The sequence below is a fragment of the Vibrio sp. B183 genome (assembly GCF_000740665.1).
Lineage (GTDB): Bacteria > Pseudomonadota > Gammaproteobacteria > Enterobacterales > Vibrionaceae > Vibrio > Vibrio coralliilyticus.
The window spans coordinates 1-40,892 of the sequence record NZ_JPQB01000040.1; the positions used below are offsets into that span (position 1 = coordinate 1).

Annotated in this window: 41 protein-coding genes, 5 tRNA genes and 1 rRNA gene; 32 read left to right on the forward strand and 15 right to left on the reverse strand. The window is 47.0% G+C overall.

The genetic code is table 11. The features are described 5' to 3' along the window. Positions 1–17: 17 nt before the first annotated feature. Both rrf and IX95_RS25085 read left to right on the forward strand, forming a co-directional pair. A 5S ribosomal RNA gene (rrf, locus tag IX95_RS25080) occupies positions 18–133 on the forward strand. A gap of 31 nt (positions 134–164) precedes the next feature. Next, a tRNA-Asp gene (locus tag IX95_RS25085) sits at positions 165–241 on the forward strand. Positions 242–619: 378 nt separating this feature from the next. On the opposite strand, the gene argE is transcribed toward IX95_RS25085, so the two are convergent. Then, positions 620–1,756, reverse strand: coding sequence for an acetylornithine deacetylase (gene argE, locus IX95_RS25090; protein WP_038164990.1), 1,137 nt, complete (start codon positions 1,754–1,756; stop codon positions 620–622). A 154-nt stretch (positions 1,757–1,910) separates the two neighbouring features. Between argE and argC the strand changes: the two genes are divergently transcribed. The 4 genes from argC (at position 1,911) to argH (ending at position 7,166) form a co-directional block, all read left to right on the forward strand. Continuing rightward, on the forward strand, positions 1,911–2,915 hold the full coding sequence (gene argC, locus IX95_RS25095) for an N-acetyl-gamma-glutamyl-phosphate reductase (protein WP_038165057.1): 1,005 nt from the start codon (positions 1,911–1,913) through the stop codon (positions 2,913–2,915). 23 nt (positions 2,916–2,938) lie between these two features. Then, positions 2,939–3,733, forward strand: a complete 795-nt coding sequence (gene argB / locus IX95_RS25100) for an acetylglutamate kinase (RefSeq protein ID WP_038164994.1) — start codon at positions 2,939–2,941, stop codon at positions 3,731–3,733. 96 nt (positions 3,734–3,829) lie between these two features. Beyond that, positions 3,830–5,044: an argininosuccinate synthase gene (locus IX95_RS25105; RefSeq protein ID WP_038164996.1), complete on the forward strand. Its 1,215-nt coding sequence runs from the start codon at positions 3,830–3,832 to the stop codon at positions 5,042–5,044. A 247-nt stretch (positions 5,045–5,291) separates the two neighbouring features. Further along, positions 5,292–7,166, forward strand: coding sequence for an argininosuccinate lyase (gene argH / locus IX95_RS25110; RefSeq protein WP_038164999.1), 1,875 nt, complete (start codon positions 5,292–5,294; stop codon positions 7,164–7,166). A 195-nt stretch (positions 7,167–7,361) separates the two neighbouring features. Here the strand turns inward: argH and IX95_RS26175 are convergent, their stop codons facing one another. Next, positions 7,362–7,616, reverse strand: coding sequence for a DUF3624 domain-containing protein (locus IX95_RS26175; RefSeq protein ID WP_038509266.1), 255 nt, complete (start codon positions 7,614–7,616; stop codon positions 7,362–7,364). A 64-nt stretch (positions 7,617–7,680) separates the two neighbouring features. On the opposite strand from IX95_RS26175, the gene IX95_RS25120 reads away from it, so the two are divergent. Further along, on the forward strand, positions 7,681–8,028 hold the full coding sequence (locus IX95_RS25120) for a RidA family protein (RefSeq protein ID WP_006957166.1): 348 nt from the start codon (positions 7,681–7,683) through the stop codon (positions 8,026–8,028). Positions 8,029–8,084: 56 nt separating this feature from the next. On the opposite strand, the gene IX95_RS25125 is transcribed toward IX95_RS25120, so the two are convergent. Continuing rightward, on the reverse strand, positions 8,085–9,542 hold the full coding sequence (locus tag IX95_RS25125; RefSeq protein ID WP_038165004.1) for a dihydrolipoyl dehydrogenase: 1,458 nt from the start codon (positions 9,540–9,542) through the stop codon (positions 8,085–8,087). A gap of 151 nt (positions 9,543–9,693) precedes the next feature. Further along, positions 9,694–10,422 (reverse strand): redoxin family protein, encoded by a 729-nt coding sequence (locus IX95_RS25130; RefSeq protein ID WP_019278114.1) that lies wholly within the window; start codon positions 10,420–10,422, stop codon positions 9,694–9,696. Positions 10,423–10,596: 174 nt separating this feature from the next. Here IX95_RS25130 and oxyR point away from each other — a divergent pair, with 174 nt between their 5' ends. Then, entirely contained in the window at positions 10,597–11,487 is an 891-nt protein-coding gene (oxyR, locus tag IX95_RS25135; protein WP_038165007.1) for a DNA-binding transcriptional regulator OxyR, read from the forward strand. A gap of 59 nt (positions 11,488–11,546) precedes the next feature. Here the strand turns inward: oxyR and IX95_RS25140 are convergent, their stop codons facing one another. Beyond that, on the reverse strand, positions 11,547–14,069 hold the full coding sequence (locus IX95_RS25140) for a penicillin-binding protein 1A (protein ID WP_038165010.1): 2,523 nt from the start codon (positions 14,067–14,069) through the stop codon (positions 11,547–11,549). Between the two features lie 139 nt (positions 14,070–14,208). Between IX95_RS25140 and pilM the strand changes: the two genes are divergently transcribed. The 12 genes from pilM (at position 14,209) to trpS (ending at position 25,003) form a co-directional block, all read left to right on the forward strand. Continuing rightward, positions 14,209–15,126, forward strand: a complete 918-nt coding sequence (gene pilM / locus IX95_RS25145) for a pilus assembly protein PilM (RefSeq protein ID WP_038165013.1) — start codon at positions 14,209–14,211, stop codon at positions 15,124–15,126. Then, a complete protein-coding gene (locus tag IX95_RS25150; RefSeq protein ID WP_038165016.1) occupies positions 15,116–15,673 on the forward strand; it encodes a PilN domain-containing protein in 558 nt (185 codons plus the stop codon). Before pilM ends, IX95_RS25150 begins: the two co-directional genes overlap by 11 nt. Further along, a complete protein-coding gene (pilO, locus tag IX95_RS25155; protein WP_038165019.1) occupies positions 15,666–16,256 on the forward strand; it encodes a type 4a pilus biogenesis protein PilO in 591 nt (196 codons plus the stop codon). The genes IX95_RS25150 and pilO overlap by 8 nt, the downstream gene beginning before the upstream one ends. Further along, complete coding sequence (locus IX95_RS25160) at positions 16,246–16,758, forward strand: pilus assembly protein PilP (protein ID WP_038165022.1); 513 nt, start codon at positions 16,246–16,248, stop codon at positions 16,756–16,758. Before pilO ends, IX95_RS25160 begins: the two co-directional genes overlap by 11 nt. A 12-nt stretch (positions 16,759–16,770) precedes the next feature. After that, on the forward strand, positions 16,771–18,135 hold the full coding sequence (locus tag IX95_RS25165) for a type IV pilus secretin PilQ family protein (protein WP_081885484.1): 1,365 nt from the start codon (positions 16,771–16,773) through the stop codon (positions 18,133–18,135). Between the two features lie 176 nt (positions 18,136–18,311). After that, complete coding sequence (gene aroK / locus IX95_RS25170) at positions 18,312–18,830, forward strand: shikimate kinase AroK (protein WP_006957155.1); 519 nt, start codon at positions 18,312–18,314, stop codon at positions 18,828–18,830. A gap of 31 nt (positions 18,831–18,861) precedes the next feature. Continuing rightward, on the forward strand, positions 18,862–19,950 hold the full coding sequence (aroB, locus tag IX95_RS25175) for a 3-dehydroquinate synthase (RefSeq protein WP_021458026.1): 1,089 nt from the start codon (positions 18,862–18,864) through the stop codon (positions 19,948–19,950). Positions 19,951–19,991: 41 nt separating this feature from the next. Next, positions 19,992–21,494 carry an SPOR domain-containing protein gene (locus tag IX95_RS25180; protein ID WP_038165026.1) on the forward strand — a complete coding sequence of 501 codons (1,503 nt, stop codon included), beginning with the start codon at positions 19,992–19,994 and terminating at the stop codon, positions 21,492–21,494. Positions 21,495–21,563: 69 nt separating this feature from the next. After that, positions 21,564–22,391: a Dam family site-specific DNA-(adenine-N6)-methyltransferase gene (locus IX95_RS25185; RefSeq protein ID WP_006957149.1), complete on the forward strand. Its 828-nt coding sequence runs from the start codon at positions 21,564–21,566 to the stop codon at positions 22,389–22,391. A gap of 102 nt (positions 22,392–22,493) precedes the next feature. Continuing rightward, positions 22,494–23,165 (forward strand): ribulose-phosphate 3-epimerase, encoded by a 672-nt coding sequence (gene rpe, locus IX95_RS25190; protein WP_006957145.1) that lies wholly within the window; start codon positions 22,494–22,496, stop codon positions 23,163–23,165. Between the two features lie 4 nt (positions 23,166–23,169). Next, entirely contained in the window at positions 23,170–23,850 is a 681-nt protein-coding gene (locus IX95_RS25195; protein ID WP_019278104.1) for a phosphoglycolate phosphatase, read from the forward strand. 115 nt (positions 23,851–23,965) lie between these two features. Further along, a complete protein-coding gene (gene trpS / locus IX95_RS25200) occupies positions 23,966–25,003 on the forward strand; it encodes a tryptophan--tRNA ligase (RefSeq protein ID WP_038165030.1) in 1,038 nt (345 codons plus the stop codon). A gap of 69 nt (positions 25,004–25,072) precedes the next feature. Here trpS and trmL read toward each other — a convergent pair whose 3' ends face one another. The 4 genes from trmL to IX95_RS25220 all read right to left on the reverse strand — a co-directional run bounded on the left by trmL (position 25,073) and on the right by IX95_RS25220 (position 28,398). Continuing rightward, the gene (trmL, locus tag IX95_RS25205) at positions 25,073–25,549 is read right to left on the reverse strand and encodes a tRNA (uridine(34)/cytosine(34)/5-carboxymethylaminomethyluridine(34)-2'-O)-methyltransferase TrmL (RefSeq protein ID WP_038165033.1); all 477 of its coding nucleotides are present in this window, start codon (positions 25,547–25,549) and stop codon (positions 25,073–25,075) included. Positions 25,550–25,635: 86 nt separating this feature from the next. Next, the gene (locus tag IX95_RS25210) at positions 25,636–26,253 is read right to left on the reverse strand and encodes a superoxide dismutase (protein ID WP_038165035.1); all 618 of its coding nucleotides are present in this window, start codon (positions 26,251–26,253) and stop codon (positions 25,636–25,638) included. A gap of 73 nt (positions 26,254–26,326) precedes the next feature. Next, the gene (gene cpxA, locus IX95_RS25215; RefSeq protein WP_038165038.1) at positions 26,327–27,712 is read right to left on the reverse strand and encodes an envelope stress sensor histidine kinase CpxA; all 1,386 of its coding nucleotides are present in this window, start codon (positions 27,710–27,712) and stop codon (positions 26,327–26,329) included. Then, positions 27,712–28,398 (reverse strand): response regulator, encoded by a 687-nt coding sequence (locus IX95_RS25220; protein WP_038165041.1) that lies wholly within the window; start codon positions 28,396–28,398, stop codon positions 27,712–27,714. The genes cpxA and IX95_RS25220 overlap by 1 nt, the downstream gene beginning before the upstream one ends. Positions 28,399–28,587: 189 nt before the next feature. On the opposite strand from IX95_RS25220, the gene IX95_RS25225 reads away from it, so the two are divergent. The 3 genes from IX95_RS25225 (at position 28,588) to pfkA (ending at position 31,351) form a co-directional block, all read left to right on the forward strand. Then, positions 28,588–29,085: a CpxP family protein gene (locus IX95_RS25225; RefSeq protein ID WP_006957137.1), complete on the forward strand. Its 498-nt coding sequence runs from the start codon at positions 28,588–28,590 to the stop codon at positions 29,083–29,085. A 107-nt stretch (positions 29,086–29,192) separates the two neighbouring features. Then, positions 29,193–30,101 carry a CDF family cation-efflux transporter FieF gene (gene fieF / locus IX95_RS25230; protein ID WP_006957136.1) on the forward strand — a complete coding sequence of 303 codons (909 nt, stop codon included), beginning with the start codon at positions 29,193–29,195 and terminating at the stop codon, positions 30,099–30,101. A 287-nt stretch (positions 30,102–30,388) separates the two neighbouring features. Continuing rightward, positions 30,389–31,351 carry a 6-phosphofructokinase gene (pfkA, locus tag IX95_RS25235; RefSeq protein WP_038165043.1) on the forward strand — a complete coding sequence of 321 codons (963 nt, stop codon included), beginning with the start codon at positions 30,389–30,391 and terminating at the stop codon, positions 31,349–31,351. 43 nt (positions 31,352–31,394) lie between these two features. Here pfkA and IX95_RS25240 read toward each other — a convergent pair whose 3' ends face one another. The 3 genes from IX95_RS25240 to epmB all read right to left on the reverse strand — a co-directional run bounded on the left by IX95_RS25240 (position 31,395) and on the right by epmB (position 33,509). Then, positions 31,395–31,910: an MgtC/SapB family protein gene (locus IX95_RS25240; RefSeq protein WP_019278097.1), complete on the reverse strand. Its 516-nt coding sequence runs from the start codon at positions 31,908–31,910 to the stop codon at positions 31,395–31,397. Between the two features lie 82 nt (positions 31,911–31,992). Further along, on the reverse strand, positions 31,993–32,484 hold the full coding sequence (locus IX95_RS25245) for a type II secretion system protein (protein WP_019278096.1): 492 nt from the start codon (positions 32,482–32,484) through the stop codon (positions 31,993–31,995). A gap of 2 nt (positions 32,485–32,486) precedes the next feature. Continuing rightward, the gene (gene epmB / locus IX95_RS25250; protein WP_019278095.1) at positions 32,487–33,509 is read right to left on the reverse strand and encodes an EF-P beta-lysylation protein EpmB; all 1,023 of its coding nucleotides are present in this window, start codon (positions 33,507–33,509) and stop codon (positions 32,487–32,489) included. A 33-nt stretch (positions 33,510–33,542) separates the two neighbouring features. On the opposite strand from epmB, the gene efp reads away from it, so the two are divergent. The 3 genes from efp (at position 33,543) to rraA (ending at position 35,738) form a co-directional block, all read left to right on the forward strand. Then, positions 33,543–34,109, forward strand: coding sequence for an elongation factor P (gene efp / locus IX95_RS25255; RefSeq protein ID WP_021458016.1), 567 nt, complete (start codon positions 33,543–33,545; stop codon positions 34,107–34,109). Between the two features lie 113 nt (positions 34,110–34,222). Next, a complete protein-coding gene (locus tag IX95_RS25260) occupies positions 34,223–35,140 on the forward strand; it encodes a 1,4-dihydroxy-2-naphthoate polyprenyltransferase (RefSeq protein ID WP_038165046.1) in 918 nt (305 codons plus the stop codon). Between the two features lie 76 nt (positions 35,141–35,216). After that, entirely contained in the window at positions 35,217–35,738 is a 522-nt protein-coding gene (gene rraA / locus IX95_RS25265) for a ribonuclease E activity regulator RraA (RefSeq protein WP_038165049.1), read from the forward strand. A gap of 45 nt (positions 35,739–35,783) precedes the next feature. On the opposite strand, the gene IX95_RS25270 is transcribed toward rraA, so the two are convergent. Further along, the gene (locus IX95_RS25270; protein ID WP_171354838.1) at positions 35,784–37,127 is read right to left on the reverse strand and encodes an MATE family efflux transporter; all 1,344 of its coding nucleotides are present in this window, start codon (positions 37,125–37,127) and stop codon (positions 35,784–35,786) included. A gap of 111 nt (positions 37,128–37,238) precedes the next feature. Beyond that, positions 37,239–38,009 (reverse strand): triose-phosphate isomerase, encoded by a 771-nt coding sequence (gene tpiA, locus IX95_RS25275; RefSeq protein WP_021458013.1) that lies wholly within the window; start codon positions 38,007–38,009, stop codon positions 37,239–37,241. Positions 38,010–38,295: 286 nt separating this feature from the next. On the opposite strand from tpiA, the gene IX95_RS25280 reads away from it, so the two are divergent. Next, positions 38,296–38,643 carry a 5-carboxymethyl-2-hydroxymuconate Delta-isomerase gene (locus IX95_RS25280; protein ID WP_038165052.1) on the forward strand — a complete coding sequence of 116 codons (348 nt, stop codon included), beginning with the start codon at positions 38,296–38,298 and terminating at the stop codon, positions 38,641–38,643. A 26-nt stretch (positions 38,644–38,669) separates the two neighbouring features. Beyond that, the gene (locus IX95_RS25285; RefSeq protein WP_038165054.1) at positions 38,670–39,095 is read left to right on the forward strand and encodes a DUF805 domain-containing protein; all 426 of its coding nucleotides are present in this window, start codon (positions 38,670–38,672) and stop codon (positions 39,093–39,095) included. Positions 39,096–39,170: 75 nt separating this feature from the next. Here IX95_RS25285 and coaA read toward each other — a convergent pair whose 3' ends face one another. Further along, the gene (gene coaA / locus IX95_RS25290; protein ID WP_006957118.1) at positions 39,171–40,094 is read right to left on the reverse strand and encodes a type I pantothenate kinase; all 924 of its coding nucleotides are present in this window, start codon (positions 40,092–40,094) and stop codon (positions 39,171–39,173) included. A 208-nt stretch (positions 40,095–40,302) separates the two neighbouring features. Between coaA and IX95_RS25295 the strand changes: the two genes are divergently transcribed. From IX95_RS25295 to IX95_RS25310, 4 genes are all read left to right on the forward strand, one after another. Continuing rightward, a tRNA-Thr gene (locus IX95_RS25295) sits at positions 40,303–40,378 on the forward strand. A 34-nt stretch (positions 40,379–40,412) separates the two neighbouring features. Continuing rightward, a tRNA-Tyr gene (locus tag IX95_RS25300) sits at positions 40,413–40,497 on the forward strand. Positions 40,498–40,532: 35 nt separating this feature from the next. Beyond that, positions 40,533–40,607 (forward strand) — tRNA-Gly (locus IX95_RS25305). A gap of 13 nt (positions 40,608–40,620) precedes the next feature. Beyond that, positions 40,621–40,696, forward strand: a tRNA-Thr gene (locus IX95_RS25310). The last annotated feature ends 196 nt before the right edge of the window (positions 40,697–40,892 follow it).

The window sequence follows — 40,892 nt, forward strand, 5'->3', positions numbered from 1 at the left end:
CCGAATTAAAGAATTTGCTTGGCGACCATAGCGTTGTGGACCCACCTGATTCCATGCCGAACTCAGAAGTGAAACGCAATAGCGCCGATGGTAGTGTGGGGCTTCCCCATGTGAGAGTAGGACATCGCCAGGCTTTAAATTTAGACTTAGTGTCTAACCAGTGCGGAGCGGTAGTTCAGTTGGTTAGAATACCGGCCTGTCACGCCGGGGGTCGCGGGTTCGAGTCCCGTCCGCTCCGCCACTTATTCAGAGAAAGCCCTAACAGCAATGTTAGGGCTTTTTCGTATATGAAATATTATTTGGGGTCTGTGACCAACGAGTTCCGGTTGCCCATAACCCTTAACTAACTCTCTCCACTACTGTTAGTCATTTATTGAGAAACCCAGTCTAAGGACTGGGTTTTGTTGTTTAGGGGCAAAGCTATCCACCTCAAGGGAACAAATCCAACTTGCGTTTGGCTGTAGGAATCTACAAACTCAATCGAACCGACTTTTATATAGAAGCCCAATCTCCAGATCGGGCTTCGTAGTTTTTAGAATATGAAATTTAAAGCCCGCTGCTGGCGCAACGGGCTTGTTTATATCTGGAGATGAGTGCTGAAGTACTCGTCTTAGGTTGGCTAGAAGCAATATTTATACATAGCTTTGGAAAGTATCTCGACAGTAGGGTCGATAAACTCAAACGCCAGAAATTCATCCGGTTGGTGAGCTTGGTCAATAGACCCCGGGCCAAGTACTAGCGTTGGACATAGCTGTTGAAGGAAGGGAGCTTCAGTACAGTAATTGACAGTTTCTGAGTCAGTGCCACATATCTCTTCCACGCCTCCTATAAAAGGATGATCATGCTGACATTCGTAACCAGGAATCGGTTCGTGTAGAGGTGTTATATCAATCCGGCCAGGCCATTTGGTCTCGATTTCTTTTAAGGCGCCACGAAGCATGTTATCCAAGCCATCAAGGCTTATCCCAGGCAGAGGGCGTACGTCATAATGAAGCTCACAACAACCACAGATGCGGTTAGCGCTGTCTCCACCATGAATATGACCAAGGTTAAGTGTTGGGCTTGGAATCGCGAACCCAGGATGGTGATACTCTTTGATGAGCTTGTCACGCAACTGCATCATGGCAAAAAGGATTTCATGCATGATTTCAATGGCGTTGACTCCTAAAGCCGGATCTGACGAATGGCCAGATTTGCCTGTGACTCGAATAGCATTGGCAACATGGCCTTTATGGCCTCGTATCGGAACCAAACTAGTAGGCTCCCCGATAATGCAATAGTCCGGCTTGAATGGTGCATTATCGGTAAAATGACGTGCACCAAGCATGGTTGTCTCTTCATCACAAGTCGCTAAGACATATAACGGCTTACTTTGTTTACTCCAGTCAACCTCCTTTACTGCTTCAAGAATGAAAGCAAAGAAACCTTTCATATCAGCCGTTCCTAGACCATAGAAGCGGTTATTCGCTTCGGTGAGGGCATGAGGTTCGTAATTCCAGCGGCCTTCATCGAAAGGTACTGTATCGCTGTGACCAGCCAGCAACAGACCTCCTTCACCGCTTCCTATTTTACCTAACAGATTAAACTTCCCGGGTTCGACTTCGATAATGTCGACTTCAAAACCTATGTCTTGCATCCAACTGGCAAGCTTTTCAATGACTTTTGCATTCCCTTCATCCCAACTTGGATCGGTTGAACTGATGGAAGAGGTAGAAATCAGGCCTTTGTAGACCTCAAGAAAACTGGGTATTTGCATATTAAGTTCGCTTTGCCTGTTGACATAAATCAATAATGAAGGTAAAACACATAATAAATCAGTTTTAATGAATAAAAAACCATTAAAAGCTAAGTTTATTAAATTTATAGTCACTGGTTGTGTGACGATTTTAAGGTCTTAATGGATGTCTGAGATGCTCAAAACTACAATTATTGGCGCCAGCGGTTATACCGGAGCTGAGTTAGCACTGATGGTGCATAAACACCCACAACTTACGCTATCAGGTTTATATGTATCCGCCAATAGTGTTGATGCCGGTAAATGTATCTCTGAGCTACATGGAAAACTGGCAGGTATTATCAGTCAGCCTGTAGAGCCTTTGAAAGATATCAATGATGTAGCGGCGGAAAGCGATGTGGTTTTTCTTGCTACTGCCCATGAGGTCAGCCACGACATCGCGCCTACGTTTTTGACACAAGGTTGCCAGGTATTCGACTTGTCGGGCGCTTTCCGAGTTAAGAAACACGGCTTCTATAACGAATTTTATGGCTTTGAGCATCAACATGAAGATTGGCTAGATAGCGCAGCTTACGGTCTTGCTGAGTGGAACCACAACGCTATTAAACACAGCCAGCTCATTGCTGTGCCGGGCTGTTACCCAACAGCCTCACAGCTTGCGATTAAACCTTTGGTCGAGGCGGGTTTGCTGGATTCTGTTCAGTGGCCAGTAATCAATGCAACCAGTGGTGTCTCGGGAGCTGGTCGAAAAGCATCGAAGACCAACAGTTTCTGTGAAGTGAGTTTGCAGCCTTATGGTGTGTTCAGCCACAGGCACCAACCTGAGATCGCAACTCATCTAGGGACTGAGGTAATTTTCACCCCTCACTTAGGTAACTTTAAACGTGGCATCCTTGCGACCATCACTATGAAGTTAGCTAGCGGAGTGAGTGAGCAGCAGATCTCAAAAGCATTTAATACGGCATATGAGAATAAACCTGCGGTGCGCCTGCACCAAGCGACGTTACCAAGTATTCAACATGTTGAAAATACACCTTTCTGCGATATTGGTTGGAAGGTACAAGGCGAGCATATCATTGTCGTTTCTGCGATTGATAACTTGCTTAAAGGCGCATCGAGTCAAGCGATGCAGTGTTTAAATATCCACTACGGATTTCCAGAGTTAACTGCCCTTGTATAAGCAAGTCGGTAAAGGGAAAAGTAATGACAGATAACAAACCAACTCCATTAGTGATCAAATTGGGCGGTGCAGCCCTTTCGTGTACTGAGACGTTAAGTCAGGTTTTTAGTGCAATTGCTGACTATCAGAAGCAGGCTCAGCGACGAATCGTGATCGTCCATGGAGGAGGTTATCTAGTGGACGATCTTATGGCTCAGCTTCAGATTGAAACGCTGAAAAAAGACGGGCTTCGTGTCACTCCCTATGAGCAAATTCCCTTGATAGCAGGTGCTTTAGCCGGTACGGCGAACAAGATGCTTCAGGGGCAGGCGATCAAAGACGGTTTGAATGCTGTTGGGTTATCTCTTGCTGATGGTGGGTTGTGTCAGGTTAAAGAATTGGATCCAGAACTTGGTGCTGTTGGTAAAGCGACACCAGGTAACTCTACGGTATTACAGGCGATTCTAGCTGCTGATACATTACCAATCATTAGCTCAATTGGCCTGACTGCAGAAGGTCAGATGATGAACGTCAATGCTGACCAAGCGGCGGTTGCCGTTGCAGGTGCCTTGGATGCCGAGCTTGTTCTATTGTCGGACGTCAGTGGCGTTTTGGATGGCAAAGGGCATCTGATCAAAAGTTTAGATGAGCAAGAAGCACAAAGTTTGATCAATGGGCAGGTAATCACTGACGGCATGATTGTCAAAGTCAATGCAGCACTGGAAGCGGCTAACGATTTAGGCCGACCAATAGAAGTGGCTACCTGGCGTTATCCAGAAAAGCTCGCAGAGCTGTTTGCTGGGCAAAGCATCGGGACACAATTTTTATCTAAGAATTAGTCGCTTGTGTTAAGGCACGAGCACAACAAAAAGAACGAAAAAGTCACCCGTAGCACTGACCGCCACGCGCAGAGCCGGGATTTTGGAGAAAAGAAAATGAGCAAGTTAAAAGTAAATAAAGTAGTAGTCGCATATTCTGGCGGTCTGGATACTTCAGTGATTATCCCTTGGTTGAAAGAAAACTATGATTGTGAAGTGGTCGCGTTTGTGGCCGATGTTGGTCAAGGTGCAGAAGAATTAGAAGGCATCGAAGCAAAAGCGAAGGCTTCAGGTGCATCTGAGTGTTATGTCGCTGACCTGAAAGAAGAAATGGTCGCAGACTACATCTACCCGACGCTGAAAACAGGTGCTTACTACGAAGGCAAATACTTGTTGGGTACATCGATGGCTCGCCCAATCATTGCGAAAGCTCAGGTTGAGGTTGCGCGTAAAGTAGGCGCCGATGCCCTTTGCCACGGCTGTACAGGTAAAGGTAACGACCAAGTACGTTTTGAAGGCGCTTTTGCCGCTTTGGCCCCTGATCTTCATGTGATTGCCCCTTGGCGCGAATGGGATCTGGTTAGCCGTGAAGAGTGTCTGGACTACCTTGCTGAACGCAACATTCCTTGTACGGCTTCACTAACGAAGATTTATTCACGTGATGCTAATGCATGGCACATCTCAACAGAGGGTGGTGTTCTGGAAAATACGTGGAATGCGCCTAATGAAGACTGCTGGGTTTGGACAGCCGATCCTGAGCAAGCTCCGAATGAAGCTGAATACGTGACGCTGAAAGTCGAAAAAGGCGAAGTGGTTGGCGTGGATGGTGAAAACATGACGCCATACAACGCACTTGTTTACCTGAATGAAAAAGGTGCTAAGCATGGTGTTGGCCGTATCGATATTGTAGAAAACCGTCTGGTTGGTATGAAGTCTCGTGGTTGTTATGAAACTCCGGGTGGCACGATTATGATGGAAGCGCTGCGTGCTGTTGAGCAGCTGGTACTGGATAAGACCGCATTTGAATTCCGTGAAGAACTAGGCGTTAAGGCTTCTCATCTTGTATACGACGGCCGTTGGTTCACACCATTGTGTAAATCCATTCTCGCAGCGTCAGAAGAACTGGCTCAAGATGTAAACGGTGAAGTCGTGATTAAGTTGTATAAAGGTCAAGCTACGGTGACCCAGAAGCGCTCAGTGAACAGCCTTTATTGTGAAGAGTTTGCTACTTTTGGTGAAGATGAAGTTTACGATCAAAGCCATGCAGAAGGCTTCATTCGCCTTTACTCACTGTCTAGCCGTATTCGTGCGCTGAATAGTCAGAAAAAGTAACCCTTAACTTATCTAGCTGACGAACCCATTTGCTTAGCAAATGGGTTCGTTGTTTTTTGGTAACCAAAACAACAGCGCTTAAAATGCTCATGAATAAATATGTAGAAATAATGAATTAATACTTTATTTTTGGTTTGAATTGCCGTAAGTTTGAACCATCAGAAAAATACTGGGTTTCACCCAGAAATAGCAATAGATCAAAAACTGTTCGCACTGACAGTGAGCACCGGTAATCAGGAGATACGCAATGGCATTATGGGGCGGAAGATTTACCCAAGCAGCAGACACGAGATTCAAAGAATTTAACGATTCATTGCGCTTTGATTACCGATTGGCAGAACAAGATATTGTGGGCTCAATCGCTTGGTCGAAAGCGTTGTTATCAGTGGATGTGCTTAATGAAGAAGAGCAACAGAAGCTAGAACTGGCGTTGAATGAACTTAAGCTAGAAGTGATGGAAGATCCTCATCAGATCCTTCGTTCTGACGCGGAAGATATCCATTCATGGGTTGAGCAACAACTGATTGGCAAAGTGGGTGACTTAGGCAAAAAACTGCACACAGGCCGTTCTAGAAACGATCAGGTCGCGACTGACCTTAAACTCTGGTGTCGTCAGCAAGGTCAACAGCTACTGATGGCATTGGACCGTCTGCAATCTCAAATGGTATCGGTCGCGAAAGAGCATCAGGCAACGGTTCTGCCGGGCTACACGCACTTGCAACGTGCCCAGCCAGTGACGTTTGCTCATTGGTGTTTGGCTTATGTGGAAATGTTCGAGCGGGACTACTCGCGTCTTCATGATGCCATCGAACGTTTAGATACCTGCCCGCTTGGCTCTGGTGCTTTGGCGGGAACGGCTTATCCTATCGACCGGGAGCAACTGGCACATTACCTTGGCTTTCGCCGTGCGACACGTAACTCACTGGATTCGGTCTCCGACCGTGATCATGTTATGGAGCTGATGTCGGTAGCTTCTATCTCTATGCTTCACTTGTCGCGTTTGGCAGAAGATATGATTTTCTACAACTCGGGTGAGTCAAACTTTATTGAGCTGGCGGATACTGTGACCTCTGGATCGTCGTTGATGCCACAAAAGAAAAACCCAGATGCGCTGGAGCTGATCCGTGGTAAGACAGGGCGGGTCTACGGCTCACTGGCTGGCATGATGATGACGGTGAAAGCATTGCCGCTCGCTTACAACAAAGATATGCAGGAAGACAAAGAAGGGCTGTTCGACGCACTAGACACCTGGAACGACTGTATGGAAATGGCAGCGCTTTGTTTTGATGGCATCAAAGTAAACGGCGAGCGCACATTGGAAGCCGCGAAACAAGGCTATGCCAATGCCACTGAGTTGGCAGATTATCTGGTGGCTAAAGGCATCCCATTCCGTGAAGCACACCATATTGTGGGTGTTGCAGTAGTGGGGGCCATTGCGAAAGGTTGTGCGTTAGAAGAACTGTCGATTGCGGAACTGAAAGAGTTCTCCTCAGTCATAGAAGAAGATGTTTACAGCATACTGACGATAGAATCATGCCTTGAGAAGCGTAGTGCTCTGGGTGGGGTCTCTCCAAAGCAAGTCGCTCATGCGGTCGAGCAAGCGGAAGGACGCCTTATCAAGCGGGATACCTCTGCGGTAAATGTTCGTCCTGCGCGTTTAACGGATATTGAAGCGCTAGAAGGTATGGTGACCTACTGGGCGAATATGGGGGAGAACTTACCTCGTTCACGCAGTGAGTTGGTGAGAGATATTGGCTCTTTCGCCGTTGCAGAGCACCATGGTGAGGTGACTGGATGTGCGTCGCTCTATGTCTATGACTCTGGGCTGGCCGAGATTCGTTCACTGGGTGTCGAAGCGGGTTGGCAAGGGCAAGGTCAAGGAAGCGCGATTGTACAGTACTTGGTGGAAAAAGCGCGCCAGATGGCGATCAAGAAAGTGTTCGTCCTGACTCGTACGCCTGAGTTCTTTATGAAGCAAAGTTTTCTACCGACATCGAAGTCGCTATTACCGGAGAAAGTGCTTAAAGATTGTGATCAGTGCCCTCGTCAGCACGCTTGTGATGAAGTGGCGCTAGAAGTGAATCTGGTTGAGAAATCCATCGCGCGAGCAAATGTTGCTTAACGTATTGATGGTTAAGGTTTTCGAAGAAAGATCAAAAAAGATCGAATGTTTTTGGGAACCTTATTCAAAAGGCAGGGTCTATTAAAGTACCACTGCTTTTTCTTAGAAGAATCTAAGAGAGCCCCAGAATCGACGTTGATTTTGGGGCTTTTTTCTTTTCTCGTACCGAGAATGTTTCCCCAAAACCCATTACCTCTAACCTTTTTTGTTTCTGCGTCGCCAAGGCAAAATGACAAAGCGCATCCAGAGGTGAAGGAACAACAAGCCGTTAAATGCGAACCCTGCGATGATCAAAGCGATGGACTCTATGCTTTGAGGGCTATCCCTGAAGGCAAACCACCAGATAACCCAGCACAATACCGATAGCACAGTAAGCTGATCCATACATCGTTGACAACGGCCTATTTTTTTCCAGAACCAGTTGCTGTTTTTACAGTAGTCGCATGTCATGAGCATCGTTTATTGGGTAACATGTGCTTTGATAATATCTCAAGCTAACGTGAAAGTGATAAAAATGATCGAACGTCAACAAACTAAACAACGTATGAGCCGTATCGTGAAGCATAACGGCACGATTTACCTATGTGGGCAAGTGTGTGCGGATGCGACTAAAGGCATTACTGAACAGACGCAAACTATGTTGGATAAAGTTGAAGAGCTGCTGCTTGAAGCTGGCAGTGACAAGGAGCATATGCTGTCTGCGACGATTTATTTGAAGGACATGAAAGACTTCCAGGAAATGAATGCGGTATGGGATGCATGGGTTCCTGAAGGTCACGCTCCGGCTCGTGCATGTGTTACTGCTGATATGGCGCGCGAAGCCTTGTTGGTAGAGATCTCTGTGATTGCAGCTGAGAAATAACGAGTCTATATGTAAAAAACGAGCCAATTGGCTCGTTTTTTATTGTCTGTTTAGGGTTAGCAACCCGGTCCACAATCAAGACAGTGTTTAATCATCTCTGGGCCTAAGTGCAGTTTCGCATTCAGGTCGCGCAGAGCAGTGCGAACCCCTTCTTCAATCACCGGGTGATAGAAAGGCATATCGAGCATTTCTGAAACGGTCATCTTATTTTGATGTGCCCAAGCCAGTAAGTGCGCAAGATGTTCAGCATTAGGTCCTATCATTTCGGCTCCTAGGAAACGCCCGGTCCCTTGTTCACCATAGACATGCAAGACGCCTTTGTTGCGCAGCATAACGCGTGAGCGGCCCTGACCTTCAAACGACACTTCTCCTGTCGCGAAGCAGCCACAGTTGCCTAGACGAGTTTCAAGTTGCTTAAAGGATTCACCTACCATTGCAATCTGAGGGTCAGAGAATACCGCCGAGATTGACGAACGACGTAATCCTGCTCGGATATCTGGATAACGACCTGCATTGTCACCAGCAATTCGGCCTTGATCTGCTGCTTCGTGGAGCAACGGAATCTGGTTACTGGCATCGCCGGCGATAAAAATATTGTCTACCGATGTTTGCAGCGTGTAATGATCCGCTGTTGGTACGCCGCGTTCATCAAGGGCAACTTGGGTATTTTCGATTGCCAACTGATCGACGTTTGGACGGCGACCCGTTGCAGCAAGTACATAGTCAACAATGAAGGTTTCCAATTCGCCATCGTGATTGATGAATTGGATCTCGACTTTATCTTCACCTTCTATGCGTTGCATGCTTTCGACTTTCACGTCAGCATCAAGATAGAACTCTTCTTTAAACGCTTTGTCGGCATAGGCCATCACTTCAGGATCTGTTAGCGGCCCTACCTGACCACCGAGGCCGAACAGTTTGACCTTAACGCCGAGCCGATGCAGTGCTTGCCCCAGTTCAAGGCCGATCACCCCCGGTCCAAATACGGCCACCGATTCAGGCAGATCATCCCAATCAAACACATCGTCATTGATGATCAAACGATCCCCTAGCTCATTCCAGACACCCGGATAAGCCGGGCGAGAGCCTGTTGCAATCACAATACGTTTGGCCGTGATCTGGGTATGGTCATCCACCATCAATGTGTTGTTGTCGACAAACTTAGCGTAGCCAGAGATTTTGTCTTCAGCTGGGATTTCATCTACACCTTCAAGTACAAAGCCAACGAAGCGATCACGTTCTCTCTTGACGCGATCCATGACTTCACGACCATTGATGACAATCTCACCTTGCGGATGGATACCAAATCCCGGTGCTTTTTCTATCTGATGCACGCTTTCTGCAGCCGCGATCAGCAGCTTAGAGGGCATACACCCCACTCGAGCACAGGTTGTTCCGTATGGTCCATCTTCAATCATAACGACACTTGAGGTATGCGCTTTGGCTGAGCGGTATGCGCCTAGACCGGCTGTACCACCACCAATAATGGCAACATCGACATTGAGCTGTTTCATTGTTAGTTCTCGCTTTGTCTGTCCAGGCTTCCTAGCCAACCTGGGGAGATGAATTTGAGTCCGCTACCAGAGTGAAACTCAGATAGAGGCTGGGCTCTGCAATAGATTCCCCGACCTTAGGTAAGGCTGGAGAATCGAGGGAGCGATATAATTAGCCTAGGTAAGATTCAAGCTCTTCGCTGCCACCAATGTGCTTACCACCAATGAAGACCTGAGGTACTGTCGTACGGCCTGAGATAGCACGTAAACTTACTGTTGTTGCATCTTTACCCAGAATCACTTCCTCATACTGAAGACCGTGGTCGATAAGGTTTTGTTTCGCCTTGGCACAGAAAGGGCAGCCTGGTTTAGTGAATACAGTGATCGATTCCTGCGTTTTGTAGTTAGGTGCGATGTAATTCAGCATAGTATCAGCATCAGACACTTTGAACGGGTCGCCTGGCTCGTTTGGCTCAATGAACATTTTCTCCACCACGCCATTTTTCACCAGCATGCTGTAGCGCCATGAGCGTTTGCCAAAACCAAGATCGTTCTTGTCAACCAGTAGCCCCATACCATCTGTGAATTCACCGTTACCATCTGGTAGGAAAGTGATGTTGTCTGCTTCCTGGTCATTTTTCCAAGCGTTCATCACAAAAGTGTCATTCACAGAGACACAGATAATTTCGTCAACGCCGTGGTCTTGAAAGACTGGGAACAACTCGTTGTAGCGAGGCAGGTGACTCGATGAACAGGTTGGTGTAAATGCACCTGGCAGGCTGAACAGGATCACTGTTTTGCCTTTAAACAGCTCATCGCTGGTGACATTAACCCAAGCATCACCTTGACGAGTTGGGAATGTAACTTGTGGAACGTTTTGACCTTCTTTTGACGCAAACATAGTAGTGTCCTTTGGTAGATTCTGATTAATTCGTATTAGAGCTTAGCGTGCTTTTGCTAAGTGGCTTTGTTTCGATGAGGTTATTATTCTAAATTTCCTTTGATAGCTCTAATCGTTTAATGCTATGGTTTTGATAGATGTTTTCTATCGTATCGAGATAGGTAAATTAGCAAGATGAATATCCGTGATTTTGAGTATCTGGTAGCGCTCGCTGAGCACAACCACTTCCGTAAGGCCGCTGAAGCCTGCTTTGTCAGCCAGCCGACGTTGAGCGGGCAGATCCGTAAATTGGAAGATGAATTGGGTACAGCTTTACTAGAGCGTAGTAGTCGTCGAGTATTGTTTACTGATGCCGGTCTACAACTGGTGGATCAAGCCAAACGTATTCTGTCAGAAGTAAAAACCTTTCGTGATATGGCGAATGGTCAAGGCGAAGCCATGACAGGGCCAATGCACATAGGTTTTATTCCAACTGTTGGTCCTTATCTATTGCCGAAAATCGTACCGACGTTGAAGGAGCAATTCCCTGATCTAGAACTGTTCTTACATGAAGCACAGACTCACCAGTTGGTGCGTCAGTTGGAAGATGGCAAGCTCGATTGTCTGGTTTTAGCATCGGTGGCCGAAACCGCCCCATTCAAAGAAATTGCAGTATATGAAGAGCCATTGAGCGTGGCCGTGCCTTGCGATCACGAATGGTCTGGTCTTGAAGAGATCGATATGCTGGAACTGAATGGCAAAACCGTGCTTGCACTGGGTGATGGGCATTGCCTGCGCGATCAGGCGCTGGGTTTTTGTTTTGCCGCTGGGGCAAAAGATGATGAGCGTTTCAAAGCGACGAGTCTTGAAACTCTGCGTAACATGGTCGCTGCAGGTGCCGGTATCACTCTGTTACCCGAGCTATCGCTACCGAAAGAAAAGCAAAAAGATGGTGTGTGTTATGTCCGAGCGACTAACCCAGTGCCTTCTCGAAGTATTGTTCTGGCGTACCGCCCTGGTTCGCCGCTACGTGCGCGTTTCGAACAGCTGGCCGAAGCAATAAAGCATCAGCTTGAAGCCAAGTAAATCCAGCGAACAAAAAAGGGCGGATGTCATGACATCCGCCCTTTCTGTTTTGATGCTGGTTAGAACAACTCTTCACTTTCAGCAGAGGTGTAGATGCTGTCAGTAATTTCATCAGTGACGTACTCAGTCGGCTCTGTCCCTTCAAGGAAGTACTCAAACATCGAGCTTGAGTCGAATTTGTTGGTCAGCAGCCCTGAATCACGGTCAATTCTTACGCGAACAATATTCGGCGGTATGATTTTCTGCTGAGCAGGGACACCCGCTAGGGCGGTGTGCATGAAGTCAACCCAAGCTGGCTGAGCGGTTTTCGCGCCGGCTTCGGCACCAGAAATTTGCCCTTTGCCTAAATTGCTGTTTGGCTTGGTGCGGCCTAGCTTACGGTTGTGGTCATCAAAACCGACCCAGGATACTGCAACCATGCCTGGTCCATAGCCGTTGTACCACGCATCTTTCGAGTCATTGGTGGTACCCGTTTTGCCGCCCACATCGCGACGCTTCAGAGCTTGTGCTCGCCAGCCAGTACCATTCCAACCTGTACCATCTCGCCAGTTACCACCACCCCAAATGTTGCTGTACATCATTTCACGCACGAGGAACGCAGTCTGTTCAGAGATCACCTGCGGCGCGTATTGAGGTGTTTGATCATCTTGAGGCTCAACGTCTTGTTCTTGGAACTCGTTAGTGGCGGCATCCGTCGCCGTTTGTTCACAGTCTTGACGACAGATGGATTTCGGTGTCGCTTCAAACTCTACATCACCAAACGGGCCTTCCACTTTACTGATGTAATGTGGTTCAACGTAGTAGCCGCCATTAGCAAACACTGAATAGCCTTGTGCCATCTTCATTGGTGTCAGACTGCCTGCACCAAGAGCAATCGTCTCAGAGCGTGGTACTTGATCAATATCGAAGCCAAATCGAGTCAGATACTGGCGCGTTTCGTCTAAGCCCACTTCACGCAGCACGCGCACTGCCATAACGTTTTTAGATTGTGCTAAGCCGATTCTTAAGCGAGTTGGTCCGATGTAGGTCGGAGGCGAGTTTTTCGGGCGCCATGCTGTCCCTTGGCTCTTATCCCACTGGTTGATTGGCGCATCATTGACCAATGTCGCCAGAGTCAGGCCCTTATCGATTGCCGCTGAGTAAATAAACGGTTTGATGCTGGAGCCAACCTGACGCACGGATTGCGTAGCGCGGTTGAACTTATTGTGAACGAAGTTGAAACCGCCAACCAGAGACAAGACTGCGCCATTTTCTGGGTCCATAGCAACAAAAGCGGTATTGGCATTTGGCACCTGGCTTAAGTGCCAAGCTGTTTGCGCTTCGCCATCTTCAACAGGTGTTTCTACCTGACGGACCCAAATTTGTTCACCTTCTTCCAGTACATCCGTGACCGCTTTTGGTGCTGGGCCTTGGCGGTCATCGGTGAGGAATTTACGCGCCCACTTGATGCCATCCCATTCGAGAGTTTTGACGCCTTGGTTTTTCACCCAGACAGTTGCTTGTTGAGCTGTGACTTGTATGACGACCGCAGGGAGTAGGGAGCCGTAGGTTGGCACTCGGTCTAAAGTGTCGTCAATTTTTTGTTCATCGAATGCTGTCTGACCTGCTTTCCACAGGACTTTTTCAGCGCCGCGGTACCCGTGACGTTCATCGTACGCTAGCAGGTTATTGATCGCCGCTTCATTGGCTGCAGACTGTAGTTTAGAATCCACCGTCGTGTAGACATTCATTCCTGAGCTGTAAGCTTCTTCGCCGTAACGCGCTACCATCCACGCACGAGCCAGCTCAGCTACATAAGGCGCACTCAGTTCAATCTCTGCGCCATGGTAGCGCGACATGATCTCTTCAGCACGAGCCTGTTGATATTCATCTTCAGTGATGTACTTTTCATCCAGCATACGCTTAAGGACAACGTTGCGGCGGCTGGTGGCACGCTGAAGCGAGTAGATAGGGTTCATGGTTGATGGGGCCTTTGGCATGCCCGCCAAGGTGGCAATTTCACTCAACGTAAGGTTTTGCAGGTCTTTGCCAAAGTAAGTCTGCGCTGCTGCGCCAAAGCCATACGAACGGTAACCTAAGAAAATTTTATTCACGTACAGCTCAAGGATCTCTTCTTTACTCAGCAGTTGTTCAATGTGAATAGCGATAAAGATCTCTTTAATTTTTCGCATGATCTTTTTGTCATTGGACAAGAAGAAGTTACGCGCTAGCTGCTGAGTGATCGTACTCGCGCCTTGCTTGGCTGAGCCTGAAAGGGCAACTACAACGGCGGCACGTGCGATACCAATAGGGTCGATGCCGGGATGATCGTAGAAACGGCTGTCTTCTGTTGCGATCAGCGCTTCAATCAGGTGTGGGGGAATTTCATCATAGGTGACTGGAATACGTCGCTTCTCACCGAACTGTGAGATCAGCTTGCCGTCTTGAGTGAATATCTGCATTGGTGTCTGCAGTTTGACATCTTTTAAAGTCGCCACATCGGGCAACTCTGGTTTTACGTAGAAGTAGAAACCAACAATGGTTCCGACCCCAAGTACCGTGCAAACCAATACGAAAATAAACAATCGCTTTATGAACTTCACCGGAGAATCCCTGATTAATTAAGCTTACGTTATGCAAACCTAGGTAGTTTAAGCTAAAACGTAGCTCAAATCTGTTTATGTGCTTACTAAATCAACGATTTAAGCCTAAGCGCTAAGCAAGTTTATGGAGCTGAGCTATATGGGTAAATCACTAATTACAGGCATAGATATCAGCCACCAGAGTATCAAAGCGGTGGTCTTAAAGCCTGAAAAAGACACTTTTGCACTTGTTGGTTATCACCAAATGCCAGTCGAAGCGGACATTTTCACTGATAACTACAGGTTAAATTATCAGAAAATTGTAAAGAAACTCAAAGAACTAAGAAAGGCTTTGCCACTATTTAGTCGCAAAGTGTGTCTGAGTGTTCCTGATAGTTCAGTAATAAGTAAGCAATTACAAATAGATAGCAATTTGAGTGATGCCGAATGCCAGTTCGCTATTACTCAAGCTTTTGCGAGGCAGTCGTCTGTGGATGTGGAAGCGCTGTATTTGGATTTTACCTTACTGTCCCACAATAAGGAGCAAGATTATCAAGTCTACGCGGTGAGAAAAGGGTGTGTGGATAGTCGGGTTGCGCCATGTCTTAAAGCGGGTATGAAGCCTGTTCTGATCAACCCCTTTTCACATAACCTTGCGCGGTTATGGCAACGTGCTGCAAAACAATATCAACAGTCCAATTGGTTGCTGATTGACTTCAACTGGCACGGAATCGCGTTGTATTGTGAAGCTGAGCCACTGCGCCTGATAGACAAAACGTTCAGCCTAGAAAGTCTGGAACACGATGTCATTCACAAGACATTAGAAAAGTTAGTTCTCCATATTCAGCTACTGGATATCAAACCCGATGGGGTTTGGCTAAGTGGTGAAATACATTTCTTCTCTTCGTTTATTCAAACAATGGAGTCCGATGCGGGATTGTCGTGTATTCCGCTCAAGCTGGATGATTTGTGCCGCTGCAAGCAAGAAACGAGAGCAGATTTCGGCCCTCAATTTTCCCAAGCACTTGGGCTGGCGTTAAGTGGTGCTTCTTGGTTGGAGAAGCATAATGCAGCTTAATATCAATCTGATGCCTTGGCGTGAAAGACAACGTCAGATGCAAATCCGTCGATTCCTGCTGAGTCTTTTTGCGATGAGTGTTGTTGCTGTGTTTTGCATCGCGGGCATGAGCCGATATTTGCAGTTACAACTGGATATTCAACAGGGGAGAGTCGAGCAACTAACTAGGTGGGATAGCAAGCTAGGGCAGCAACAAGCGCAGTTAAGTGCCCTCGAAAAAGAGATAGAGGAATTGAACAGTGAGTTTGCTGCTTTACGCAGTTTGGACTCTAGGCGTTATCTAACCGCCCTGCTATTGAGTCTATTGCCAAGCGTACTCCCAAACGATATCTATCTAGAGCAGATACATACCACAGGCAGGCAAGTCAGGCTGCATGGCAATGCATCCTCAATGGAGCAGCTGTCTATGTTGTTAGAGCAGCTTAAGCGGACGCCTATGGCTGAGTCGGTCGCCATGCAATCGGTGTTACACCATCAGTCACAGAGTGAGCAAAACTATCAGGTTTTCACATTGACCTTTGAGTTAGTGGGACCAGAATATGATTGATCTACGTGATATTGAACTGGTAACGCTAGCTCAGCTACCCAAGTTCCAGCAACTTATCATGTTAGGTACTTATCTACTAGTATTGTTGTTATTGGGTTATGCCCTTCTCCTGTCCCCACAACTCGCACGATTGGATTCGCAACTGGCTAAGGAGAAACAGCAACTAAGTGCTATTCAGTCGAAAAGTCACAATGTGTCGTCTCTAGAACAACGTAAAAGTGAGCTCGAGTCGCTGCGGAAAAGAAAACATTTTCTGGAAAAACAAGTACTGCAGCCGATGGAATTAACCCAAGTTTTGAGTGACCTTCATCAAATTGCGGAGCAACATGATTTGGTGTTTCCACGCATAGTTCAGGGAAGTCAAACACATGCTGATTCCTACCTACAACGCTCGCTGCAATTTGAGCTCACAGGGCGCTACCGTCAAATTACGGCCTTCTTTCGATCAATCTTAACGTTATCTTATCCGGTTCACTTTGATGCCTTACACTGGCGAAGAGTACAGGCTGGTAGTAATACGCTGCATGTCAAAGGCCACATCTATCTCTTTCAATCTAACCATGAGATGAGTGATGCCAACTAAGTTCGTCATGCCATTCATAACACTGATATTGATCGGATGTAGAGCAAATCAACAACCTCTTGAATTGCTTGTGCCTAAAGCAGCACAGCATCAACAGGACGAGATCACTGACTTTATCCCTGTTATTGAGCGATCTCATCTACGAGTGGGTTCCGATTTTCAATCAGAGCGAGATCCTTTTGCATTGCCTCTGAGCATTTCACGCGTTCGTACCGAGAAGCCACTTTGTCAGTTGAACCCTAACGTCGCCTCAAAGGGTGAGCTGGCAGGCTATCCTCTTCAGCAACTGCGGCTGGCCGGTACGATGGGCAAAGAGCGCGAACACACTGCACTGATCGAGCTTCCTTCCGGGAACATTATTAAATCGAAGCTTGGGCATTCAATTGGTATCAACAAAGGCATCATCACCAGTATTTCCTCTGATGTGATTCAAATTCGTGAGATGGTGAAAGATCATCAAGGGTGCTGGACAGCCAGAAGTGTCAGGTTAGCGATGAACTAGGTGATATCGAAAATGGTTTGTAAGAGAGCAAGGTGGCTCAGTGTGCTGCTGTTTAGTTTGATTGTTACGCTTAATACCGCAAGAAGTGAAGAGATGAAGCATGAACTTGAGGTAGAAGAAAGCAGGACAGACAAGCTTTCCGTCAATTTTCAGGATATTCCGGTGCGCCAGGTATTGCAGCAGATTGCGGATTACAACGATTTTAATCTGGTTGTGTCAGATGCCGTGTCTGGCAATCTGACCCTGAGAGTGAAGGAGGTTCCGTGGCCACAGTTACTCGATATCATTTTGCGTATGAAGGGATTAGAGAAGCGCATGGATGGCAGTGTGTTGCTGGTGGCAACGGCGGCTGAAATTGCTCAGTTCAGACAACAAAAGTTGGAACAGGAGAAAGTCACGGCTGAGCTTCAACCGTTAGAATCTGAGATTATCGCTGTGAGGTTTGCCAAAGCGGCAGATATTGCGGCATTACTGAGCGATAGCGCTGCGACGCGGATGTTGTCTGAACGAGGGGCGATTTCAATCGATACTCGAACCAATAGCCTGTTAATTCGCGATGTTGCTATCAATATTCAAGCGATGAAGGCGGTCATTACGGCATTAGATGTGCCGGTGAAACAAGTACAAATTGAGGCGCGCATAGTCAGCTTGAATGAAGGTGATTTACAGGAGTTGGGTGTGCGTTGGGGGTTCAGTTCGACCAACGGCAGTCACAGTGTGGGAGGCTCGATAGAAAATAACTTAGCCAATCTCAATCTGTATGGTGATTCGGACTCGTCACTGGACGATTTTCTCAACGTCAACTTAGCGGCAACGTCAGTGAATGCCTCGACGATTGCTTTTCAGGTCGCCAAGCTGGGCAGTGACACTTTACTGGATTTAGAACTGTCAGCGTTACAAAGAGAATCGAGAGCGGAAGTCATTTCCAGTCCGCGTCTGATTACGACTAACAAGCAACCTGCTTACATTGAGCAGGGGACTGAAATTCCTTATTTAGAGGCGGCCTCAAGCGGTGCAACCAGTGTGAATTTTAAAAAAGCAGTCTTAAGTTTAAAAGTCACCCCGCAAATCACATCGGATAACCGCTTGATTCTCGACCTGAATGTCACCCAAGATAGGCCGGGTCAAGTGGTCAAAACCGGCACTGGGGAAGCCGTTGCGATAGACACGCAACGTATCGGTACTCAGGTACTGGTCAATAATGGCGAAACCATTGTTCTGGGAGGTATTTATCAGCACAGTGTTTCTGATACGGTCGATCAGGTGCCGTTGTTAGGCGACATTCCTTTGCTAGGTGCGCTTTTTCGACGAACTTATCAGCAAATGGGTAAGAGCGAGTTGTTGATTTTTGTAACGCCAACAGTGGTTACGCCTTAATCAATCAACAAACAGGCAAAAATAAATTTGCATTAGTGTCACCTTATCTAGATAATTTCGGGTCTTATCACGAATTATCTGTGAGGAATAGGTGCCACAAGCATATCTTTGACCAGAGAAATCTTGGTTTTCTTGTGGCGATGTCATTGAATTAACGTTGTAAATTACTGCTGAACATGGCTGAAAAACGCAATATTTTTCTTGTTGGCCCAATGGGTGCCGGCAAAAGTACAATTGGTAGACACTTGGCTCAACAACTTCATATGGAGTTTGTTGACTCGGACACTGTGATTGAAGAGCGCACTGGCGCAGATATCGCTTGGGTATTTGACGTAGAAGGCGAAGAAGGCTTCCGTGTCCGTGAAGAAAGGGTGATCAACGACCTGACAGAAGAACATGGTATTGTTCTGGCAACAGGCGGTGGTTCTATCAAGAGTAAAGAAAACCGCAACCGTTTATCGGCTCGCGGTATCGTTGTTTATTTAGAAACTACGATTGAAAAGCAACTTGCACGTACCAACCGTGACAAGAAACGTCCTCTGCTACAGACGGATAACCCTCGTGATGTGTTGGAGTCACTAGCTGGTGAACGCAACCCTCTTTACGAAGAGATCGCGGATTACACAGTACGTACTGACGATCAAAGTGCAAAAGTGGTAGCCAACCAGATCGTAAAAATGCTAGAAGAACGTTAATACGTTAAATTTTAGCAACTGGAGAATACCCATGGAACGGATTACGGTCAGTTTAGGTGAGCGTAGCTATCCAATCTCAATTGGTGCCGGATTATTCAATGATCCGGCCCACCTTTCATTTTTATCAGCAAAACAAAAAGTTGTTGTGATTACCAATGTCACGGTAGCGCCTTTGTATGCCGATAAAATCTTATCTCTTCTTGAGCAAGTGGGCTGTGAAGCCTCAGTTCTTGAGCTACCAGATGGCGAACAGTACAAATCGCTGGATACTTTCAATACCGTGATGAGCTACCTTCTCGAAGGTAATTTCGCTCGCGATGTTGTTGTCATTGCCCTTGGTGGTGGTGTGATTGGTGATTTGGTTGGCTTCTCTGCAGCGTGCTATCAGCGTGGCGTCGACTTTATCCAAATTCCGACCACTTTGTTGTCTCAGGTGGATTCGTCGGTTGGCGGTAAAACGGCGGTGAACCACAAGCTGGGTAAGAACATGATTGGTGCTTTCTACCAACCAAAGTCAGTGATCATTGATACCGACTGCCTAGCGACGCTGCCTGAACGCGAGTTTGCTGCTGGCATTGCCGAGGTAATCAAGTACGGCATCATCTACGATCAGGACTTTTTTGTCTGGTTAGAAGAGAACCTTAACAAGCTGTACGAACTCGATGAGCAAGCATTGACTTATGCCATTGCGCGCTGCTGCCAAATTAAGGCGGAAGTGGTGGCTCAAGATGAAAAAGAGTCCGGCATTCGTGCATTACTGAACCTAGGTCATACATTTGGTCATGCGATCGAAGCTGAGTTAGGTTATGGTAAATGGCTACATGGCGAAGCGGTTTCTTCCGGCACTGTGATGGCAGCAAAAACTGCGCAGCTTCAAGGGCTTATCACAGAGCAGCAAGTAGAGAGAATTCTCTCTATACTGAAGAGAGCACAATTGCCTGTGCATACACCAGACACTATGACTTTTGACGACTTCATGAAACACATGATGCGCGATAAAAAAGTGCTCTCTGGTGAACTGCGTTTAGTGTTGCCAACCAGCATCGGCAGCGCAGAAGTAGTTAAAGGTGTGCCTGAATCGGTCATCAAGCAAGCGATCGATTTTTGTCGCGATATCTAAGTTCTTTTCTTTAGACAGTGGACTGTCATTAGGATGGTTGAATGAGTTTGACGCATGAATCCCGTGTGTTGGAGTTAGATTCTCAAGTAGAATTGCTTGAGCGAATGCAATTGCTGACTAACTTCGGGTCAAACTTAGTCACTGTTGGCGGTGCATCAGGGGCCGGTAAATCTTGGCTCGCCCAACGCTACCTTGAAGCGTGGGCGTCAGATAAAAACCAATCGCTCCTGATGTGTCATCCAAGTCAGGATGACCAACAACGCCGCACCATGATTCTGACTCAGCTCTTTTCTGAGCCGATGTTCAATCCTGCCGACCCATTAGCCGAAAGTTTTGCCCGCCAGATGGAAGGGGAAAGCTGCGATGCTGTTATCGTCGTTGATGATGCCGATTTACTGCAGGAATCCTTTGTCTCTGAATTGTGGATGTTGATTCTCGAAGCGCAGGAAAATCCGGCTTGGACAATCAACGTGGTTTTGTTCGCTCAGTCCAATAGTCTTGATGTGCTACTGACCCGCCTTAGCTATGGTCAGGATCACAAGCCGATTGATTTAGAGATTGAACCGCTGACCCAGGATGAAGCGGATCGATTCTTTGAACACCTAGTGATTCGCTTTGTCGAAGATGAGAGAGAGAAGCGTGTACGTAACGCATACCGAACTGTTGCCCGTCGTCCGGGTGAGATTATGGCTTTAGGGGATCATAAAGTGGAAAAAAGGATCATTATCCGCTCAATCATTGGTTCACCAATCAATATTGCATTGGTGGTGATTACGTTGCTGGTGCTGATAGGTGGTGGTTACTGGTGGATGATGAGCCAACCTTCTCCAGATGACAAAGCGCAGCAGGTGACAGACTCTATCGAGCAGACTGTGATTCCAACGTTACCTGTTGATGCTCAATCTGACGCTGAACAGCAAGGCTCAATAAGTGAAGAGCCGGTTTCTGATCCTATGTTGTCTTCGGCAGAAGATGATTCGCAATCCCTTCCTCCGGCAGTGACCGAGCAAACTTCGAGTGTAGGTAATGCTTCAGATGATCATCAACGCGTTGTGATCACATCAGAGGTCGTGGACGCTCTGTTGGAAGGTAAGCCTGAAAAAGTCGACACGACAGCGATACAAGAAGTGGTTGAGCAATCGGTCCCTAAATCGGATGTACCTGACACAACATCGAGTGCGGTGGCTGAACCTGCCGCGCAAACTGAGGTTGCCACTCAGGTAGAAAAGCCAATTGTGAAGTTTTCTTTCACAAAAGATGAGCTGAAGAGCTTCTCCCCTCGCAGTTATACCCTTCAATTAGCCGCTGTGCGTTCTCTGGAGGATGTACAAGTCTTCTTAGATAAGCATAATTTGGCTGACAATGTGTATATATACCCGACTGTTCGCAACGAAGTAGAGTGGTTTATCATCACTTATCAAAACTATCCAACCATTCAGGTGGCGAGAGATGCCGTTGAAGCGCTTCCAGCTGATTTACAGCAGCTGGATCCTTGGGCTAAATCTCTCAGTCAGGTCCACCGTGAAATTGATCGAGTGAAATAACGCTGAGCTTAGCGGGAAAATATGTTACATTCCGCAGCCTTAATTTGTGGTTGATAGATAGAGCAGTAGATGAAGAAGCAGCGTGCCTTCCTGAAATGGGCAGGTGGAAAATACGGACTTGTCGAAGATATCCAGCGATACTTGCCTGAAGGGCGTAAGCTGGTTGAACCGTTCGTTGGCGCTGGTTCGGTTTTCCTGAATACTGACTATGAGCAGTACCTGCTTGCAGACATCAATCCAGATTTGATTAATCTCTACAACTTACTCAAAGAGAGCCCGGAAGCGTATATTTCCGAAGCAAAGCGTTGGTTTGTGCCTGAGAATAATCGCAAAGAAGCTTACTTGTCGATCCGAGCGCAGTTTAATGCGACAGACGACGTGATGTACCGTTCTTTGGCTTTTCTGTATATGAACCGCTTCGGTTTTAACGGCCTATGTCGCTACAACAAGAAAGGTGGCTTTAACGTTCCTTTTGGCTCATATAAAAAGCCGTACTTCCCTGAAGCTGAGCTGGAATTCTTTGCCAAAAAAGCCAAGAAAGCGACGTTTGTATGTGAAAGCTATACCGATACCTTTAAACGTGCTCGGAAAGGCAGTGTTGTGTATTGCGACCCGCCGTATGCGCCACTGTCTAATACCGCCAACTTTACCTCCTATGCCGGTAACGGTTTTACGTTAGACGATCAGGCAGCCTTGGCGGATGTAGCTGAAAGAGCGGCGAAAGAGCGCCATATTCCGGTGTTGATTTCTAATCACGATACCACGCTCACTCGCCGCTTGTACCACGGTGCGGAACTCAATGTTGTTAAAGTGAAGCGCACCATCAGCCGCAATGGCGCTGGGCGTAATAAAGTGGATGAACTACTGGCACTGTTTAAGCCAGACGATCAGCACTAACGACATTTCTCTTATCTCATCTATCTTCTGGCCTTTAGCTTCGGTAGAATTGCGCTCAACTTGTATTCAATGGTTTTGCCCAATAAATTCTAGAGGTCAGGTATGAAAGATTTCCTTATCGCTCCATCCATTTTGTCTGCAGACATGGCTCGTCTTGGTGAAGATGTTGAAAAAGTGCTCGCAGCGGGTGCAGATGTGGTTCACTTCGACGTTATGGATAACCATTACGTTCCTAACCTGACTTTTGGTGCTCCTATCTGTCAGGCACTGCGTGATTACGGTATTACTGCACCGATTGATGTGCATCTGATGGTGAAGCCAGTTGATCGTATTATCCCGGATTTTGCCAAAGCCGGTGCGTCTATGATTACCTTCCACATTGAAGCATCTGAGCACGTTGATCGCACACTACAACTGATCAAAGAACATGGTTGTAAAGCGGGTGTGGTACTAAACCCAGCAACACCTCTTTCTCACCTTGAATACATCATGGATAAGATCGATATGATTCTTTTGATGTCAGTGAACCCAGGTTTTGGTGGTCAATCTTTCATCCCTAAAACATTGGATAAGCTACGCGCAGTACGCAAGATGATCGATGAGTCTGGCCGCGACATCCGTCTGGAAATTGATGGTGGTGTCAAAGTGGACAACATTCGAGAAATCGCTGAAGCGGGTGCGGATATGTTTGTGGCAGGTTCCGCGATCTTCAACCAACCTGACTACAAAGAAGTTATCGACCAGATGCGTGCTGAATTAGCAAAGGCAGAGTAATTGAATGAGCAATATTAAACTTATCGCGTTTGACTTGGATGGAACGCTGCTGGATAGCGTGCCTGACCTAGCCGTGGCTGCTGACCAGGCTGTACAAGCACTAGGTTACCCAGCAGTAACGGAAGAGCAGGTTCGTGACTACGTAGGTAACGGCGCTGATGTTCTTATTGGGCGCTCGCTGAGTCGCAGTCTAACGGTATCGCCTGATTTGGATCCGGAACTGCATGCCAAAGCTCGTGTTCTTTTCGATGACTATTACGAGCAAAGCGGGCACAAGTTAAGCCACCTTTACCCTGCGGTTAAAGAAACCTTGGCCGAGCTGCACAAAGCGGGTTTTACAATGGCGCTGGTGACCAACAAGCCTTCGAAGTTCGTACCTGATGTGTTGGCAAAGCACGGCATTGATAAGTACTTTGTTGATGTGATTGGTGGTGATACTTTCCCAGAGAAAAAACCGAACCCAATGGCATTGAACTGGTTGCTTGAGAAACATGGTTGTCAGCCACAAGAAATGTTGATGGTGGGTGATTCCAAGAATGACATTCTGGCAGCGAAAAATGCGGGTTGCGCTTCGTTCGGTTTGACTTACGGATACAATCACGGTGAGCCAATTTCGCAGTCTCAACCGGATTTTGTTGCGGACACAATCGCAGATCTAGTGGATGTGGTAGCGGTTTCCGCTTAGTAGCAACAAAAGATCTTCCAAAATACTCGTTAATGAGTACACTGAGTGAACCGTGTGGCTAGAATCCACACGGTTTTTTTCATTTTTTAGATAAGAAGTCAAAGGAACTATTCCCATGAGCAAACCCATTGTATTGAGTGGTGTTCAACCATCAGGTGAACTAAGTATCGGTAACTACTTGGGTGCTCTACGTCAATGGCAACAGATGCAAGACGATTACGATTGCCAATATTGTGTTGTAGACCTTCATGCGATCACGGTTCGTCAGGAGCCGAAAGCACTGCATGAAGCGACCCTAGACGCATTAGCGATCTGTCTGGCAGTTGGTGTTGATCCACAAAAGAGCACGCTATTTGTTCAGTCACACGTACCAGAGCATGCTCAACTTGGTTGGCTTCTTAACTGTTATACCCAGATGGGCGAGCTGAGCCGTATGACTCAGTTTAAAGATAAGTCTGCCCGCTATTCGAAAGACAGCTCAAGCCAGTTTGGCGACGTGAACGTTGGCCTGTTCGATTACCCTGTACTAATGGCAGCGGACATCCTGCTATACGGTGCACACCAAGTACCTGTGGGTAGTGACCAGAAACAGCACCTTGAGCTAGCTCGTGATATCGCTAACCGATTCAACAATATCTACTCGCCTGAGCAGTCAATCTTCCAAGTGCCAGAACCGTACATTCCGACTGTGAATGCGCGTGTTATGAGTCTTCAGGATGCAACGAAGAAGATGTCGAAATCAGACGATAACCGTAAGAACGTGATTACTCTGCTCGAAGAGCCTAAATCGATCATCAAGAAGATCAACAAAGCTCAGACAGATGCAGAAACGCCACCACGTATTGCCCATGATTGGGATAACAAAGCGGGTATCTCTAACTTAATGGGTCTTTACTCGGCAGCAACAGGTAAGAGCTTTGAAGAGATCGAAGCGCAATACCAAGGCGTTGAGATGTACGGTCCATTTAAGAAAGATGTGGGTGAAGCGATTGTAGCGATGCTGGAGCCTATTCAAGCTGAATATCATCGTATTCGTGCAGATCGCGCATACATGGATCAAGTGATGAAGCAGGGTGCTGAAAAAGCCTCGGCTCGCGCAGCAGAGACGCTGAAGAAAGCATACGAAGCGGTAGGTTTTGTGGCTCGCCCATAGACCTATCTGATTCGGTAAATATAAAAAACGGACTCATTTGAGTCCGTTTTTTATATCCAATTTTTGATGCTATTGAGCACCTTCAAAGCCCATCTGACGCCAAGCTTCAAAAGCAATAATGGCGACTGCGTTAGATAAATTGAGGCTGCGAGCATCAGGCATCATTGGGATACGAATACGCTGTTCCATTGGCATGCTCTCAATCAGCTCTGCTGGTAGGCCGCGGGTTTCTGGGCCAAACAATAAAACATCGCCCTGTTGAAAGTTAGCGTCGACGTGATGACCGGTTGTTTTTGTCGTACAGGCAAAAATGCGGAAGGCTTTGCGCTCTTTTTCTAGGTACTCAACAAATGCCTGATAGCTTTTATGGCGAGTAACACGAGCTAAGTCATGGTAGTCCAGCCCAGCACGGCGGACTTTTTTCTCTTCTAAATCAAACCCTAATGGCTCAATTAAATGCAGGTTTGCACCACAGTTAGCACACAGGCGAATGATGTTTCCTGTATTTGGGGCAATTTCAGGCTCATAAAGGGCGATATCGAACATAGTGTTAATTTCTTATCATCTGCTGGGAAGCTAAGCAGTATAAGGCGGCTTTAAAATGCCGCCAAGCCTGAAATGGTGAGTTTTTGCTATGCGTTTTGCGCTAGTGCTACTGCATAGTTCTCGCCAACCACATCCCAGTTAACCACATTCCACCAAGCGTCAATGTATTCAGGGCGACGGTTTTGATAGCTGATGTAGTAAGCGTGTTCCCATACATCCAGCGCCAAAATAGGTTCACCTTGAACGCTCGCAACATCCATTAAAGGGTTGTCCTGATTGCTGGTGGATGCAATGTGCAGCTTGCCATCTTTAACAACTAGCCATGCAAAGCCGGAGCCAAATGTATTGATGGCTGCTTCGGCAAACAGAGATTTAAACTGCTCGAAGCCACCGAAAGTAGTGTCAATTTCCTTGGCTAATTCACCTTCAGGTTCACCACCTGCACCGGGCGCCATGCAATTCCAGTAAAGGATATGGTTGTAGTAGCCACCACCATTGTTGCGTACAGCAGGAGAGTGCTGAGATATGTTAGCGAAGATGTCGCTTAGTGAGGCATGTTCCAGCTCCGTCCCTTTGACCGCAGCAACGAATTTGTCGAAGTAAGTGCGGTGATGCTTGCTGTAATGGACTTCCATGGTTTTAGCATCAATGTAAGGTTCGAGTGAGTCGTATGCGTAAGGTAACTCTGGGAAAATGTGAGACATAGTAAATCCTCCGTAATTGGAGGATTTACTTTAAATGATAATGAGATCTATTATCAACTATGTTTTTATAAGGTTATTGCATTGGTACGAGTGGTAGACGAATTTCTATTCTCAAGCCTCCGAGCTCACTGCGCAGTGCTTGTATGGAGCCACTGTGCTGTCGAATCGCGTTTTCGGTGATCGCTAATCCTAAACCTGTACCGCCGCTGTGGCGATCTCGTGCGGTCGAGACCCGATAGAAAGGTCGGAAAATGGCTTCCAGTTCTTGCTCGGGCGCACCTTCGCCATTGTCATCGACAGCAATTGTGAGCTGATCAGCATGGATGCTCAGTGACACCTGAATGACGTCTTTACCGTAATAAATGGCGTTACGCACAATATTGTCGACGGCACTCATCAGCAATTTCGGATTTCCCGAAATGGTACGCTCTGGAATGGCATCATAGCGGAGTGTTTTATTCATCTGTTCGGCTTCAAATTGAGCGTCAGAGAGAATTGCCTCCCACAGGCTACCAATGGGTTGTTGTTCTCGCTCTACATGGCTGTCGACCTGCATTCGAGATAGTTCGAGAAGTTCGCCGATCATCTGTTCTAATCGCTGTGCCTCGGTATCGATTCTATTGAGTTCAGGGCTCTCTCCTTGCTTGCGTGATGCTAAGGCTGTGGCCATTCTCAATCGAGTCAGGGGAGAGCGCAACTCATGCGAAATGTCGGATAACAAGCGCTGCTGACCAGAAATCATCTGATTTACCGCTTCAACCATCTGGTTAAAGCTTTTACCTGCCTGACGGAATTCAGACGTGCCTTTTTCCAGTTGTGGATCGACAAAAAACTCGCCTTTTGCGACCCGTTTAGCCGCACGTTCTAACTTACGGGCGGGTTGACTTAACGCCCATGCTAACCAAAGTAGTAGAGGAGTGCTGACCAGCATCACAGCGAACAGCAACTGAAATGGTTTATCAAACAGGCGAATCAAAAACGGTGATGGTTGATTCCACTTCATGCCGACGTAGAGCAGAAGATCTCTCTGAGCCAGAGTAATGGGAAGTGGGCCTGCCACCATATAGTGACCATATAACCTCTGCTTGGGATGCTCAGGGTTTTCGATACTAGTGATAAAGTTCTGAACGGCTTTGAGTTTGAAATCTTTGCGGTCACGCGTGGTCAGAATATTGCCTTCCAGATCGGTCAGAACAAAGCGTGGGCGAGGATCGCGGGGTGAACGCTTTGGCCCTTCAAGCTGAAATATAATCCGGCGAAGATCCTGTTCGCGAGCAAAGTTCTTCTCTATCTTCTGTTTGATTCCGATGAGTTTTTTATAATGATCGGCCGGAATATCCCTCGATTTTCGTGGGTCCAAATGAGGTAACGACAGTACGGCGATCAGCACCAGAAACATGGTAAACCAGAAGATGGCAAAGATACGTCCGTACAGGCTGGTGATCTTAGGCAGACGCATTAATTTTCCTCAACCAGCAGATAGCCGCGTCCGCGCAGTGTTTTAATACGAGACTTGCCATCTTCGCGTTCTGGCAGTTTTTTGCGTAGGTTGGATACGTGCATATCGATGGCGCGGTCAAATGCCGCTAAGCGCTTACCAAGCACATCTAAGCTGAGCGTTTCTTTGGTCAGCGTTTCCCCCGGATGTTGGACAAAGTGGCTCAGGAGCGCGAACTCCGTGGTGGTCAGATCTAGGTACTGCTCTTGGCAGTAGGCTTCCTGCTTGCCCGGATAGATTTTGATGTCCTGATACTGAATACAATCACTGTTTTTGTTGCCACCTTTCGATTGAGTGCGACGCAAAATAGCGCGGATTCGGGCCAGCAATTCACGGTCACTGAAAGGTTTTGGTAGATAATCGTCAGCGCCTAGTTCCAAGCCAATGACACGGTCAATTTCTTCGCCTTTCGCAGTCAGCATCAAGACAGGGGTTTCCCAGTGTTCACGCAAGCGCTTGAGGGTTTCCATTCCATTCAGCTTAGGCATCATGACATCGAGCAGCACTAAATCTATGCTGTCGTCAATGGCTTCAAGCCCTGCTTCTCCGTCGTTGGCTTCAGATACGCGATAACCTTCAAATGTCAGTACTTCTTTGAGCAGGCTGGTCAGTTCGGTGTCATCGTCAATCAATAGGATGTTGGCCATGGAATACGTCTCTCAATCATATCGGTTACACTAATATTACTGATTATTCGTCGAGAGCTTTAGTTTAATTTTTGCTCTTTACGATTCTTTACGCTCTCTAGACGTCACTTTACGTTGCAGTTCGTAATCTACACTCAAGCGCTGTCGAGACAGCTTGATTCCATCCCTCTGGATATGAAAGGTACGATTATGAAAACTGCAAAGAAACTAGTATTGGCTGCTGTTGTTCTTCCCCTCACATTAGGTACCGCGAGTGCATTTGCTTACGGTGGTAAAGACCACAAGAAAGGTCCACATGGTGAATTTGGCTTTGACCGCGGCATTATGCGCCAGCTGGACTTGACCGATGCGCAAAAAGATCAACTGAAAGAAATGCGCCAAGCCAACAAAACGGAAATGAAAGCGAAGTTCAAAGATAACTTTGAAAGCCATCATGCTGAGATGCAGGCTAATAAAGAAAAGGTTCAGGCGTTGCTACTCGCTGATACATTCGATGAAGCAGCAGCCAACGAGCTGGCTAAGCAAATGGTTGAGAAGCAGACTGAGCGCAGAGTGAAGATGCTTGAAAAGCAACATCAGATGCTGAGCATTCTGACACCGGAGCAGAAAACAAAATATGTTGAGCTGCAGAAAGAGCGCTCTGAAAAGCGTTTAGAGAAGATGCAGGAGCGTTTTAGCGACAGCTGATCTTTGCGTACAGATTCAGGCGGCCAATTGGCCGCCTTTTTTGTATCATTTTTATTCAATAATTTGCGGGTTATACTTAAGGTAATGTTTTTCAAACGCTTTACTTTATGAAACACGAATATGCGCGCTTGGTGACACTGGCTGCTTGGACAGCTACGATTGTCGCGACGTTACTGCTGGTGGTAAAACTGGCGGCGTGGTGGGTAACGGGCTCGGTCAGCTTACTCGCCTCATTGATTGACTCTATGCTTGATATTGCCGCTTCTCTGGTCAACCTTTTTGTCGTCAGATATTCACTGCAACCTGCCGACAGGGAACACACCTTTGGCCACGGCAAAGCGGAGTCTCTGGCTGCATTGGCTCAGGCGATGTTTATCTCTGGCTCTGCGGTATTTCTTATTCTCAACGGTGTTGAGCGCTTCTTCAGGCCCCATGAATTGCAATCTCCTGAGTACGGGGTGTACGTCAGTATGTTTGCCATTGCGGTCACTTTCGCTCTAGTGCAGTTCCAGAAACATGTTGTGAGGAAAACGGGCAGCCAGGCCATTGCTGCGGACTCTTTGCATTATCAGTCCGATTTGTACATGAACGCTGCGATTATGTTGGCGCTTGGTTTGAGTTGGTTCGGTGTAACTCAGGCAGATGCCGTGTTTGCAGTGGGCATTGGTCTGTACATTCTTTATAGCGCTGTGCAGATGGTACGGGAAGCGATTCAGACCTTACTGGACCGTAAGTTGCCAGATGAAGAGCTGGAAGCGATCAAAGCATGCTGCCTGTCTGTCGATGGAGTCTTAGGAGTTCATCAATTGAGGACCCGTATGTCAGGTCCAACACGTTTCATTCAGCTGCACTTGGAGCTTGAGGATCAGATTCCTTTGATTGAAGCACATCGCATTTCCGATCAGGTTGAGAATCAGCTACTTGAGCTATTCCCCCATGCCGATGTATTGATCCATCAGGATCCTTATTCCGTAGTTTTCGGGCCAGAGAAAGAGCAAAAAATCCAAGATTGGTAAACTAGGATTAGGAAGGGTTAGCCCGCAGCGACAAAATCGCGCTTATTGACTATCTTTTCATCGGGACGACAATTCACTGTGATCCTGATATGTATCAAATCAGTGAAAGCGCAAAGCTGTAATACTCTTACATAAGTAGAAAAGTTACATAATTTCGTGCAAATAAAAGTAGTATTCCTTGCCCGTCAAGGTAACATATTGCGCAGCTATAAGAATCTTGTCAGTAATTTGGCTGAAAATTGCTGACGTAAAAATTGAAATAAGATTCCCAAAAATCGAGGGTGAGCATGATTAAGAAGATCGGTGTTTTGACAAGTGGCGGTGACGCACCAGGCATGAACGCGGCAGTACGCGGCGTGGTTCGCACAGCTCTATCTGAAGGTTTAGAAGTTTTCGGCGTTTATGACGGATACTTGGGCCTGTATGAAGACCGTATCAAGAAGCTTGATCGTTCAAGCGTATCTGATGTGATCAACAAAGGCGGTACTTTCCTAGGCTCTGCACGTTTCCCTGAATTCAAAGACGTTGCTGTGCGTGAAAAAGCGATCGAAAACCTTAAAAAACATGGTATTGAAGCGTTAGTTGTTGTTGGCGGTGACGGTTCATACATGGGTGCGAAAAAACTAACAGAAATGGGTTACCCATGTGTTGGTCTACCAGGCACCATCGATAACGATATTGCTGGTACTGATTACACTATCGGTTACCTGACGGCGCTTAACACTGTTATTGATGCGATTGACCGCCTGCGTGATACCTCTTCATCTCACCAGCGTATCTCTATTGTAGAGATCATGGGTCGTCATTGTGGCGATCTGACTTTGATGTCTGCGATTGCTGGCGGCTGTGAGTACATCATCACACCAGAAACGGGACTGGATAAGCAGAAGCTGATCAACAATATCCAAGATGGCATCAAGAAAGGTAAGAAGCACGCGATCATTGCTCTGACTGAGCTGATGATGGATGCCAATGAGCTGGCTAAAGAGATTGAAGCGGCAACAGGCCGTGAAACTCGTGCGACAGTATTGGGTCACATCCAGCGTGGTGGTCGTCCAACCGCATTTGATCGTGTATTGGCTTCTCGTATGGGTAACTATGCTGTCCACCTACTGATGGATGGTAAAGGCGGCCGTTGTGTCGGTATCCAGAAAGAACAACTGGTTCACCACGACATTATCGACGCGATTGAAAACATGAAACGTCCAGTACGTGAAGACCTCTACAAAGTTGCGGAAGAGTTATTTTAAGCAGCAATGAATCAAAGAAAACCACCCAATTGGGTGGTTTTTTTTATGTCTCGCGCGAGGGGGAATTCTCTTTGATGTTTGAGCTCCTGCGCCGCTGAATTTTCTGATGCACGCCACGACGTAGGGCCTGAATTCGATTCTCGGCTTTATCGACCCCGAGCAAAACAATCAGTGCCAATACTGTAATGACAACAGATTGCTGCAAATAGCCAAGACCAATCATAAGTCCCAAGGCTGCCAGCAACCAAATCACGGCAGCTGACGTTACGCCATGGATTTTACCGTCCAATGTCATCATCACTCCAGCGCCTAAGAATCCGACACCAGTAATGATCTGGCCCAGCACTCGCGCTTGATCTAAGGTGTTAGGCGAAAGAGAGGCTGCCATCGACATAAACAGATAAGTACCAGCGATGATCAGAATGGATGTTCTGATACCGACTGGTTTGCCCCTTGTCTGACGTTCGACACCAATGAGAAGGCCATTTATCGCGCAGCACAGGAGGGCATGCCAATCAAAGGGACCTAAGTCGAGCAAGGAATCTGGCAAATTGTACATAGTGTTCTCCTAAACCGCGGAGTATGCAGAGTGGTCTCGGTTTAGGCGAACAAAAGATATTTGTCTTAAGGATAAATAGCTGTTAACAGCCTGAAGTGGTCAGGCTAAAGCTCGGCTCTGAGGAGGAGGTGGCTTCAGTGTATTGCAGGTAGCAATTTTGTGCCGTCTGACGGCGGTCGGCTGGGAGGTAAAGAATCACACCATCATTGGGATCGGTATTGCTGAAATACCAATCGGCACCGTCTGACCCAAATGTAGCGTCTTCAATGGTGGTTTCCAGTAATTGTGACCAAGCGTTAGCATTGTCTGCTTTCGGGTAACCGTAAACGATCGCGACATCATCGCCTTCAATGGTTAGTGTTGCGCTGGAAAGCACATTTAGGTTCTCTACTGATGCCAGACCAATCAGCTGCTCATTGGCACCCTGCATGGCACCTTTTAAACCTTGCAAAGCCGAAGTTCGGGCATTGGACTGCAAATTGAGCAATCGAGGCAGGGCCGTCACGGCCAAAATGCCGAGCACCACAATCACGATCACCAGTTCAATCAGAGTAAAACCTTGTTTGTTTTTCATCATTATTCTAAATGTAAATCCAGTGGCGTTTTACTGGTTCGGCCGCCGATTTCACGGGTGAGTTTCGGTACCAGATAACCAGAAACCCGTTCAATGACGCCCGCCATGATTTGTTTGGCTTGCTGATCAGAGATAAAAAAGTGCGCCGCGCCCTGTACCTTATCTAATACATGAATGTAGTAGGGCAGCACGCCCGCATCAAATAACGACTCGCTGAGTGCCACCTGAGCTTCAACACTGTCATTGACGCCTTTAAGCATGACGCCTTGATTGAGAAGAGTAACACCCTCACGGCGGAGTGAACTTAACGCATCTCTCAGTTCCTGATTGATCTCATTGGCATGATTAATGTGTGTGACGAGAATGACCTGCAGGCGAGTACCGGCGAGCAGCTTGGTGAAGGTGGTGGTGATGCGAGCTGGAATCACAACAGGCAGGCGAGAGTGAATTCTCAAGCGTTTAATGTGCTGAATATCTGCAATTTGCCCGATGAGCCATTGAAGTTCTTCATCTTTGGCCATTAGAGGATCCCCTCCTGAAAGAATGATTTCGTTCAGCTCAGGGTGTTGGCGTACATAATCTAGGCTCTGCGACCATACAGATTTATTGCCTTTGTTTTCGTTATATGGGAAATGACGACGGAAGCAATAGCGACAGTTGATAGCACACCCTCCTTTCACGATCATCAACGCTCGGTTACGATACTTATGCAGTAGCCCCGGTACCTGATTGTCTTGTTCATCGAGAGGATCGGTTGAATACCCAGAATGCACATCGAACTCTTCTGAGAGTGGTAAAACCTGACGCAGCAAGGGATCAAACGGATTGCCTTTCTCCATTCGATCAACAAAACTTTGCGGAACTCGTTGGGCGAATAGCTTGCGCGCTTCAAACCCGTTCTGCCACGGGGAAGGATCAATTTCCAGTTGCAGCAGAAGTTTTTCAGGATCAGAGATCCCATTCGCTAGCTGTTTGAGCCAGTTTTGCTCAACAGATTCGACTTTTCGGGTTATGATGTGCGGCATTAAATTTAACTCGAAGAATGGTAAGAGGAAAAAATGGCTACTGTTAGCACGAATGAATTCAAAGGCGGTCTTAAAATTATGCTTGATAATGAGCCTTGTGTCATTCTCGAAAACGAGTATGTAAAACCAGGCAAAGGTCAGGCATTTAACCGCGTTAAAATCCGTAAACTGCTTTCAGGCAAAGTTCTAGAGAAGACATTTAAGTCAGGCGACACTGTAGAAGTTGCGGACGTAATGGATATCGATCTGGACTACCTGTACAACGACGGTGAATTCTACCACTTCATGAACAACGAAACATTCGAACAAATTGCAGCGGATGTAAAAGCAGTTGGCGAAAATGCGAAGTGGTTGGTTGAAAACGATTCTTGTATGCTAACTCTTTGGAACGGTAACCCAATCGTTGTAACGCCACCAAACTTCGTTGAGCTGGAAGTAACGGATACTGACCCAGGCCTTAAGGGTGATACTCAAGGTACAGGTGGTAAGCCAGCAACACTAACAACGGGTGCTGTTGTACGAGTGCCTCTGTTCATCTCTATTGGTGAAGTGATTAAAGTGGACACTCGCTCTGGTGAATACGTAGGTCGCGTTAAGTAAGCGTAAACTTACTCAAGATTTAGAAAAGGTCACTTCGGGGCCTTTTTTTGTTTCTACGCTAACTTTGATGTGCCACAATTCTAGCACTCGATTATGAGACTACACTAGTCAGTATGAAACAGTCCTTACGTATCTGGCTCGACGCTGCTCGACCAAAAACACTGCCATTGGCACTGGTATCGATCTTAACCGGTAGTGTGCTGGCATATTCTACTCACCAGTTTTCTTGGATGATTGCTATCTTAGCGTTTCTCACTGCGACGTTATTGCAGATCCTGTCCAACTTGGCCAACGATTATGGTGATGCGGTAAAAGGCACAGACAACGACAAGCGTCTCGGACCAATGCGCGCGATCCAGTCGGGCGTTGTGACTCAGGCTGACATGAAACAGGCGATCGTGATTAATATCATTTTGACCATGCTTGCTGGTTTAGCCCTCGTGTTTTATGCACTCGACAGTCTACAAAGTATTTTGGCTTTCATCGGCTTAGGTGTGCTGGCAATTGTCGCAGCCATCGCCTACACCGTGGGTAATAAGCCTTATGGTTATGTCGGGCTGGGTGATGTGTCCGTCTTTATCTTTTTTGGTTTGCTTGGCGTCGCCGGCACTTTCTTCCTCCATACTGGTATCGTCGCGCCTTTGTTGGTTTTACCCGCTATAGGTTGTGGTTTACTCGCCGTCGCTGTGTTGAACATTAATAATATGCGAGATATTGAAAACGACGAAGAATGCGGAAAGCGCACAGTTGCGGTGCGCCTTGGGCAGAAGAATGCTAAGCACTACCACACGATGCTATTGGCAGGGGCTGTCGTTGCGTTCATTGTCTATCTGCTGCTTCAGCCGGTACCTGTTTGGCTGAGCATGCCGTTTTTATTGAGCGTGCTGGTGATTTACAAACATGGTAAAGCCGTGTGGCAGGCAGAGCAGCCTGCGCAAATCGCCCCTATGATGCCAGTCATTGTGAAGTGCTCGCTGGTGACTAACTTATTGTTTGCTGGTGTGGTTATAGCTCAAACTCTGGCCAGTTAATTGAGTCTTGTCATTGCAATGACTTAATGTCCCTATATACTCGATGGAGATGACGAACCGTATGGGAAGGAACACTATGGAATACAATACGTCGGCTTTATGTGACATTTACTCAGAACAAGTAGATGTAGTAGAACCTATGTTTAGCAACTTTGGTGGCAGCGCCTCATTTGCTGGACAGATCACGACGGTGAAGTGTTTTGAAGACAACGGTCTGATTCGAGAAGTACTCGAACAGGATGGTTTAGGTCGGGTACTGCTGATTGATGGTGGTGGTTCATTACGTCGTGCTTTGATTGATGCAGAATTGGCGTCACTGGCTGAAGAAAACGAATGGGAAGGCCTGGTCGTTTATGGCTGTGTTCGTGAGGTCGATGAACTGGAAGACATGAGTATTGGCATTCAAGCTCTCGCTTCAATTCCGGTTGGGGCGGTATCGCAGAGTGTGGGTGAGGTGGATGTGCCAGTCAATTTCGGGGGCGTCACCTTCATTCCCGAAGATTACCTCTACGCTGATAATACTGGGGTCATCTTGTCTCAAGAGCCATTGGATGTTGAGCTCGACACCGACGAAGAAGATGAGCTTATCGCCGACTAAATGGTAAAGAATCAAAAAACACCGACCTTCAAGGTCGGTGTTTTGCTATGTGGCTTCTGCTAAGAATTGGCGTCGGACTCTCAACGCGTAAAGATAGCCTAGGACGCCACCCAATATATTGCCGAGCGCAATGCCTATAAATAGCCCTTCAATATCGTACAGGTAGCTACCAATCCATGCACAAGGTAAGGTAAAGATGAACAGGCGCATAAAGCTCCATTGGAATGCTTTGAGCGGCTCATGCAGTGCATTCAGGCCAGACACCAACATCATGATGATTCCCTGAAAGCCGTAACTAAATGGTACAACAAGCAAATAGTGCCAAAGCAGATCTTTCACCGCTTGTTCTTGAGAGAAAAGCGCAGCAAGTGGAATACTCAGCGGAACCATCATGACAAAAATCCCAAACTGGAACAGCAGTGAGAAGCGCATGCTGAGAAATAGCCCAGCGAAGCTACGTTGAGGGTTATTCGCACCCACATTTTGAGCAATAAATGGTGTCAAAGTCGAGGTTAGTGACATTAGAACAATTATGAGGATGGATTCTACCCGCTGGGCTGCACCATAAGCTGCCACTGCGGCGGTGCCGTGGCTAGAGAGTAGCATCATCAGAATGGCACCGGATAATGGATTCATTGCGTTGGAGAGTGCCGCTGGAGTGCCGATTTTTAAGATTTGGCGCCAGTCTGCCCACAGCGTTTTGAAGTATGGCAAAGCTAGGAGTTTCTCTCTTTTCACCAACACATACAGTGAACCGATTAGGGCGCCAAACCAGCTCAGAGCGCTGGCGATGGCAGCGCCCTGGATGCCAAGTTCAGGAAATGGCCCATAACCAAAAATCAGTAACGGGTCGAGCACGCCATTGATCAAGCCTGCCAGCATCATGATTTTGGCAGGTGTTTTGGTATCCCCAGTCGCACGAATTGCGCTATTGCCTGCCATAGGGACAACAAGCAATGGAATCGTCAGGTACCAGATGTGCATGTACTGATTTATCAGGGGCAGCAGTTCTTGCTCTGCTCCAAGAGCAAGAAACAATGGGTCAATGGTGAAATAACCTAAACCAGATGCTAGCGCGACTAACGTCACCGCCAGAACCAATCCATGACTTGAGAAGCGTGCTGCATCTTCGGATTGTCCTTGCCCGAGCAGGCGGCCGATATTGGCTGATAGCCCGACGCCAATCCCCATCGTGATGCAGTTGACTGCAAAGGTCACCGGGAAAGTGTAGCTGATGGCAGCAAGGGCTTCAGTCCCGAGCAGAGAGATAAAAAAGGTATCCACCAAGTTGAACATCAGAATAGCCACCATGCCGAAAGTCATCGGAATGGTCATCTGACGGAGCACGAGAGGGATGGGGCCAGTCAAAAGGCCGTGCTTATCCTGCATTCGGTACAACTACTCTTGGGGGAGGAAAAGCGTAGGATACTTGATTGATGTGTGAGACACAAAAAAGGCCAGCTCGCGCTGACCTCAATAAGAGTTTTCCTAAAGGAAAAATTACGCTTTAGCTGCTGCCGCTGCTTTAGCGATTGCTGCAAAGCTCTTCGCATCAAGAGAAGCACCGCCCACTAGAGCACCGTCGATGTCTGGTTGTGAGAAGTAAGCTTCAGCATTTTCTGGTTTAACAGAACCACCGTATTGGATGATAACTTGTGCTGCTACTGCTTCGTCTTTCGCTGCGATTAGTGCACGGATAGAAGCGTGGATGCGCTGTGCATCTTCAGCAGTTGCTGCTTTACCAGTACCGATAGCCCAGATTGGTTCGTATGCGATGATCGCATCGTTTAGTGCTTCAACACCGTATGCATCGATAACTGCGTTGATTTGGCGAGCACATACTGCTTCAGTTTCGCCTGCTTCGTTTTGAGCTTCAGACTCACCGATACAGAAAACAGGTTTTAGACCGTTCTCTTTTAGGAAGTTGAATTTCTTAGCGATGAACTCGTCAGATTCGTTGTGGTATTCACGACGCTCAGAGTGGCCGATGATGATGTGAGAAGCACCGAAGTCTTTCAGCATTTCTGGAGACATGTCGCCAGTGAATGCACCGCTGTTGTTCAGGTCAGTGTTCTGAGCACCTAGGATGATCTTGTTACCGCCTTCTGCGATAACGCGCTCAGCAAGATCAATGTAAAGCGCTGGTGGAGCTACTGCTACGTCAACACCTTCAACACCTTCAAGTTCCGCGTTAAGGCCAGTTAGCAACTCTTGTACCATTGCTTTGCTGCCGTTAAGTTTCCAGTTACCCATCACTACAGGACGACGCATAGGAATATCTCCCTTTGTATTTAATGTAGAAAGTTCATTAATGTAAAAAATCTTCGTAGGAATATAACAGATTAAAGCGACCAAATCATGACTAGTGTCATGTCTTGTTCGGTTCTGACTTAATGGTTACCGCTATAGCCGCGCATAAATGGTATAAGCTCTGCTCTCAGCAGTGATCCATAATGCATTATGCTGGTTTTTCGCTCGGAAATAGCAGCTGAAATTGGTAATAGTGATGGAGTATTTTTAGTGATTTTTTGAAACTCTCTTACATTTGAGGACTACAATGCCAAATTTAGTAATGGAATACTCTAACTCCGTCGATGAACGCGTGAATGTGCAAGGTCTATTGGAGGACCTGCATCAAGTGGCGCTTCAATGCGGGCTTTTTGACGCGTCTTCCGTGAAATCCCGAGCGCTACGCTGCCATAATTGGCTGATTGGAGAAGATGACGATAACGTTGACTTTATCCATATTAGTTTTGAACTGCTTGATGGTAGAACAGCGGAACAAAAGCGCGACCTCTCACGCCAGTTGATGGATGTGTTGCAGGAGCAAGCCAGTCACGTCCATAGCTTGACGGTGAATATTCGAGATATGGATAAAGAGTGTTTTCAAAAAGTGGTAAATTAACATTTTTGATTTTTAGGTAAGTAATCATGTCGATGAAAGAGCTGTTGTTTTCATTTCAGGGGCGAGTAGGGCGAAAAATCTACTGGATATGGAATGTGGTCTATTACACATTAATTGTGGGTTTTGCCGCTGGCATTAATGTGTTGTTTCCCAGTCAGGCGCATTTGCTTTTGCCCGTGTTTCTGATTGTTGTTTTGATCCCAGATTTAGCGATTACAGCTAAGCGATGGCATGACAGAGGCAAGTCGAGCTGGTGGCTACTATTGAATGTTCCTCTGGTAATAGGGCGTATGACCGTACCAGCCGGCGATCCCACGCAGATGGCACCGTCGACCACGTTGCAAGCCGTCAGTTCATTGGCTGCATTGATATGTGGTGCTTGGATTCTTGTGGAGTGCGGTTTCCTCAAAGGAACACAAGGTGAAAACCAGTATGGCGCCGAGTTGAAATAGGGTGTCAGGAAGGGTGAATTCTTTACACTAGTTACAAGGGTTGAGGCTATGTCATCAACCCTTGATAGATTCTCGCTATTTTCGCAACAGCACTTCTTCGACTCTGTGGTCGCGAGCTTTCTTTAAGATTAGGTGGGCGCGCCCCTTGGTCGGCAAAATATTAGCCGTGAGGTTGATGCCGTTGATTGATTGCCAGATTGAGTGCGCTTTCTCTATCGCCGCTTTCTCAGTCAGTTCGGTATAGTGACTAAAGTAAGAGCCAGGTTTGGTGAAGGCACCTAAGCGGAATTTCAGGAAGCGTTCCACATACCATTGCTCTATAACATCACACTCCGCATCGACATATAAAGAGAAGTCGAGGAAATCAGAGACAAACACACGATGGGGATCGTGTGGATAGTCCATACCACTTTGCAGAACATTGAGTCCTTCAATGATCAACACATCTGGGCGGTCTACCACTTTGACATTGTCGGTAATGTCATAAGTGATATGTGAGTAGACAGGAACTTCAAGATTGGGCTTGCCAGCTTTCACATCCGAAACAAACTCAACTAAACGCTTGATATCATAAGATTCGGGAAAGCCTTTACGATGCATGATCCCGCGATCGTTCAAGACCTTTTTAGGGTAAAGAAAACCGTCGGTCGTCACCAGTTCAACCTTAGGATGGTTTTCCCAGCGCGAAAGTAGCGCTTTAAGTAGACGAGCCGTTGTGCTTTTCCCCACCGCAACACTGCCTGCAATGCCAATAATAAAAGGTGGCGCACTTTCCTGATTGTCCAGAAAGTTATTGAGAACAGAGTTACGGCTTTGTCTGGCAGCAACATACAAGTTAAGTAGACGCGCAAGTGGCAGGTAGATCTCAACCGCTTCTTCCATGGTTAGGCTTTCATTGACACCCTGTAGCTCAATGAGATCCTCTTCGGATAGCGTCATCGGGACGGAATTACGCAATTCGGCCCATTGCTGACGATTAAAAGAGAGATATGGCGTCATAGTCTTCCTAACTGAGATTCGCGATAGAGAGCTGCGAAAATACAACAACCCGCGCAAATTGCCAAATAACTCGGTGGAGATAAAACGCTTTTATCGAGTAAATTGTGCGATTTTTCAGCAAATAAGCAGAAACTGGTTAAAATCGTATTTTTTTTTAATTTAGCTATTGCAAGGTAGAGATTCCTTCAATAGAATGCGCACCACTTATGCCGACTTAGCTCAGTAGGTAGAGCAACTGACTTGTAATCAGTAGGTCACCAGTTCGATTCCGGTAGTCGGCACCATTTCTCCTTTATGAGTGAAATGGATTAAAAATTTGGAGGGGTTCCCGAGTGGCCAAAGGGATCAGACTGTAAATCTGCTGGCACTGCCTTCGATGGTTCGAATCCGTCCCCCTCCACCATATTCTTAAGGAAATAGCTCACAGAGTTACGTGTTGCGGGCATCGTATAATGGCTATTACCTCAGCCTTCCAAGCTGATGATGCGGGTTCGATTCCCGCTGCCCGCTCCACTCTAATTTGAGTGCTGATATAGCTCAGGTGGTAGAGCGCATCCTTGGTAAGGATGAGGTCGGCAGTTCGAGTCTGCCTATCAGCACCAGCTCTTAAGCAATGTTTCCTTTTGATACTTTCTTTTAACTAAACTACGTTTAGTGATTAAGAGAAGTTTATCACCAATACTTTTTGGTTGCGTGGTCATCAAAGCCACCTAAATCCGTACCTAGAGGGACAACTCATGTCTAAAGAAAAATTTGAACGTACGAAACCGCACGTAAACGTTGGTACTATCGGCCACG

What these genes read in the sequence shown, in the direction of transcription:
- argE (WP_038164990.1), bottom strand. Translation starts at nt 1,756, where the DNA reads ATGCAAATACCCAGTTTTCTTGAGGTCTACAAAGGCCTGATTTCTACC.
- argC (WP_038165057.1), top strand. Translation starts at nt 1,911, where the DNA reads ATGCTCAAAACTACAATTATTGGCGCCAGCGGTTATACCGGAGCTGAG.
- argB (WP_038164994.1), top strand. Translation starts at nt 2,939, where the DNA reads ATGACAGATAACAAACCAACTCCATTAGTGATCAAATTGGGCGGTGCA.
- IX95_RS25105 (WP_038164996.1), top strand. Translation starts at nt 3,830, where the DNA reads ATGAGCAAGTTAAAAGTAAATAAAGTAGTAGTCGCATATTCTGGCGGT.
- argH (WP_038164999.1), top strand. Translation starts at nt 5,292, where the DNA reads ATGGCATTATGGGGCGGAAGATTTACCCAAGCAGCAGACACGAGATTC.
- IX95_RS26175 (WP_038509266.1), bottom strand. Translation starts at nt 7,616, where the DNA reads ATGACATGCGACTACTGTAAAAACAGCAACTGGTTCTGGAAAAAAATA.
- IX95_RS25120 (WP_006957166.1), top strand. Translation starts at nt 7,681, where the DNA reads ATGATCGAACGTCAACAAACTAAACAACGTATGAGCCGTATCGTGAAG.
- IX95_RS25125 (WP_038165004.1), bottom strand. Translation starts at nt 9,542, where the DNA reads ATGAAACAGCTCAATGTCGATGTTGCCATTATTGGTGGTGGTACAGCC.
- IX95_RS25130 (WP_019278114.1), bottom strand. Translation starts at nt 10,422, where the DNA reads ATGTTTGCGTCAAAAGAAGGTCAAAACGTTCCACAAGTTACATTCCCA.
- oxyR (WP_038165007.1), top strand. Translation starts at nt 10,597, where the DNA reads ATGAATATCCGTGATTTTGAGTATCTGGTAGCGCTCGCTGAGCACAAC.
- pilM (WP_038165013.1), top strand. Translation starts at nt 14,209, where the DNA reads ATGGGTAAATCACTAATTACAGGCATAGATATCAGCCACCAGAGTATC.
- IX95_RS25150 (WP_038165016.1), top strand. Translation starts at nt 15,116, where the DNA reads ATGCAGCTTAATATCAATCTGATGCCTTGGCGTGAAAGACAACGTCAG.
- pilO (WP_038165019.1), top strand. Translation starts at nt 15,666, where the DNA reads ATGATTGATCTACGTGATATTGAACTGGTAACGCTAGCTCAGCTACCC.
- IX95_RS25160 (WP_038165022.1), top strand. Translation starts at nt 16,246, where the DNA reads ATGCCAACTAAGTTCGTCATGCCATTCATAACACTGATATTGATCGGA.
- IX95_RS25165 (WP_081885484.1), top strand. Translation starts at nt 16,771, where the DNA reads ATGGTTTGTAAGAGAGCAAGGTGGCTCAGTGTGCTGCTGTTTAGTTTG.
- aroK (WP_006957155.1), top strand. Translation starts at nt 18,312, where the DNA reads ATGGCTGAAAAACGCAATATTTTTCTTGTTGGCCCAATGGGTGCCGGC.
- aroB (WP_021458026.1), top strand. Translation starts at nt 18,862, where the DNA reads ATGGAACGGATTACGGTCAGTTTAGGTGAGCGTAGCTATCCAATCTCA.
- IX95_RS25180 (WP_038165026.1), top strand. Translation starts at nt 19,992, where the DNA reads ATGAGTTTGACGCATGAATCCCGTGTGTTGGAGTTAGATTCTCAAGTA.
- IX95_RS25185 (WP_006957149.1), top strand. Translation starts at nt 21,564, where the DNA reads ATGAAGAAGCAGCGTGCCTTCCTGAAATGGGCAGGTGGAAAATACGGA.
- rpe (WP_006957145.1), top strand. Translation starts at nt 22,494, where the DNA reads ATGAAAGATTTCCTTATCGCTCCATCCATTTTGTCTGCAGACATGGCT.
- IX95_RS25195 (WP_019278104.1), top strand. Translation starts at nt 23,170, where the DNA reads ATGAGCAATATTAAACTTATCGCGTTTGACTTGGATGGAACGCTGCTG.
- trpS (WP_038165030.1), top strand. Translation starts at nt 23,966, where the DNA reads ATGAGCAAACCCATTGTATTGAGTGGTGTTCAACCATCAGGTGAACTA.
- trmL (WP_038165033.1), bottom strand. Translation starts at nt 25,549, where the DNA reads ATGTTCGATATCGCCCTTTATGAGCCTGAAATTGCCCCAAATACAGGA.
- IX95_RS25210 (WP_038165035.1), bottom strand. Translation starts at nt 26,253, where the DNA reads ATGTCTCACATTTTCCCAGAGTTACCTTACGCATACGACTCACTCGAA.
- cpxA (WP_038165038.1), bottom strand. Translation starts at nt 27,712, where the DNA reads ATGCGTCTGCCTAAGATCACCAGCCTGTACGGACGTATCTTTGCCATC.
- IX95_RS25220 (WP_038165041.1), bottom strand. Translation starts at nt 28,398, where the DNA reads ATGGCCAACATCCTATTGATTGACGATGACACCGAACTGACCAGCCTG.
- IX95_RS25225 (WP_006957137.1), top strand. Translation starts at nt 28,588, where the DNA reads ATGAAAACTGCAAAGAAACTAGTATTGGCTGCTGTTGTTCTTCCCCTC.
- fieF (WP_006957136.1), top strand. Translation starts at nt 29,193, where the DNA reads ATGAAACACGAATATGCGCGCTTGGTGACACTGGCTGCTTGGACAGCT.
- pfkA (WP_038165043.1), top strand. Translation starts at nt 30,389, where the DNA reads ATGATTAAGAAGATCGGTGTTTTGACAAGTGGCGGTGACGCACCAGGC.
- IX95_RS25240 (WP_019278097.1), bottom strand. Translation starts at nt 31,910, where the DNA reads ATGTACAATTTGCCAGATTCCTTGCTCGACTTAGGTCCCTTTGATTGG.
- IX95_RS25245 (WP_019278096.1), bottom strand. Translation starts at nt 32,484, where the DNA reads ATGAAAAACAAACAAGGTTTTACTCTGATTGAACTGGTGATCGTGATT.
- epmB (WP_019278095.1), bottom strand. Translation starts at nt 33,509, where the DNA reads ATGCCGCACATCATAACCCGAAAAGTCGAATCTGTTGAGCAAAACTGG.
- efp (WP_021458016.1), top strand. Translation starts at nt 33,543, where the DNA reads ATGGCTACTGTTAGCACGAATGAATTCAAAGGCGGTCTTAAAATTATG.
- IX95_RS25260 (WP_038165046.1), top strand. Translation starts at nt 34,223, where the DNA reads ATGAAACAGTCCTTACGTATCTGGCTCGACGCTGCTCGACCAAAAACA.
- rraA (WP_038165049.1), top strand. Translation starts at nt 35,217, where the DNA reads ATGGAATACAATACGTCGGCTTTATGTGACATTTACTCAGAACAAGTA.
- IX95_RS25270 (WP_171354838.1), bottom strand. Translation starts at nt 37,127, where the DNA reads ATGCAGGATAAGCACGGCCTTTTGACTGGCCCCATCCCTCTCGTGCTC.
- tpiA (WP_021458013.1), bottom strand. Translation starts at nt 38,009, where the DNA reads ATGCGTCGTCCTGTAGTGATGGGTAACTGGAAACTTAACGGCAGCAAA.
- IX95_RS25280 (WP_038165052.1), top strand. Translation starts at nt 38,296, where the DNA reads ATGCCAAATTTAGTAATGGAATACTCTAACTCCGTCGATGAACGCGTG.
- IX95_RS25285 (WP_038165054.1), top strand. Translation starts at nt 38,670, where the DNA reads ATGTCGATGAAAGAGCTGTTGTTTTCATTTCAGGGGCGAGTAGGGCGA.
- coaA (WP_006957118.1), bottom strand. Translation starts at nt 40,094, where the DNA reads ATGACGCCATATCTCTCTTTTAATCGTCAGCAATGGGCCGAATTGCGT.